The 54,734-nt window shown below is 73.6% G+C and carries 52 protein-coding genes (1 of these 52 running past the window's edge); 18 read left to right on the top strand and 34 right to left on the bottom strand.

Annotated elements, in window-relative coordinates:
• Nucleotides 1–249, bottom strand: partial view of a PRC-barrel domain-containing protein gene (locus BZZ08_RS07460; RefSeq protein ID WP_104631339.1) — the 5' portion only. It extends 336 nt beyond the left edge of the window; 249 of the gene's 585 nt are visible here — the first part of the coding sequence; its start codon is at nt 247–249; the stop codon falls past the left edge of the window.
• 166 nt (nt 250–415) lie between these two features.
• Between BZZ08_RS07460 and BZZ08_RS07455 the strand changes: the two genes are divergently transcribed.
• On the top strand, nt 416–871 hold the full coding sequence (locus tag BZZ08_RS07455) for an ATP-binding protein (RefSeq protein WP_104631338.1): 456 nt from the start codon (nt 416–418) through the stop codon (nt 869–871).
• Between the two features lie 27 nt (nt 872–898).
• Here the strand turns inward: BZZ08_RS07455 and BZZ08_RS07450 are convergent, their stop codons facing one another.
• Entirely contained in the window at nt 899–1,786 is an 888-nt protein-coding gene (locus tag BZZ08_RS07450; protein WP_104631337.1) for an RNA polymerase sigma factor SigF, read from the bottom strand.
• Between the two features lie 256 nt (nt 1,787–2,042).
• On the opposite strand from BZZ08_RS07450, the gene BZZ08_RS07445 reads away from it, so the two are divergent.
• Complete coding sequence (locus BZZ08_RS07445; protein ID WP_104631336.1) at nt 2,043–2,471, top strand: helix-turn-helix domain-containing protein; 429 nt, start codon at nt 2,043–2,045, stop codon at nt 2,469–2,471.
• A 51-nt stretch (nt 2,472–2,522) separates the two neighbouring features.
• On the opposite strand, the gene BZZ08_RS07440 is transcribed toward BZZ08_RS07445, so the two are convergent.
• Together BZZ08_RS07440 and BZZ08_RS07435 are read right to left on the bottom strand one after the other, a co-directional pair.
• Nucleotides 2,523–3,125 carry a ClpP family protease gene (locus tag BZZ08_RS07440; protein WP_104631335.1) on the bottom strand — a complete coding sequence of 201 codons (603 nt, stop codon included), beginning with the start codon at nt 3,123–3,125 and terminating at the stop codon, nt 2,523–2,525.
• 1 nt (nt 3,126) lies between these two features.
• Entirely contained in the window at nt 3,127–3,780 is a 654-nt protein-coding gene (locus BZZ08_RS07435; protein ID WP_104631334.1) for an ATP-dependent Clp protease proteolytic subunit, read from the bottom strand.
• 202 nt (nt 3,781–3,982) lie between these two features.
• Here BZZ08_RS07435 and BZZ08_RS07430 point away from each other — a divergent pair, with 202 nt between their 5' ends.
• The 5 genes from BZZ08_RS07430 (at nt 3,983) to BZZ08_RS07410 (ending at nt 8,464) form a co-directional block, all read left to right on the top strand.
• Nucleotides 3,983–4,465 (top strand): VOC family protein, encoded by a 483-nt coding sequence (locus BZZ08_RS07430; RefSeq protein WP_104631436.1) that lies wholly within the window; start codon nt 3,983–3,985, stop codon nt 4,463–4,465.
• 115 nt (nt 4,466–4,580) lie between these two features.
• On the top strand, nt 4,581–5,378 hold the full coding sequence (locus tag BZZ08_RS07425; RefSeq protein ID WP_104631333.1) for a VOC family protein: 798 nt from the start codon (nt 4,581–4,583) through the stop codon (nt 5,376–5,378).
• 31 nt (nt 5,379–5,409) lie between these two features.
• A complete protein-coding gene (locus BZZ08_RS07420) occupies nt 5,410–6,111 on the top strand; it encodes a ribonuclease H family protein (protein WP_104631332.1) in 702 nt (233 codons plus the stop codon).
• 97 nt (nt 6,112–6,208) lie between these two features.
• On the top strand, nt 6,209–7,468 hold the full coding sequence (locus tag BZZ08_RS07415; RefSeq protein WP_446750240.1) for an FAD-dependent monooxygenase: 1,260 nt from the start codon (nt 6,209–6,211) through the stop codon (nt 7,466–7,468).
• Nucleotides 7,469–7,480: 12 nt separating this feature from the next.
• Nucleotides 7,481–8,464 carry an aldo/keto reductase gene (locus BZZ08_RS07410; RefSeq protein WP_104631330.1) on the top strand — a complete coding sequence of 328 codons (984 nt, stop codon included), beginning with the start codon at nt 7,481–7,483 and terminating at the stop codon, nt 8,462–8,464.
• 27 nt (nt 8,465–8,491) lie between these two features.
• On the opposite strand, the gene BZZ08_RS07405 is transcribed toward BZZ08_RS07410, so the two are convergent.
• Entirely contained in the window at nt 8,492–8,842 is a 351-nt protein-coding gene (locus BZZ08_RS07405) for a hypothetical protein (RefSeq protein WP_104631329.1), read from the bottom strand.
• A 238-nt stretch (nt 8,843–9,080) separates the two neighbouring features.
• On the opposite strand from BZZ08_RS07405, the gene BZZ08_RS07400 reads away from it, so the two are divergent.
• Nucleotides 9,081–9,503 (top strand): DUF6328 family protein, encoded by a 423-nt coding sequence (locus BZZ08_RS07400; RefSeq protein ID WP_241965406.1) that lies wholly within the window; start codon nt 9,081–9,083, stop codon nt 9,501–9,503.
• A 56-nt stretch (nt 9,504–9,559) separates the two neighbouring features.
• Here BZZ08_RS07400 and BZZ08_RS07395 read toward each other — a convergent pair whose 3' ends face one another.
• From BZZ08_RS07395 to BZZ08_RS07350, 10 genes are all read right to left on the bottom strand, one after another.
• Nucleotides 9,560–9,988 (bottom strand): SsgA family sporulation/cell division regulator, encoded by a 429-nt coding sequence (locus BZZ08_RS07395; protein WP_104631435.1) that lies wholly within the window; start codon nt 9,986–9,988, stop codon nt 9,560–9,562.
• A gap of 92 nt (nt 9,989–10,080) precedes the next feature.
• Nucleotides 10,081–11,058 carry an LLM class F420-dependent oxidoreductase gene (locus BZZ08_RS07390; protein WP_104631327.1) on the bottom strand — a complete coding sequence of 326 codons (978 nt, stop codon included), beginning with the start codon at nt 11,056–11,058 and terminating at the stop codon, nt 10,081–10,083.
• Between the two features lie 57 nt (nt 11,059–11,115).
• Entirely contained in the window at nt 11,116–12,735 is a 1,620-nt protein-coding gene (locus BZZ08_RS07385; RefSeq protein ID WP_104631326.1) for a serine/threonine-protein kinase, read from the bottom strand.
• A gap of 151 nt (nt 12,736–12,886) precedes the next feature.
• Nucleotides 12,887–13,846: a threonine/serine dehydratase gene (locus BZZ08_RS07380; protein ID WP_104631325.1), complete on the bottom strand. Its 960-nt coding sequence runs from the start codon at nt 13,844–13,846 to the stop codon at nt 12,887–12,889.
• 100 nt (nt 13,847–13,946) lie between these two features.
• Entirely contained in the window at nt 13,947–14,624 is a 678-nt protein-coding gene (locus BZZ08_RS07375; RefSeq protein WP_104631324.1) for an AIM24 family protein, read from the bottom strand.
• 57 nt (nt 14,625–14,681) lie between these two features.
• On the bottom strand, nt 14,682–15,986 hold the full coding sequence (locus BZZ08_RS07370) for a CAP domain-containing protein (RefSeq protein WP_104631323.1): 1,305 nt from the start codon (nt 15,984–15,986) through the stop codon (nt 14,682–14,684).
• 85 nt (nt 15,987–16,071) lie between these two features.
• Nucleotides 16,072–19,038: a helix-turn-helix transcriptional regulator gene (locus BZZ08_RS07365; protein WP_104631322.1), complete on the bottom strand. Its 2,967-nt coding sequence runs from the start codon at nt 19,036–19,038 to the stop codon at nt 16,072–16,074.
• Nucleotides 19,039–19,091: 53 nt separating this feature from the next.
• Nucleotides 19,092–19,445 (bottom strand): UBP-type zinc finger domain-containing protein, encoded by a 354-nt coding sequence (locus BZZ08_RS07360; protein ID WP_104631321.1) that lies wholly within the window; start codon nt 19,443–19,445, stop codon nt 19,092–19,094.
• Nucleotides 19,442–20,938, bottom strand: coding sequence for an ATP-binding protein (locus tag BZZ08_RS07355; protein ID WP_446750242.1), 1,497 nt, complete (start codon nt 20,936–20,938; stop codon nt 19,442–19,444). Before BZZ08_RS07355 ends, BZZ08_RS07360 begins: the two co-directional genes overlap by 4 nt.
• Before the next feature lie 11 nt (nt 20,939–20,949).
• A complete protein-coding gene (locus BZZ08_RS07350; protein WP_104631319.1) occupies nt 20,950–22,626 on the bottom strand; it encodes an FAD-dependent oxidoreductase in 1,677 nt (558 codons plus the stop codon).
• Nucleotides 22,627–22,836: 210 nt separating this feature from the next.
• Here BZZ08_RS07350 and BZZ08_RS07345 point away from each other — a divergent pair, with 210 nt between their 5' ends.
• Entirely contained in the window at nt 22,837–23,709 is an 873-nt protein-coding gene (locus BZZ08_RS07345) for a universal stress protein (protein WP_198601343.1), read from the top strand.
• A 16-nt stretch (nt 23,710–23,725) separates the two neighbouring features.
• Here the strand turns inward: BZZ08_RS07345 and BZZ08_RS07340 are convergent, their stop codons facing one another.
• The 3 genes from BZZ08_RS07340 to BZZ08_RS07330 form a co-directional block, all read right to left on the bottom strand.
• Entirely contained in the window at nt 23,726–24,958 is a 1,233-nt protein-coding gene (locus BZZ08_RS07340; protein ID WP_104631317.1) for a DUF4032 domain-containing protein, read from the bottom strand.
• Between the two features lie 9 nt (nt 24,959–24,967).
• Nucleotides 24,968–25,714: an MBL fold metallo-hydrolase gene (locus BZZ08_RS07335; RefSeq protein WP_104631316.1), complete on the bottom strand. Its 747-nt coding sequence runs from the start codon at nt 25,712–25,714 to the stop codon at nt 24,968–24,970.
• Nucleotides 25,715–25,791: 77 nt separating this feature from the next.
• Nucleotides 25,792–26,421 (bottom strand): alpha-ketoglutarate-dependent dioxygenase AlkB, encoded by a 630-nt coding sequence (locus BZZ08_RS07330; RefSeq protein ID WP_104631315.1) that lies wholly within the window; start codon nt 26,419–26,421, stop codon nt 25,792–25,794.
• Nucleotides 26,422–26,547: 126 nt separating this feature from the next.
• Here BZZ08_RS07330 and BZZ08_RS07325 point away from each other — a divergent pair, with 126 nt between their 5' ends.
• Complete coding sequence (locus tag BZZ08_RS07325; RefSeq protein WP_198601342.1) at nt 26,548–27,171, top strand: TetR/AcrR family transcriptional regulator; 624 nt, start codon at nt 26,548–26,550, stop codon at nt 27,169–27,171.
• Between the two features lie 23 nt (nt 27,172–27,194).
• Complete coding sequence (locus BZZ08_RS07320; RefSeq protein ID WP_104631314.1) at nt 27,195–28,790, top strand: FAD-binding dehydrogenase; 1,596 nt, start codon at nt 27,195–27,197, stop codon at nt 28,788–28,790.
• Between the two features lie 35 nt (nt 28,791–28,825).
• On the opposite strand, the gene BZZ08_RS07315 is transcribed toward BZZ08_RS07320, so the two are convergent.
• The 3 genes from BZZ08_RS07315 to BZZ08_RS07305 form a co-directional block, all read right to left on the bottom strand.
• Nucleotides 28,826–29,179, bottom strand: a complete 354-nt coding sequence (locus BZZ08_RS07315) for a DUF488 domain-containing protein (RefSeq protein WP_104631313.1) — start codon at nt 29,177–29,179, stop codon at nt 28,826–28,828.
• Between the two features lie 61 nt (nt 29,180–29,240).
• Entirely contained in the window at nt 29,241–29,492 is a 252-nt protein-coding gene (locus BZZ08_RS07310) for a WhiB family transcriptional regulator (RefSeq protein WP_104631312.1), read from the bottom strand.
• A 124-nt stretch (nt 29,493–29,616) separates the two neighbouring features.
• Nucleotides 29,617–30,531 (bottom strand): LysR family transcriptional regulator ArgP, encoded by a 915-nt coding sequence (locus tag BZZ08_RS07305; RefSeq protein ID WP_104631311.1) that lies wholly within the window; start codon nt 30,529–30,531, stop codon nt 29,617–29,619.
• A gap of 77 nt (nt 30,532–30,608) precedes the next feature.
• On the opposite strand from BZZ08_RS07305, the gene BZZ08_RS07300 reads away from it, so the two are divergent.
• Nucleotides 30,609–31,223, top strand: coding sequence for a LysE/ArgO family amino acid transporter (locus tag BZZ08_RS07300; RefSeq protein WP_104631310.1), 615 nt, complete (start codon nt 30,609–30,611; stop codon nt 31,221–31,223).
• 120 nt (nt 31,224–31,343) lie between these two features.
• A complete protein-coding gene (locus tag BZZ08_RS07295; RefSeq protein WP_241965400.1) occupies nt 31,344–32,654 on the top strand; it encodes an MFS transporter in 1,311 nt (436 codons plus the stop codon).
• A gap of 7 nt (nt 32,655–32,661) precedes the next feature.
• Here BZZ08_RS07295 and BZZ08_RS07290 read toward each other — a convergent pair whose 3' ends face one another.
• The 3 genes from BZZ08_RS07290 to BZZ08_RS07280 form a co-directional block, all read right to left on the bottom strand.
• Complete coding sequence (locus tag BZZ08_RS07290; protein WP_104631308.1) at nt 32,662–33,117, bottom strand: cyclic nucleotide-binding domain-containing protein; 456 nt, start codon at nt 33,115–33,117, stop codon at nt 32,662–32,664.
• Between the two features lie 294 nt (nt 33,118–33,411).
• Nucleotides 33,412–34,890, bottom strand: a complete 1,479-nt coding sequence (locus tag BZZ08_RS07285) for an aminotransferase class I/II-fold pyridoxal phosphate-dependent enzyme (protein ID WP_104631307.1) — start codon at nt 34,888–34,890, stop codon at nt 33,412–33,414.
• Between the two features lie 49 nt (nt 34,891–34,939).
• Entirely contained in the window at nt 34,940–35,155 is a 216-nt protein-coding gene (locus tag BZZ08_RS07280) for a hypothetical protein (protein ID WP_104631306.1), read from the bottom strand.
• A 154-nt stretch (nt 35,156–35,309) separates the two neighbouring features.
• Here BZZ08_RS07280 and BZZ08_RS07275 point away from each other — a divergent pair, with 154 nt between their 5' ends.
• The 5 genes from BZZ08_RS07275 to BZZ08_RS07255 all read left to right on the top strand — a co-directional run bounded on the left by BZZ08_RS07275 (nt 35,310) and on the right by BZZ08_RS07255 (nt 38,587).
• Nucleotides 35,310–35,768: an ATP-binding protein gene (locus tag BZZ08_RS07275; RefSeq protein WP_104631305.1), complete on the top strand. Its 459-nt coding sequence runs from the start codon at nt 35,310–35,312 to the stop codon at nt 35,766–35,768.
• Between the two features lie 183 nt (nt 35,769–35,951).
• Complete coding sequence (locus tag BZZ08_RS07270) at nt 35,952–36,824, top strand: SigB/SigF/SigG family RNA polymerase sigma factor (RefSeq protein WP_104631304.1); 873 nt, start codon at nt 35,952–35,954, stop codon at nt 36,822–36,824.
• A 77-nt stretch (nt 36,825–36,901) separates the two neighbouring features.
• Nucleotides 36,902–37,153 carry a DUF5133 domain-containing protein gene (locus BZZ08_RS07265; protein WP_104631303.1) on the top strand — a complete coding sequence of 84 codons (252 nt, stop codon included), beginning with the start codon at nt 36,902–36,904 and terminating at the stop codon, nt 37,151–37,153.
• A gap of 137 nt (nt 37,154–37,290) precedes the next feature.
• Nucleotides 37,291–38,124: a DUF1206 domain-containing protein gene (locus BZZ08_RS07260; protein ID WP_104631302.1), complete on the top strand. Its 834-nt coding sequence runs from the start codon at nt 37,291–37,293 to the stop codon at nt 38,122–38,124.
• A gap of 28 nt (nt 38,125–38,152) precedes the next feature.
• Nucleotides 38,153–38,587, top strand: coding sequence for a hypothetical protein (locus BZZ08_RS07255; RefSeq protein ID WP_042825638.1), 435 nt, complete (start codon nt 38,153–38,155; stop codon nt 38,585–38,587).
• A 23-nt stretch (nt 38,588–38,610) separates the two neighbouring features.
• Here BZZ08_RS07255 and BZZ08_RS07250 read toward each other — a convergent pair whose 3' ends face one another.
• The 10 genes from BZZ08_RS07250 to BZZ08_RS07205 form a co-directional block, all read right to left on the bottom strand.
• Nucleotides 38,611–40,857 (bottom strand): FUSC family protein, encoded by a 2,247-nt coding sequence (locus tag BZZ08_RS07250; RefSeq protein WP_198601341.1) that lies wholly within the window; start codon nt 40,855–40,857, stop codon nt 38,611–38,613.
• Between the two features lie 143 nt (nt 40,858–41,000).
• Nucleotides 41,001–42,377 carry an NAD(P)/FAD-dependent oxidoreductase gene (locus BZZ08_RS07245; protein WP_198601340.1) on the bottom strand — a complete coding sequence of 459 codons (1,377 nt, stop codon included), beginning with the start codon at nt 42,375–42,377 and terminating at the stop codon, nt 41,001–41,003.
• 230 nt (nt 42,378–42,607) lie between these two features.
• Nucleotides 42,608–44,341, bottom strand: coding sequence for a PP2C family protein-serine/threonine phosphatase (locus BZZ08_RS07240; RefSeq protein ID WP_104631300.1), 1,734 nt, complete (start codon nt 44,339–44,341; stop codon nt 42,608–42,610).
• Nucleotides 44,338–45,399 carry an ATP-binding SpoIIE family protein phosphatase gene (locus BZZ08_RS07235; RefSeq protein WP_104631299.1) on the bottom strand — a complete coding sequence of 354 codons (1,062 nt, stop codon included), beginning with the start codon at nt 45,397–45,399 and terminating at the stop codon, nt 44,338–44,340. Before BZZ08_RS07235 ends, BZZ08_RS07240 begins: the two co-directional genes overlap by 4 nt.
• Complete coding sequence (locus tag BZZ08_RS07230; protein ID WP_104631298.1) at nt 45,399–45,839, bottom strand: anti-sigma regulatory factor; 441 nt, start codon at nt 45,837–45,839, stop codon at nt 45,399–45,401. Before BZZ08_RS07230 ends, BZZ08_RS07235 begins: the two co-directional genes overlap by 1 nt.
• Nucleotides 45,839–46,270, bottom strand: coding sequence for an STAS domain-containing protein (locus BZZ08_RS07225; protein WP_104631297.1), 432 nt, complete (start codon nt 46,268–46,270; stop codon nt 45,839–45,841). Before BZZ08_RS07225 ends, BZZ08_RS07230 begins: the two co-directional genes overlap by 1 nt.
• Nucleotides 46,267–47,166 carry an STAS domain-containing protein gene (locus tag BZZ08_RS07220; RefSeq protein WP_104631296.1) on the bottom strand — a complete coding sequence of 300 codons (900 nt, stop codon included), beginning with the start codon at nt 47,164–47,166 and terminating at the stop codon, nt 46,267–46,269. Before BZZ08_RS07220 ends, BZZ08_RS07225 begins: the two co-directional genes overlap by 4 nt.
• A gap of 159 nt (nt 47,167–47,325) precedes the next feature.
• Nucleotides 47,326–47,718, bottom strand: coding sequence for an STAS domain-containing protein (locus BZZ08_RS07215; protein WP_104631432.1), 393 nt, complete (start codon nt 47,716–47,718; stop codon nt 47,326–47,328).
• Nucleotides 47,719–47,836: 118 nt separating this feature from the next.
• Complete coding sequence (locus tag BZZ08_RS07210) at nt 47,837–50,317, bottom strand: SpoIIE family protein phosphatase (RefSeq protein WP_104631295.1); 2,481 nt, start codon at nt 50,315–50,317, stop codon at nt 47,837–47,839.
• Entirely contained in the window at nt 50,314–54,309 is a 3,996-nt protein-coding gene (locus BZZ08_RS07205; protein ID WP_104631294.1) for a HAMP domain-containing protein, read from the bottom strand. Before BZZ08_RS07205 ends, BZZ08_RS07210 begins: the two co-directional genes overlap by 4 nt.
• Nucleotides 54,310–54,734: the final 425 nt, after the last annotated feature.

Raw genomic sequence — 54,734 nt, 5'->3', positions numbered from 1 at the left:
CGCCGCCGCGGCCACCAGGCCCCGCCGGTCCCGGATCATCACCGCGTCGTGGCCCAGCGCGTACACGGCCGACCACGGCAGGCCCTCTTTCATCAGGCCGGACAGCAGGCCCCGTCCGGTCAGGGTGAAACCGGTGATCCGGGCCGCGGCGGCGTCGCATACGGTGTCCTTGACCTGGGCGACGGCATCGCCGCCGAGCGTGACCACCGGCCGGGTGGTGAGGCTTCGTGCGGCCATCAGTTCGTTCATCGCACACCCTTCCCCACCCGCTCGCACACCCTTCTCGCACCCCGGGTTCCCCGCACGACTGTGACGATGCCCGCACTACGAAGAGAGGGGGACTGCGATGCGCGGCTCGGGGTACGAGGACAGGTGCAGCAGAGTCCGGCCAGTCCGGCTTCCGAGAGAGACACGCATGACCGAGTACCTGGACGGGGCAGTGATACCGACTGGTTTCGACGTACCCGTCGAACCGCTGAGGCGGGCGGCGCACTACTCCGGTGAGCCGGGATGCATAGCGCAGGCGCGTTCCTTCGCCTCGCTCTTCCTCGACCAGCTGAGGACCGAGTGGTGCGCCACGATCGGCCCCCGCGCCGACGGAGCGGTGCTCCTGGTGGTCAGCGAGCTGGTCACCAACGCCGACCGGCACAGCAGGGGGCCGTACATCCTGGAGCTGGAGGGCACCGGCAGCTCGGTGGTGGTGACCGTGTACGACAGCAGCGGCGCCGTGCCGGAGCGCTTCCCCCGGGACCCCGAGCGGGTCGGCCGGCACGGCCTGGAGATCGTGCACGCCCTGGTCGAGACGGTCGTCGTCGAACGCGTCCCGGTCGGCAAGCGCGTACGCGCCGTGGTGCCCCTCACTGAGGAGTGAAGGGCACCGTCGTCGCGGGACGGGGGCTCAGGCGCAGCCGAGTTCGCCCAGCATGCCCTCGCGCAGCCGGGTGATGATCCGCTTGATCAGCCGGGACACGTGCATCTGCGAGCAGCCGAGCCGTTCGCCGATCTCCGCCTGGGTGGCCTCCTCCACGAACCGTAGGTGGATGATCTGCCGGTCCCGCTCGCTCAGCCCGGCCATCAGCGGGGCCAGCGAGTGGAAGTCCTCGACGAGTCGCAGCCCGTCCTCCTCCACGCCGATGAAGTCGGCCAGGACCGACTCGCCGTTCTCGGGGCCGTCGCCGGTCAGGGCGGCGTCCAGCGAGGAGGAGTTGTAGCCGTTGGACGCGATCTGGCCCTCGATCACCTCGCTCTCGCCGATGTTCATCAGCGTGGCGAGTTCGGCGACGGTGGGCTCGCGGTCCAGGCGGGAGGAGAGCTCCTCACGGGCCTTGGCGAGCTCCACGCGCAGCTCCTGGAGCCGCCGCGGTACGTGCACCGCCCACGTGGTGTCCCGGAAGAAGCGCTTGATCTCGCCGACGATGTACGGCAGCGCGAACGACGTGAATTCGACCTCGCGCGCCAGCTCGAAGCGGTCGATGGCCTTGATCAGACCGATCATGCCGGTCTGGACGATGTCCTCCATGTCGCCCCCGCGACCGCGGAAGCGGCCCGCCGCGAACCGCACGAGCGACATGTTCATCTCGATCAGCGTGTTGCGCGCGTACTGGTACTCCTGCGTGCCCTCTTCGAGTTCCGCCAGGCGCCGGAAGAACTGGCGGGACAACTGCCGCGCGTCGCGCGGGGCCACGGTGCGGGGGTCCACGACACCGCGCGGTGATCCCTCACCCGTCCCGCTCCCGGCGGCCTCCTCGACAAGCTGCGCCTGCGGCCGGACCACGACGGTCTCCATTGCCTCTCCCACGAAAGTCACGGTTCGACGTCTCCCTAGGCTTTTCCCGCTTGCGGGTACCCGGGCCGCGACGGCACATGCCACCCGTTTCCACAGGTGGCGCGATACGTGTGCCGCGGCGTCTTCGCGGGGTGGTGCGTCCCTTTCCAGGGTAGTGCGGCGGGCCGCGCCCGGCACCACGGAAACGCGCCGTGATTTCCCTGAGGGCGGAACGCCGCCCCCTTCCGTGACACGGCCGGGACCCTAGGCTGAGGAGGTGACCAGCCACGTGCCGAACGAAGCCCGCGTCATCGCGCTGCGCCCACGGGCCCAGCGCCCCGAAGCGCGTCCCGCCGCCGCACCGGTTCCCCCGGAGCGAAGGCCGCCCACCGTGCGAGAGCCCCTGTGGCGCGATCTGGTCGGCGACGTCCTGCGGCGCGAACGCCTGGAGCAGGAGCGCACGCTGAAGGAGGTCGCGGAGGCGGCCCGGATCTCCATGCCCTACCTGTCGGAGGTGGAGCGCGGCCGCAAGGAGGCGTCCTCGGAAGTGCTGGCCGCCGCCGCGGGCGCCCTCGGACTGGGCCTGGGCGACCTGCTGGCCCGCGCGCAGGGCGAACTGGTCCGCCTCACCTCCCGGCACACCGGCGCGGGAGCGGGCCGCGGCCCCTCCGGCGCGCGGTTCGACGGGATGTGCCTGGCCGCCTGAGACCGCGCACGGGCCGGCGCCCCGCACGGGGCGGGACGCCGGCCCGGCCGCTCACACCCGCGCCCGGCGCCGGGCGAGCACCTCGTCGGCCAGCCCGTACGCCACCGCCTCCTGCGCGGTGAACACCTTGTCGCGGTCCATGTCCGCCCGCAGGGTCGCCACGTCGTGGTGGGTGTGGCGGGCCAGCACCTCCTCCACCTGGGAGCGGATCCGCACCATCTCCTTGGCCTGCAGTGCCAGGTCGGAGACCGTCCCCTGCCGGCCGCCGCTGGCCGGCTGCCCCAGCAGGACCCGCGCGTGTTCGAGCACGAACCGCCGCCCGGGGTCCCCGCCCGCCAGCAGCACGGCCGCCGTGGACGCCGCCTGCCCGACACAGAACGTCGAGATCGGGGCCTGTACGAAGGTCATCGTGTCGTAGATCGCCATCAGCGACGTGAACGAGCCGCCGGGGGAGTTGATGTAGACGGCGATCTCGCTCTCCGGGGCCGACGACTCCAGGTGCAGCAGCTGCGCGATCACGACGTTGGCCACGCCGTCGTCGATCTCGGTCCCCAGGAAGATGATCCGCTCCGACAGCAGCCGGCTGAACACGTCGTAGGACCGCTCGCCCTGCGGGGTCCGCTCGACGACGTTCGGAATCGTGTAGCTCCCCATGTCACAGCCCCATCCGTCGCTTGGCGGCGGCCGGACGCACATCCGCGAGGGACTGCACGACCTGGTCCACCATTCCGTACTCCCTGGCCTCCTCGGCCGTGAACCAGCGGTCGCGGTCGCCGTCCCGGGAGATGGTCTCCGGGCTCTGACCGGTGTGCTCGGCGGTGATCCGCTCGATGGTCCGCTTGGTGAACTCCAGGTTGTCCGCCTGGATCTCGATGTCCGCGGTGGTGCCGCCGATGCCCGCCGACGGCTGGTGCATCATGATCCGCGCGTTCGGCAGCGCGTAGCGCTTGCCCGCCGCGCCGACGCTCAGCAGGAACTGCCCCATGCTGGCGGCGAACCCCATGGCGAGCGTCGAGACGTCGTTGGGGATCAGCCGCATCGTGTCGTAGATGGCGAGCCCCGCGTGCACCGAGCCGCCGGGGCTGTTGACGTACAGGCTGATGTCGGTGCGCGGGTCCTGCGCGGACAGGATCAGCAGCTGGGCGCAGACCCGGTTCGCGGAGACCTCGTCGACCTGGGTGCCCAGCAGCACGATCCGCTGGTCGAGCAGCTGCTCGGCGAGCCGGTCGTCGAACCGGGTCGCGGGGGTGTCGCCCTCCTCGGCCCTGGGGTGTCGGGCCGGGGCCGATCCGGCGATGAGTGGAGACATCGGCGCTCCTTGTCGAGTCGTCAGCAGCGGGAGAGATGGTCGGGCCGCGGCCGACGGGGCCGCGGTTCCTCCACTCTCGGCCCGCCACGGCTCCCGCCGGGGCTTTCTCTGCCCGCGGCAGATTCGCCACCGGCAGAGCGATGAGTTCCGCGGTCCGCGCCGGTCGACAGTGGTGACCGTGTTCCGCGCCCTGGAGGTACTCATGAGCACCGACGGATTCACCACCTGCCTGTGGTTCGACGGCGACGCCGAGGACGCCGCCCACTTCTACGTCTCCGTCTTCAAGAACTCCGGCATCGGCGCCGTCACCCGCTACCCCGAGGGAGCACCCCAGCCCGCCGGCTCGGTGCTCACCGTCGAGTTCACCGCCAACGGCCAGAAGTTCGTCGGCCTCAACGGCGGCCCGCAGTTCACGTTCAACGAGGCGATCTCCTTCCAGATCACCTGCGAGGACCAGGACGAGGTCGACCACTACTGGAACAGGCTCACCGAGGGCGGCGGTGAGGACGGCCCCTGCGGCTGGCTCAAGGACCGGTTCGGCGTCTCCTGGCAGGTCGTCCCGCGCCGGCTCGAGGAGATGTTCCGGGACCCCGATCCCGCCAAGGTGGCGCGCGCCAACAAGGCCATGATGTCGATGCGCAAGCTCGACATCGCCGCGCTGGAGCAGGCGTACGCCGGTCAGTGACGCGCCGTCGGCGCGCGGGGCGCGGACGGGATGGCTAGCGTGAGAAACCAGACCGTATCCGGTCGTCTCGTCCCCCCACCGTTCGAACCACTCGTCCGCACAGGAGGCGGCAGCCATGGCCGTGCAACCCGAAGGGGCCCCTTGCTGGGCCGACGCGATGTTCACCGACGTCGAGGGAGCCAAGAGCTTCTACGGCGACGTCCTCGGCTGGACCTTCGGCGAGTCGTCGTCGGAGTTCGGCAACTACACCCAGTGCTACGCGAACGGCAAGGCGGTGGCCGCCGTGGTCCCGCCCCCGCCCGGCCACGAGGACCAGTCCCAGTGGTGCCTCTACTTCGCCTCCCCGGACGCGGCGGCGACCGCCGGGCGGATCCGCGAGGCCGGCGGGGAGCTGCTCCTGGAGCCGATGCGGGTCGGCGACTTCGGCACCATGTGCCTGGCCCGGGACCCCAGCGGGGTCGTCTTCGGCGTCTGGCAGGGCGGCACCCACGAGGGCTTCGAGGCGACGGCCGTGCCCGGCGCCTACTGCTGGGCCGAGGTCTTCACCCGCGAGCCCGCGAAGTCGGACGCCTTCTTCCCCGCGGTCTTCTCATACCGGGCCAAGCAGATGGAGGACGACCAGGTGGACTTCCGCCTCTTCGACCTCGGCGACCGCACCGTCCTGGGCCGCATGGCCATGACGGAGGACTTCCCGCCCGAGGTCCCGCCCTACATCAACGTCTACTTCACCGTCGGTGACTGCGACGACGCCGTGGCCCGCGCCACCAAGCTCGGCGGCATCCTGCGGTTCGGTCCGATGACGACCCCGTTCGGCCGGTTCGCGGCGCTGAGCGACCCGCAGGGCGCGAGCTTCTCGGTGATCGACATCACGACCACCGAGGGGGAGATGCCCAAGGTCACGGACGTCTCCTGAACCCCGTCCGGACACCCCGCCGGGCCATGGCATGATCGGACGCATGGGTGAACGTGCAGTGGCCGCGTGCGACGGGGCTTCGAAGGGAAACCCGGGTCCGGCCGGCTGGGCCTGGGTACTGGCCGACGCGTCGGAGAACCCGGTCCGCTGGGAGGCCGGCCCGCTCGGCAGGACCACCAACAACGTCGCCGAACTCACGGCCCTCGAGCGCCTGCTGGCGTCGACCGACCCCGGCGTACCGCTGGAGGTCCGCATGGACTCGCAGTACGCCATGAAGGCCGTCACCACCTGGCTGCCCGGCTGGAAGCGCAACGGCTGGAAGACCGCGGCCGGCAAACCGGTCGCCAACCAGGAGCTGGTCGTGCGCATCGACGAGCTGCTCGACGGCCGCTCGGTCGAGTTCCGATACGTACCCGCCCACCAGGTCGACGGCGACCGGCTCAACGACTTCGCCGACCGCGCGGCCAGTCAGGCGGCCGTGGTCCAGGAAGCCGCGGGCAGCGGTCTCGGTTCGCCGGAGCCGCCGCCCGCACCGGACGTGCCGGCGGCCCGCAAGGCGCCGCGCCGGGCGTCGGGCGCGGCCCGCAAGGGCGGCGGCTCCTCGGCGCGCACCATCAAGGCGAAGTTCGCCGGGCGCTGCCTGTGCGGCCGCCCGTACGCGGCCGGCGAGCCCATCGCCAAGAACGACCAGGGCTGGGGCCACCCGGAGTGCCGCACGGTGGCCGCCGGATAAAGCGCGCCCGCCCACGGCCGCGCGGCACCGGCCCGCGGCCCCTCCCTTGTTACTCTGCGGTCCCGAATGACCGTTATGAGTGCATACAGGGGTGTGTGTGAAGGTCGCCTGCGTCGGCGGTGGGCCCGCCGGACTGTATCTGTCGATCCTGCTGAAGCGGCGGGACCCGTCCCACGACGTCACCGTCCACGAACGCGACCCGGAGGGCTCCACCTACGGCTGGGGCGTCACCTACTGGCGCGGACTGCTCGACCGGCTCCAGGAGCACGACCCCGAGTCCGCGCGCGCCGTCGAGGAGCACTCCGTGCGCTGGCGGGACGGCGTCGCCCACGTCGGCGACCTGGCCACCCGCCACCACGGTGACGCGGGCTTCGGCATCGGCCGCCACCGGCTCCTCGCGATCCTCACCGCCCGCGCCCGCGAGCTGGGCGTACGCCTGGAGTACGAACACCCGGTCACCGGCGCGAACCCGCCCGCCGCCGACCTGGTGGTGGCGGCCGACGGGGCGGGCAGCGCCCTGCGCAACCGGCACGCCGAACACTTCGGCACCGAGATCACCGGCGGCCGCAACCCCTATGTGTGGCTCGGCACCACCAAGGTCTTCGACGCCTTCACCTTCGCCTTCGTCGAGACCGGCCACGGCTGGATCTGGGCGTACGGCTACGGCTTCGGCCCCGAGGGCAGCACCTGCGTCGTGGAGTGCGCGCCCGCGACCTGGACCGGACTCGGCCTGGACCGGGCCGACGAGGCCGAGGCACTGGTCCTGCTGGAGAAGCTCTTCGCCGACGTGCTGGACGGGCACCCGCTCACCGCGCGGTCCTCCGGCCGGGCCGGCGCCCCGTGGCGCACCTTCCGCACCGTCACCAACCGCACCTGGTCCCGGGACAACCTGGTCCTGCTCGGCGACGCCGCCCACACCACGCACTACTCCATCGGCGCGGGCACCACGCTCGCCCTGGAGGACGCCATGACGCTGTCGGCGGCGCTGCACGAGCGGGACACCCTCCCGGACGCCCTCGCACACTACGAACGCGCGCGCAGGGCGGCCCTGCTGCCGGTGCAGAGCGCGGCCCGGCTCAGCGCCCAGTGGTACGAGAACCTGCCCCGCTACATCCACCTGCCGCCCGAGGAGATGTTCGCCCTGCTCGGCCAGCGCCACTCGCCGCTGCTGCCGTACCTGCCGCCCCGCCTGTACTACCGGATCGACCGGGCGGCCGGGCGACTGGAGACGCTGCGCCGGATCAAGCGCCGGCTGGGGCCCGCGATCGCGCGCACGGCCCAGGCACGCAGGCTCGCCGGCGACGGGGAACCGGGCCGCTCCCGGCGTCCCGACGCGGTGCCCGCGCACCGCGGATGACACACTGACGCCATGGACGAGCGCACTTTCGGCAGGTCGGATCAGCACGCGTCGGTCGTCGGCCTCGGCACCTGGCAACTGGGCGCCGACTGGGGAGACGTCGACGACAAGGAAGCCCTCGCGGTCCTGGAGGCGGCGGCCGAGTCGGGGGTGACCTTCTTCGACACGGCGGACGTCTACGGCGACGGCCGCAGCGAGCAGACCATCGCGACCTTCCTCGCGAGCAGGCCCGACCTGCACGTGCTGGTCGCCACCAAGATGGGCCGCCGGGTCGAGCAGATCCCGCAGAACTACGTCCTGGACAACTTCCGGGAGTGGAACGACCGCTCCCGCCGCAACCTCGGCGTCGACCGCCTCGACCTGGTGCAGCTGCACTGCCCGCCGACGCCGGTCTACTCCAGCGACGAGGTGTTCGACGCCCTGGACACCCTGGTCGAGGAGGAGCGGGTCGCCGCCTACGGCGTCAGCGTGGAGACCTGCGAGGAGGCGCTCACCGCGATCGCCCGGCCGAACGTGGCCAGCGTCCAGATCATCCTCAACCCGTTCCGCATGAAGCCCCTGCGCGAAGTCCTGCCCGCGGCCCGGGAGGCGGGCGTCGGCATCATCGCCCGGGTGCCGCTCGCGTCCGGCCTGCTGACCGGCAAATACACCAAGGACACCGTCTTCGCGGCGAACGACCACCGGAACTTCAACCGGCACGGCGAGGCCTTCGACCAGGGCGAGACCTTCTCCGGCGTCGACTACGCCACCGGGGTGGAGGCCGCCGCCGAGTTCGCCGCGCTCGCCCCCGAGGGGTACACCCCGGCCCAGCTGGCGCTGCGCTGGATCGTCCAGCAGCCCGGCGTGACGACGGTGATCCCGGGCGCCCGTTCGCCCGAGCAGGCCCGCGCCAACACGGACGCCGCCCGGCTGCCGGAGCTGTCCGACGACACCCTCGCCGCGATCCGCGGCCTGTACGACCGCCGCGTCAAGGACCAGGTCGAGGGCCGCTGGTAGACGGCCGACGGGCGACGGGGCCCGGCCTCAGGGCACCAGGAGCAACTGCCGTTCCCGCTCCTGGTCGCCCGAGGCCACTCCGTCGTTGCGTGCGGTGAAGGCGCGGGACAGTGTCTCGCTCGCCGCCTCCACGGCCTGCGGCGTGCCCTGGACGGTGACCGTCACGGGCGCGGACAGCGTGCCGTCCGCTGCCCGCGCGGGCGCGTCCGCGGCCTGCGGGGTGCCGGGGGAGCCGAAGGTCGCGGTGCGCACCGTCGCCCCCTCGTCGGAGGGCCGGCCGTCGGGAGCCCCGAAGACGCCCTCCAGGGCGCGGACGATCGCCCGCGCGTCGTCGATGCCGCCGCCGTCGAGCGTCACGGTGAGCTGAGTGTCGGACATTCTTCGCCTTCCTTGCCGCGCGTCGGTCGGTCCCGGCCCGTGTAACCCTCCCCCGATCAGCCAAACCGGCCCTCGCCGCGCCGGCCCGGCGCCTGAGTGGGGGGATCGCGGGAACAGGGAAGGGGACGCAGGCGATGGCCCACGGGAGGAAGACGTGACGCACTCGGACTCGGAACCGGCTGAGGGACAGGTCCGCCGCAGGGGCCGCAACGAGACCGAGGAGGAGCGGGCGGACCGGATGTGGACGGAGCTGATCCAGGAGGTCCGCGTCGCGCAGATGGGCGTGCAGATCCTGTTCGGCTTCCTGCTGACGGTCGTGTTCCAGCCGAAGTACGAGAGCCTTTCGGACACCGATCAGATGATCTACCTGATCACCGTCGTCCTCGGCGCCGTGACGACCGGCGCCCTGATCGGCCCGGTCTCCCTGCACCGCCTGGTCTCCGGACGGCGGGTGAAGCCCCAGGCCGTGCGGTGGGCGTCCCGGCTGACCGTGCTCGGCCTGGTACTGCTGCTCGCCACGACGGCCTGCTCGCTGCTGCTGATCCTGCGCGTCGCGACCCACGACGGTTTCGTGCCCTACCTCGTCACCGGAGTGGTGCTCTGGTACCTGCTGTGCTGGTTCGGGATACCGCTGTGGACCCGGCACCGCCACACCCGCTGAGCAGCCGCGGTCCGCAGTCCCGGGGCTGTCGGCCCTCCGCCGTCACCCCTTCGCGATCAGCCCTCCGCCGTCAGCTCGGCGAGGAAGTCGTCGACGTGTACGCGTTCCCGCCCCGGCCGGACCACCGTGTGCGTCTCGCGCAGGAAGGCGTCGACGGCCGCGGCCCACACGAACACCACGGCACGGTGGCGGCCGCCGTCGGCCCGGACGGCACCCAGGAGTTCGATGCGCAGCTCGTCCCACATCTCCCGGGACTCCGGCCGCAGCCGCACGTCGCCCACGCCCACCGGACGGGTGAGCCCCTCGGCGACCATCTCCCGGTCCAGCGCCCAGCGGGCGAGCACCCGGCCGTCGTGGCTGAAGACCACGGTGAGGGCGAACGGGTCCGCCGCGTCGTACCCGAAGTGGGCGAGCACCGGGAACCGGTCGGCGGTGTCGCCCGCCTGGAGCTGCACGACCAGGGTCTTGTGCACGGCGGTGTTCACGAGGGCCTCCATGAGGACGGACGTAGATCCCCCGGGTACCCCGCACAGCGGCAAGATGCTCAGTCATCCGGGTGATTCACCTGTGCCGGGTTTCAGTCGCGGCCGAACTCCTCGCGCAGCGCGGGCAGCAGGGTCTGCTCCGACCAGTCCAGGAAGGCGGGCTGCGACTCGCCGCCGATCTGCACCAGCGCGATCTCGGTGAACCCGGCCTCGACGTACGGGCGTACGGCCGCCACGAAGGCGTCCGGGTCGTCGCCGCAGGGGATGGACTCGGCGACGTCGTCGGGCGTCACGAACTGGGTGGCCGCCTCGAAGGAGTCCGGGTGCGGCAGTTCGGAGTTGACCTTCCAGCCGCTGCCGAACCACCGGAACTGCGCGTGGGCCCGCTTGATCGCCGTGTCCCGGTCGGGGTCGTAGGAGACGGGCAGTTGGCCCACGCGCGGCTTGCCCGTTCCGCCGTGCCGGTCGAAGGACTCCAGCAGCCCCGCCTTCGGTTCGGTGGCGATCACCAGGTCGGCGGACTCGCCCGCCAGCTTGCAGGAACGCTCGCCGGAGACGGCGATGCCGATGGGCGGCGCGCTCTCCGGCAGGTCCCACAGCCGGGCCGACTCCACGTCGAAGTGCGTGCCGCGGTGGTTGACGTGACCGCCCGCGAAGAGTCCCCGGATGATCTCCACGGCCTCCTGGAGCATCTCGTGCCGTACGTCGACGGACGGCCAGCCGCCGCCCACCACGTGCTCGTTGAGGTTCTCGCCCGATCCGAGCCCCAGCCGGAACCGGCCCTCGGACAGCAACTGCAGCGTCGCCGCCTTCTGCGCCACCACCGCCGGGTGGTACCGGAAGGTCGGACACGTCACGTACGTCATCAGCGGGATGCGGGAGGTCGCCTGCGCCGCGGCGCCCAGCACGCTCCACGCGTAGGGGGCGTGTCCCTGTGAGCGCAGCCAGGGGAAGTAGTGGTCCGAGGTCACCGAGAAGTCGAAGCCCACCTCCTCGGCCCGCACCAGATGGCCGACGAGTTCCCGCGGGCCGGCCTGCTCGGTCATCATCGTGTATCCGATGTGTGCCATGGCGGCCGAGTCCCCGCCCGGCCCGGGGGAAAACAGGTGGAAACGGAGCGGAAGGGGTCAGCTCGCGTCCTCGCGGAAGGTCGCGAGGAAGGCGGCGAGTGCCCGTTCGTTCGCGGTGTCGTCCCAGTCGCCCGCCGGAGTCGTCCAGCGCAGCGAGAAGCTGCGTCCGCCGCCGAGCAGGAAGCCGCGGCCGAAGGTGTGGACCCGGGTGCCGTCGTCCCCGGCCAGCCACTCCATGTCGGCCGCCGCACGCCCCCGGTAGGTGGTCGCGCGGATCTCGCCGATCCGCCGGTAGCCGTCCGAGCGGGCGAGGCCCGGCTCGACGTCGTCGCGCCAGACGGCCACCGCGTCCGCGCCCGCGCTCCTGCTGTAGGTGACGGCGAGGGTGCGCGGGTCGCCGGACGCGCCGAAGACCACCCGGTACGCGCCGTCCGGCACCCGCGAGGTGTCCAGTCGCCGCCAGGTGCCGGGAAGGGCGACGGAGAAGCCCTCCGGCGCCTCGTAGCGGTGGAACCCGGCCGGAACGGGGACACCCGGCCGCGACGGTGAGGCGCTCGGGCTCGGGCTACCGGAGGGGGAGGGGGGTGGCGCGGAACCGGCACCGGGACCGGAGCCGGAGCCGGTGGGCGGGGCGGCGGGCGACGAGGGGCGCTGCCGGGCGTCCGGGGCGGCGCCGTCGTCCGTGCCGGGGAGCCCGTCGGTGGCGGTGAGGACCGCGAGGACGGCGACCGTGACGGTCACGAGGGCCAGGGCCGTCCCGGCGGCCATGGCCCGCCGCGGCCGGTCGCGGCCCGCCTGCCGGGCGGCGGCGTACACACCGCGAAGCCCGGGCCGGGTGGTCGCCTCGGTCACGGTGGTGCCGGGTTCCTCCGCCAGCGCCCGGGTGAGGGCCGCGCGCACCACCGGGCGGGTCAGCCGCTCCCGGGAGTTCTTGCGCAGCAGCCCCTGCACGGCCCGGGCGAGCGGACCGGCGCGCACCGGCGTGCGCAGCGGCAGCCGGTCCACCCCTCTCAGCGTGGCCTCCGGCCGGCCCCGGTCCCGGAACGGCGGCCGGCCCTCCACCATCGTGTAGAGGATCGCGCCCAGCGTCCACAGGTCGGCCGCGGGCCCGATCCGCTCGTCGCGGGCCTGCTCGGGCGAGGCGTACGCGGGTGCGGTCAGCCGCGGGGCGAGGGTGGCGCCGGCCAGCCCGAAGCCGGTGACGACGACGGAGCCCTCCTCGCGCACGAAGACCTGCCCCGGGCTCAGCTCGCCGTGCGTCACGCCGTGGGTGTGCGCCGCCTCCAGCACCGCCAGCAGCTCCAGGCCGACGCGCGCGGCCCGGGCGTATTCGAACGCGCCCCGGCGGTCGAGGAGGTCACCGAGCGGAACAGCGGCGACCCATTCGGTCACCGTCCACAGCATGCCGTCCGCGACCACCGCGTCGAGCACCACGGCGATCCGCCCGGGGCACAGCGAGGCCATGGTCTCGCCGGTGCGGATCACCCGGTCCGGGGCCCGGCGGACGGCCTCACCGGCCCCTTGCTCCGGCAGCGCGATCTGCGTGACCAGGCACGGGCGGCCCGTCCTCGTGTCCTCCCCGGACCAGCAGACACGGTTCGTCTCGCGCTGGACGACCTCGAACAGGCGGTAGTGCCCGGCGACCAGCTCGTGTGTGGAGACGTGCGCCCTGCCCATGGCCATCCCTCGTTCGCACCGCCGGCTCTCTGCTCGACCAGAGGTACGTCGAGGGGACGGCGGTGCGTTCAGCGAACGCGCCCGGCGGCCCCGTTTCTGACCCTTCTTCAAAAACGGGGCGTGCCGGGGCCGGGCCGCACCCGGTCCCGCGTCAGCGCAGTCCGAAACGGTCCGCCCACCCCGCCATGTCGGCCACCGTGGCATTGCCCCCGCACACCACGAGCCCGATCCGGGCGTCGCCGCCCACCCGCTCCACGACCCGCCGGGCCGCCGGGAGCAGACAGCCGGCGGCGGGCTCGGTCCACACCTTGGCGTGCTCGGCGAGCGCCAGCGAACCCCGCACCGCCTCCCGGTCCGGCACCACGAGCACCTCGCTGACCAGCTCCGACACATGGTCGTACGTCATCTGGGAGACGGCCGGCGCACTGAGCGTGGTGACGACCGAGGACAGGGGCACCGCGAGCGGCCCGCCCGCCGCGAGCGCCCGGGACATGGCCTCGGCGCCCTCGGTCTCCACGCCCCAGATCCGCACCCCGGGCCGCAGCGCCCGCAGCGCCGCCGCCACGCCCGCGATCAGCCCACCGCCGCCGATGCTCACCAGCACGTCGGTGAGGTCCGGGGCGTCCTCGGCGAACTCCAGTCCCACGGTGCCCTGCCCCGCGATCACCACGGGGTCGTCGAAGGGGTGGACCAGGGTCAGCCCCTCCTCACGGAGCCGGGCGACGAGCGCGAAGGCACTGTCCATACCGTCGGTGAGCCGTACCACCGCGCCGGCCTCCTCCGCGATCTCCACGGAACGGGCCGGCGCCGTACGCGGCATGACCACCGTGGCCTTCACGTCGAGGGCGGCGGACATCACCGCCACCGCGATGCCGTGGTTGCCGCCGCTGACCGCGACGACACCGGCGGCCCGCTCGGCCTCGGTCAGCGACAGCAGCTTCGCCGTGGCACCGCGCGCCTTGAACGAGCCGGTGCGCTGGAGCAGCTCCAGCTTCGCGGTGACCGGGACGCCGAGCAGCGCGGACAGCCCCGGGCTGGGCACGGTCGGGGTGCGTACGACATGTCCGGCGATCCGCTCGGCCGCGGCTTCGATCTCCGTGATCCCGATCAAGGCACTCTTCCTTCCGGCGCGGGCGGTGATCCGCGCCCCCTCGCACCCTTTCGCGCGACGCACCCAAGGTCAACACGGATCCCGGGGGAGGAAGGAGGGGTCAGTGCTGCTGCGTCTTCTGCGGCGTCGCCTCACTCGGCCGCACGACGACGAAGCCCTCGCCCTGGAGCAGCAGCTGGACCGCCTCGCCCGAACCGCCGCGCAGCATCGAGCCGATCGACTGCGAACGGTGCAGGGAGGTCGAGAGCCCCGCGGACCAGCCGACGATCGCGTCCGTGTCGACGTAGACCGGGTACTGGTGCGAGACCGGGATGACGAGCGGATTGCCCTCGCACACCAGGCCCAGCCGGCCCTGTCCGGTGAAAACGCTGTTGAACAGTCCGCCACCGGCGATGCCCGAGCCCTTGACGGTGGCGATGCGGTAGGACAACGAGGCGTCGAAGCACAGGACGTTGCGGCCGTTGACGGTGAACTCGTCTCCCGGCTCCACCTCGACGATGAAACAGTTCTGGGCCTCGTGCGCGAACCAGGCCTCGCCCTGTCCGCGCACCGCCATCAGTGGCAGCCCCTCGCCGGTGACCGCGCGCTTGAGCATGCCGCCCACGCCCTGGCCCTTGCGTTCGAACTGGAGGCCGCCCCGGTAGGCGATCATCGCGCCCTGCCGGGCGAGCATCTCGCCGTTCACCGCGTAACGGATGCACTTGGAGTTCTCGACGGTCATGCCCGGCGCTGTGGCGGGCTGCACCATGTGCTCGCTGGAAAAGAGGTCACCCTTCATGACGGCATCCTGTCCCGGAGTGTCCCGTTCCGCCAAGATCCGGGGCCGGTGGACAGTTCAGCCGCCGAAGAGCTGGGTCCAGTACGTGCCCGCACGGCCGCCGCCGGCCAGCCCGACACCGATGTGGGTGAAGTCGGCCTTGAGGATGTTGGCCCGGTGCCCCGGGCTGTTCATCCAGCCCTCGACCACGTCGGCGGGGGAGCGCTGGCCGCAGGCGATGTTCTCGCCGACCGTGCGCCGGGCGGCGCCCGCGGCGGCGGCCCGGTCCCAGGGCTGGCCGCCGTCCGGATCGGTGTGGGAGTAGAAGTCGCGGGCCACCATGTCCGCGCTGTGCGCCTGCGCCGCGGCGGTCAGCCGGGCGTCGACGGACAGGGCGGGCAGCCCCGCCCCCGCCCGCTCCCGGTTGGTGAGGGCGGCGACCTCCGCCGTCGTACGGGCCAGGCCGTCCGGGGTGAGCGGCACCGCCCACACCGCCGTCCAGTACGTGTCGCCCGCAGGCCCGCCGGTGACGTGCGCCCACCCGGCGTGCGTGAAGCGGCCGTCGTGCAGCGGGCGCCGGGTGCGCTCGGTGCGCAGGCAGTACGCGACGAACTCGGCGGGCGTGCGCGGACCCGAGACCAGGTGCTCGCCGACGGTGAGATACGCGAACCCGGCCGAGACGACGCGCTGGTGGACCGAGACGCCGTCCCGCGTCTCGACGCTCAGGGTGCCCGCGGCGGCCATGGCGGCGGCGTGCGCCCGGGCCGCGGCGAGCAGCCGGGAGTCGGCCCGCACCGGAGGCGAACCGGCCGCGGCGCGGGCCGAGTTGACCAGCACCAGGAAGCCGTCGGACTCGGCCCCCGGCGGGACCGGGTCCGGCCCCGCGGCGGACTCCGGCGGCGCCTCGTCGCTCACCTCCACGCCGAAGTCCCGGGCCAGTCCGGCGAGTCCGTCCGCGTACCCCTGCCCCAGGGCGCGCACCTTCCAGCCCTCGCCGCGCCGGTAGAACTCCACGAGCAGCAGCACGGTCTCCTGCCCGGCACGCGCGGGGGTGAACCGGGTGACGGCCCGGCCGCGGGCGTCGGTGACATGGACGGTGGGGGAGGGGAGCGCGCTCAGGGCGGTGCCGGGGTCCGACGGGCCGACCGCCACCGTCACCCGGGTGGCGCCCGGCCGCAGCCGCGCCGGATCGACGGTGAGCGTGTCCCCCCGCAGCCTCGCGCCGGGCGCCTCCGGCTGGTTGTAGAAGACGAAGTCCTCGTCGCTCCCGACCTTGCCGCCGTCGTCCGTGACGAGCGCCGACACGTCGAAGCCGGCGGGCACCCGTACGCTCACGGGGCCGCCCGGCAGAGGGACGTTGCCCCCGGGGACCAAGTCGCTCATCGTGCCGTCCTGTGTCGTGGTGCGCGCTCCGGGTACCGGTGCCGGGTCAACGTCCGCCCGGCGGCGGGGGTTCCCGGGGCCCGCCTCAGTGCGACGACGTCGGCTCCGGGGCGACCAGGCCCTGCCGGTGGGCGACCGCGACCGCCTCCGTGCGGCTGGCCGCGTTCAGCTTGGCGAGGATGTTGGACACGTGGACGCTGGCGGTCTTGGCGCTGATGAACAGCTCCTCCCCGATCCGGCGGTTGCTGTGCCCCAGCGCGAGCAGCCGCAGGACGTCCTGCTCACGGGCGGTCAGCGCCGCGGCGCCCGCTCCGGCCGGTGCCGGGCCCGTGAGCCGGCCGCGGCGGGCCAGGTCGTCGAGCCGCTCGCGCAGCACCGTCGCGCCGAGCCGGTCGGCCTCCCGGCGTACGGCGTCGGCCTCGGCGGCCGCCTCCTCGCGGCGGTCGGCGGCCAGCAGGGCCTCGGCCAGCCGCAGCCTGCACCGCGCCCGTTCATAGGCGTCGCCGTACGTGAACGCGGCCACCGCCTTCTCCCACGCCGCCGGGTCCGGCGCGGCGTCGGCGACCCGGGACCACTCGGCCTCCGCGCGCGCCAGCCACGCCTGGCCCTCCGGGCCCTGCGGGTCGTCGTCGTAACCGTGCGCGGCGGACCAGCGGGCGTCGGCCAGCAGTTCGGCCGCCGTCTCCGTCCAGCGGACCACCCCGGCCTCGTCCCCGGCCCGGCGCAGCTCGCTCACGGTGTCGGCGACGGCGGACAGCGCGAGGGTGGCGAGGCGGAGGGTCACGGTGGGCCGCGTGCCCGCCTCGGTGAGCGTCTCGACGCTGGACCGCATCCACCGCACGGCGTCCTCCGCGTCCCCGCGCAGCGCCGCCGCGTCGGTCAGCACGACGCCCGCGACCATCCGCGCCATCCAGTCGAACGGCCCGCTCAACAGCGCGCGGGCCCGGTCGACCGCCTCCGAGTCACCGCGCGCCAGCGCCACGTACAGCCCGGGCCCGAGGGCGTGACCGTCCAGGGCCGGCCGCTCCCCGGCGTCCTCGGCGGACTCGCGCAGCACCTCGTCCCAGTGGCCCAGCGTGTACCGCACCAGCAGCCGCAGATACCGCATCTCCCGCGGGTAGGGCGAGGACAGCAGCCCGGAGCGGCGGGCCCGGTCCAGTCCCTCCGACGCCCAGGGCAGGCACTCCTTCAGGTCGCCGGACTCGAAGCAGCCGATGGCGAGGTTGAACAGCGCCCGCAGCTCCACGGGCGCGTTGCCCGCCCGCCGCGCCAGCTCGCGTGCCTCCAGGAGCCGCTCCCGGCCCCCGGGGGTGGCGCGGTTGTGACCCTCCAGGCTCGTCAGGGAGATCAGCAGGTCGGCGCGGGCGTCGGTGACCCCCAGCTCCTCGGCGGCCCCCAGCGCCCGGCGGGCCACCCGCAGCGCCGTCTCGTTCTCACCGACCTGGCGGGCCGCCGTCACATGCGTGGCCGCCGCCCACACCCACGTCGACGAGGGCGGCTCGGCGGGGATCAGGCCCAGCGCCTCGCTGCTGTAGGCGTACGCGGACTCCAGGTTGTCGACGCTCAGCAGATTGCCGGCCAGGGTGTAGCGGACGCGGGCGGCCAGCTCCAGGTCCGCGTCCTGGCCGAGGCCCGCCAGCGCGGAGCGGGTGAGGGAGACCGCGCGGTGCAGCTCACCGGCGTGCACGGCGGCCGCCGAGGCGCGCAGCGTCAGCGTCACCGCGTCGGGTCCGGCGGGACGCGCGGCGGCGTCGACCGCCGTCCACAGGTCGAGCGCCGCCTCGACGTGCCGCAGCTCCTCGGCGGGCGCGCCGACCCGCTGGGCGTGGTCGGCGGCCTCCAGGGACGCGGCGAGCGCCTCCGGCAGGTCGTGGCTCTCGCGGTAGTGGTGCGCGCGTTCGGCCGCGTGGTCCGACCGGCGGTCCGGACCGGCGAGCAGCCGGGCGAACGCGCCGTGCAGCCGGGCCCGTTCACCGGGCAGCAGGTCGGCGTAGACCGCCTCCCGGGCGAGGGCGTGCCGGAAGGAGTAGGCGCCCCCGTCGCCGGAGACCAGCAACTGCCGCTCCACCGCCTCGCGCAGCGCCGACTCCAGCTCCCCCTCGGGCAGCCCGACGGCGTCCCGCAGCAGGTCGTGCCCCACCCGGCGGCCCGCCACTGCGGCGGTGCGCAGCACCTGCTGGGCGGTCTCGGACAGCTGCTCGAAGCGGATGAGCAGGACGTCGGCCAGTCCGCTGGGGACGCCCCCGGCCGGCGCGTCCGTGGCGGCGACCAGCTCCTCGGCGTAGAAGGCGTTGCCCTCGGCCCGTTCGACGATCCGGCGCACGGTGGTGTCCGGCAGCCGCCGCTGCCGCAGCGAGCGCACCAGCCGGGCCACGTCGGCGTCCGGCAGCGGACGCAGCTCCAGCCGCTCCACGCCGGGCAGGCGCACCAGCTCGGCCAGCAGCGGGCGCAGCGGATGGCGGCGGTGCAGGTCGTCCGCCCGGTAGGAGGCGAACAGCGCGAGCCGGTGGCCGGGCGCCCCGCCCGCCGGACGCTGCAGGACTCCCCGGCTGAGCAGGAACCTCAGCAGGTCCCGGGAGGACTGGTCGGCCCAGTGCAGGTCCTCCAGGACCAGCAGCAGCGGTGCGACGTCCGCCAGGTCGGTGAGCAGCGCGGCCACGCCCTCGAAGAGCCGCAGCCGCGAGGGCGCGGCGTCGGTCCCGTCGTCCGGGCCGCCGCCGAGCAGCCGGTCGGCCACCGGATGCCCGGCCAGCACGGCGGCGAACCGCTCGTCGGCGGCGAGCAGGCCCAGGATCTCGGTGAACGGCAGATACGGCAGACCCACGTCGCCCAGGTCCACGCAGTGACCGGTGAGCACGGTCGTCCCGGCCGCGGCGGCCCGCCCGGCGACCTCGTCCAGGGTCCGGGTCTTGCCGACCCCGGCGTCCCCGGCGACCAGGACCGCGCGGGCCTCGCCGGCGCGGGCGCGCTCCAGTACGCCGGTGAGACGCGCGAGTTCGTCCTCGCGGCCGACGAGCGGGCTGGTGAGTGAGGTCTGCGACACGCCGCCCATCCTGACACGCGGGCCGGGCGGCGGGCCTCCCCGTCCCCGGCCCCGCGGCCGGGTCAGCGGTGCAGGGCGGCCGCCCAGTCCGCCGGGACCCGGCCCGCCGGGCCGGGCGCCGGCTGGTCGGCCGGGTGGCTGCCGGGCGGGGCGAGGTCCGGGCCCGACTCGCGGACCTCGTTGGTCGCGTAGTCCCAGTACCAGTCCTCGCCCGGCTCGAAGCTCTGCACCACCGGATGCCCGGTGGACCGGTAGTGGCCGGTCGCGTGCTGTCCCGGCGAGCTGTCGCAGCAGCCGACGTGGCCGCAGCTCGCGCAGCGCCGCAGGTGGAACCACCAGCCGTCGGCCGCGTCGCACTCGGCGCAGCCGGTGCCGCTCGGCGGGACGGTGGGGTCGATTCCGGTGTCGCTGGTCATACCGGCTCCTCGGTCGGATCGGCTGGATCGGTCGGCTCGGTCGGCTCGGTCGGCTCGGTCGGCTCGGTCGGATCGGCTTCCGCGGCGGTGAGCGGCAGGAGCACCTGGAAACGGGTGTCGCCCGGCACGGACTCGACCTGGAGGCTGCCGTGGTGCTTGTTGACCACGATCCGCCAGGAGATGTCCAGACCGAGCCCGGTGCCCTCGCCCACCGGTTTGGTGGTGAAGAACGGGTCGAAGATGCGCTCCCGGATCTCCGGGGCGATCCCGGTGCCGGTGTCCCGGAACTCCACCAGCAGCCGGTCGTGGTGCAGTGCCGTCCGCACGGTCAGCGTCCCCTCGCCGCCCGCGCCGTTCACCGCGGCGACCGCGTTGTCGATCAGGTTGGTCCACACCTGGTTCAGCTCCGCCGGATACGCCGGGACGTCGGGCACCGTACGGTCGTACTCCTTGACGACCTCGATCCGCGGGCCGATCTTCCCGGAGAGCATCAGCAGGGTGCTGTCGAGGAGTTCGTGGACGTCGACCGTGCGGTGGGGCGCCCGGTCGAGCTGCGCGTACTGCTTGGCCGCGTCCACCAGGTGCGAGATGCGGGCGGTGGAGTCCGCGATCTCGTTCATCAGCAGCTCGGTCTCGACCGTGTAGTTGAGCCAGCCGACCGCTCCCGGCAGGATCTCCGCGTCCACGGCCGCCGCGACCTGCTCCAGCCACTCGGTGTCCAGACCGGCCTGCACGAAGGTCGGCGCCAGCTGCCAGCCCTGCTCGATCCCGTGGTCCGCCAGCCAGTCGCCGAGGGCGTCCTCCCGGTCGGCGGCCTCCAGCGGGCTGAGCGAGGGCGCCTTGGCGACCCGCTCCGCCGTGCGCTCCTGTATCTCGATGAGCCCCGCGAGCGCGTCGCGGGAGAACGGGCCCTCGGCGATCACGGCGAGCTTGTGCCGCATCTTCGCCACCCGCTCCCGCAGCGTCGAGGTGGCCCGCACCGCGGCCGCCGCCGGGTTGTTCAGCTCGTGGGTGAGACCCGCGGACAGCGAGCCCAGCGCCAGCAGCCGCTCGCGCTGGCCGATGGCGCGCTGGGTGTTCTTGGACCCGAAGAACAGCCCCTCCAGCAGATGCACCGCCATCGGGAACCACTCCCGCATGACGGCCGCGAAGGTGTCCGCAGGCAGCACGAAGAACCGCGTCGGCTCGGTGACCCGCATCGAGTTGTTGTAGACCTGCGGCACCCGGTCGCCGACGTACGCCTGCATCGCGCCCGCGTACACCCCGCGCTGCGAGGTGCGGTTGGTCTCCACCTCGTCCCCGCCGACCCGGCGGGTCAGCACGACCGTCCCCTCCAGCATCACGTAGAAGCAGGTGGCGTCCTCGCCCTCCGCGTACACGGGGCCCGGGTCGAACAGCTCCACCCGGCCCTCGGCGCACAGCCGGCCCAGCTGCTCGGGCGTCAGCCCCTCGAACAGGAACAGCTTCCCGACCTCCTCGGGGCTGCACGGCATCGGCCGCCCGCTCACGACTGCTCCAGGTACCGGTGGACGAGCATCACGGCCATGGCTCCCTCTCCGACGGCGGACGCGACCCGCTTGGCGGACCCCGCGGGGGCGTCGCCCGCCACGAACACGCCCGGGACGCTGGTCTCCAGGTGGTACGGCGGCCGGTCCAGCTCCCAGTCGGCCGGTGGCCGCCCGTCCGGGGTGAGGTCCGGCCCGGCGAGGATGAAGCCGCGCTCGTCCCGCAGCACCGTGCCGTCCAGCCAGTCGGTCAGCGGAGCCGCGCCGATGAACACGAACAGCCACTGCGCGTCGACGAGTTCGGTGGCGCCGCCGACCGCGTCGCGCAGCGTCAGGCGCTCCAGGTGGCCGTCGCCGTGCGCGCTCTCGACGACGGTGCCGCAGCGCACGTGGATGTTGGGCGTCTCCTCGATCTGCTGGATCAGGTAGTACGACATCGACGCCGCCAGGGAGTCGCCGCGCACCAGCAGCGTCACGGACTTGGCGCCCCTGGCCAGGTACATCGCCGCCTGCCCGGCCGAGTTGGCGCCGCCGACGATGTACACGTCGTGGCCCTGGCAGGAGGCCGCCTCGGTCAGCGCCGAGCCGTAGAACACCCCGCAGCCGGCCAGGTCGTGGGTGCCCGGCGCGGTCAGCTGCCGGTAGGACACGCCGGTCGCCAGGATGACGCTGTGCGCGGCGATCTCCGAGCCGTCCGAGAACCGGACCACCCGCGCCGCGCCGTTCGCCTCCAGGCCGGTCACCTCGCGCGCGGTGAGGATCTCGGCGCCGAACTTCGCCGCCTGCCGCCGGGCCCGCTCGGTGAGCTGGCCGCCGGAGACGCCGTCGGGGAAGCCCAGGTAGTTCTCGATGCGGGAGCTCTGCCCGGCCTGCCCGCCGGTCGCCGACCGCTCCACCAGGACCGTCCGCAGCCCCTCCGAGGCCCCGTACACGGCCGCGCCGAGCCCCGCCGGGCCGCCGCCGATCACCACCAGGTCGTAGAAGTCGGCCGTCGGCGTGGTCGCCAGGCCCACCCGCGCGGCCAGGTCGGGCGCCTCCGGCTCCACCAGTGGGGTCCCGTCCGGCGTGATCACCACCGGCAGCCGCTGTCCGTCCTGCCCGGCCGCCGACAGCAGCCGCCGCCCCTCCGGCTCGTCCGCGGAGTACCAGCGGTAGGGCACCTGGTTGCGGGCCAGGAACTCCCGGACCTCCGAGGACCGCGCCGACCAGCGGTGCCCGACGACCTTGGTGCTGGGCACCGGACGGTGGTCGCCGGTGCGCCAGGCCTGCAGCAGGTCGTCCACGACCGGGTAGAGCTTCTCCTCGGGCGGGTCCCAGGGCTTGAGCAGGTAGTGGTCCAGATCGACCACGTTGATCGCGTCGATCGCCGCGTTGGTGTCCGCGTACGCCGTCAGCAGCACCCGCCGGGCGCCCGGATACACGTCCAGGGCCTGTTCGAGGAACTCGATGCCGTTCATCTGCGGCATCCGGTAGTCGGCGAGGATCACGGCCACCAGGTCGCCGCGCAGTTTCAGTTCCCGCAGTGCGCCGAGCGCCGACTCGCCGGACTCCGCGCGCACGATCCGGTACGTGGCCCCGTAGCGCCGCCGCAGGTCGCGGGCGACGGCGCGGGAGACCCCCGGATCGTCGTCCACGGTCATGATGACGGTCCGTGTCTCCCCGTCGGCCTGTGCCATACGTCCCCCACGTCGAGCGGCCGGATTCACGGCACGGCGTCCCCGTCACCACACCGGCCTGCGGCCATCGTATGTTCGATCGCCGGTCCTCGCTCGGGCGGCGGGGGAGACCACCGGCGTGCGTCCGCTCCCCCCGGTGCGGCCGTGCGGGCGGCTTGGGGAAGACTGGGCCGCGAGAACGACGTTCCCGCGACCCAGGGAGGGACCCGCATGACGCGCCCGATCACGGCAGGCTCGGACGGTTCGGAGGAGAGCCTGGCCGCACTGGCCTGGGCGGCGAGGGAGGCGGTCCGCCGCCGGGCCCCGCTGCACGTCGTGCACGCCTGGCGGTTCCAGGGGCAGGGCGCGGCCGGCACGGTGGACCGGGAGACGCAGGAGACCTGGGCGCGCGACGCCCTCGCCCGGGCCGTGGGGACGGTCACCGAACGGCACCCCGGCCTGACGGTGACCACCGACGTCCGCGAGGGCGACGCGGTCGCGGCGCTGCTCGCCGCCGCGGCCGAGGCCGAGACGCTGGTCCTCGGCTCGCGCGGCCACGGGGCGGTCGTCGGCTTCCTGCTCGGCTCGGTCGGCCGGCAGGTGATCGCCGAGGCGACCCGGCCGGTCGTCCTCGTGCGGGCCGGTGACGAGGCCGCCGCCGAGGCCGCGGGCCGCGAGGTCGTCGTGGGCCAGCAGGGCGAGCCGGAGGACAGCGCCGACGTCATCGGATTCGCCTTCGAGGCGGCCGCCGCGCGGGGCGCCACCGTGCGCGCCGTGCGGGCCTGGGCCCTGCCGACGGTCTTCACCTACAGCCCCGGCTCGATGGCGCTGGCCGACGAGGCCGGGGGCCTGGAGCAGTACGAGCACAAGGCGCTCGGCGAGGCGCTCGCACCGTGGCGCGAGCGCTTCCCCGACGTACCGGTGGTCGAACACGTGGAGATGGGCAGCGCGGGCCAGGTGCTGCTGTCGGTGTCCGCGAACGCCCAGCTGATGGTCGTCGGCCGCCGCGCCCGCCGTACGGCCGTCGGCGCCCGGATCGGGTCGGTGGCGCACGGCGTGCTGCACCACGCGGGGTGCCCGGTGGCGGTGGTCCCGCACAGCTGAGCCTTGGCCGCGCCGCTCAGTCCGCCGTGGGCCGCAGGGTTTCCCGGGCCGTGGGCAGGATGTTGACGAGGTAGTCCTCGACCGCCGTGTCCAGGCCGATGTCGTGCTGGGCCCGCTCGGACAGGTACCAGCGGTGCTCCAGCAGCTCGTGGTAGATCTCCGCCGGGTCCATCGCCCCGCGCAGCTCCAGCGGCACGGCGCGCACGGTGGGCCGGAAGACCTCGCGCACCCAGCGGTGGGCGAGGACCTCCGGGCGGGCGCCGAGGGGGTCGCCCGGGGCGTAGTCGTCCTGGGTGGCCATCCAGCTCTCCAGGTCGTTCAGCAGCCGCCGGGCCTGGTTCTCCTCGGCGTCCAGGCCGGTCAGGCGCAGCAGCTGGCGCTGGTGGTGGCCGGCATCGACGACCTTGGGCACGAAGGTGACGGTGTCGCCGTTGGAGGCGTGCTCGATCTGCATCTCGGCCACGTCGAAACCGAGGTCGTTCAGGCGCCGGATCCGGCGCTCGATGTAGTGGTACTTGCCCGCCGGATAGACGGAGGTGCGGGTCAGCTCCTCCCACAGGCTCCGGTAGCGGGCGCAGATCTCGGTGCCGAACTCGACCGGGTCGACGGAGGGGTGCAGCGCCCCGGAGGCCTCCAGGTCGAGCAGTTCCCCGCTGATGTTCACCCGGGCCAGGTCGAGGTCGTAGCCGCGCTGGCCGTCGCTGAGCCGCGGGTGCAGGTCGCCGGTCTCGGCGTCGACCAGGTAGGCGGCGTAGGCGCCCGCGTCGCGCCGGAAGAGGGTGTTGGACAGCGAGCAGTCCCCCCAGGCGAATCCGGCCAGGTGCAGCCGGACGAGCAGCACCGCGAGGGCGTCCATCAGCCGGTGCATGGTCGCCGGGCGCAGCGTCGTCTCGAACATCGACCGGTACGGCTGCGAGCCGCCCAGGTGCCGGGTGACCAGCACCGGTTCCAGCGCCTCACCGGCGGCGTCGGAGCGGCCGGTGACCACGGCCAGCGCGTCCACCGCCGGGATGGCGAGCCGGTCCAGATCGCGCAGCAGCTGGTACTCGCGCAGCGCGGGCCGCTCGGCCAGCTCCTTGACGGCGATCACCTCGTCCCCGGCGCGCGCGTAGCGGACCACGTGCCGGGAGATGCCGCGGGGCAGGGGCACGAGGTACTCCTCGGGCCACTGCTCCAGCGGCAGCTGCCAGGGCAGTTCGAGCAGGAGCGCGGGGTGCTCCGGATTGGTGGCGCTGATCTGCAAGGCCATGCCCCGACTCTAGAACGCCCGTTCCCGGGCCCGTTCCGCGGCGTCCTTCACCGGCCCGCGGTGGACGGGACCGTGCCCCGGGAGCAGCAGGTCGCCCGCCAGCCCGGCGATGACGTCGAGCGAGGCGATCGCGCGCGTCCGGTCGTGGTGGAACAGGTCGGGCAGCAGCTGCGGTCCCTCGATCCGGGAGATGGCGTGCCCGCTCACCAGCGCGTCGCCGGAGATCACCACCCCGGCGTCGGGGAGGTGGTAGACGCAGTGGCCGTCGGTGTGCCCCGGGGTGTGCACCGGCACGGGCCGGCCGGGCAGGTCGAGGGCACCGTCCGCCGGGAAGGGCGCGGGAGCGGTCACCGGGTGCTGTTCGGTGCCGCCGGTGCGCAGCACGTGCGCCATCCACGGCAGTACGCCGGGGCGCCAGGCGTTGCGCAGCACCGTGCCGACCGACACCTGCTGGAGGAAGTCCCGCCGCGCGTGCGGCACCTCGGCCTCGTGCAGCAGGACCGGGGTGCCGTGGGTGGCGCGCAGGTACTCGGCCGAGCCCAGGTGGTCGTTGTGGGCATGGGTGATCAGCACGGCCGCCACCGCCTCGGGTGAACTCCCGACGGCGGCCAGTGAGTCGAGCAGTGCCCGGCGGTCGCCGGGGTAGCCGGTGTCGACGAGGGTCACCGCGTCGCCGTCGGTGAGGATGGCCCAGTTGGTGTTGCCGCCGTGCACCAGATAGGTGCCGTCGGCCACTTGCCGTACGTCCGCGCTCATGATCTCCCGCGTTCCAGGTCGGATGCCCCCGCGCGGGACAGCCAACCAGAAACCGGGCCCGGGCGGTTGACCGGCCCTCAGCGCACGCCGTGCGGGCGGAACTGGACGCTGATGCGGGGCCCGGCGGCGCGGGTGCTCTTGGGGACGCAGTGCTCCCAGGTGCGCTGGCAGGAGCCGCCCATCACGATCAGGTCGCCGTGGCCCAGCGGGCGGCGCACGGTCTGCCCGCCGCCGCCCGCCGGGCGCAGCAGCAGGTCCCGGGGCGCGCCCACCGAGAGGATGGCGACCATCGTGTCCTGGCGGGCGCCGCGCCCGATCCGGTCCCCGTGCCAGGCGACGCTGTCCCGGCCGTCGCGGTAGTGGCACAGGCCCGCGGTGGTGAAGGGCTCGCCCAGCTCCTCGGCGTAGTGGGCCGACAGGGCGTCGCGCGCCTCGGCCAGCAGGGGGTCCGGCAGCGGGTCGGCCACGCCGTAGAACGCCAGCAGCCGGGGCACGTCGACGACGCGCTCGTACATCTCCCGCCGCTCCGCGCGCCAGGGGACCTCGGCGGACAGCCGCTCGAACAGCGCGTCGGCGCCGCTCAGCCACCCCGGGAGCAGGTCGATCCAGGCTCCGGCACCGAGGTGCGTGCGGCGCAGTCCGTCGAGCGAACCCAGCCGGACCTCGTCGGTCTGGTCGAAGAGCGAGCCCTGGAGGTGCGTGGTCATGGGACCAGCCTACTCCTTGTTCGAAAGTGTGTTCTAACTGTCGTGGCCGTCCTTCCGTGACCGCCCCTTTCGATACGCCGGTGTATCCGATACATTCGCGCATCGAAGCGAGCGAAGGGGCCGGGCATGACGGCGAAGGCGACCACCGGGCGGGTGACCAGGCGGCGTGTGCGCACCCGCGCGAACCTCCTGGACGCCGCGTTCGCGGTGTTCGCCGCCAAGGGCTTCGGGCGGGTGTCGATCGAGGAGGTCTGCGAGGCCGCCGGGTACAGCAGGGGCGCCTTCTACTCCAATTTCGACAGCCTCGACGAGCTGTTCTTCGCCCTCTACGAGCAGCGGGCCGACCTGATCGCCGAGCAGGTGACCGCCGCCCTCGCCGCCGACGGACCCGGTCTGGACGTCCCCGCCGCCGTGGAGCGCGTCACCGAGGTGCTGCTCCTCGACCGCGACTGGCTCCTGGTGAAGACGGACTTCCTGGTGCACGCCGCCCGCGACCCGGAGGTCGCCCGGGTCCTGCTGGAGCACCGGGCCCGCCTCAGGCGCGCGATCGCCGACCGGCTCGCCAGGGCCCGCGGACACACCGCGCCGCCCGCCGTCCTCGGCGACGCGGGGGAAGCCGCGCACGCCGTGGTCGCCGCCTACGACGGGGTCACCACCCAACTGCTCCTGGACCGGGACGTCGCAGGCGCCCGGGTCTGGCTGGGACAGCTGCTCACCGCGCTGCTCACCGACGGCAGCACGCCTCAATGACAGAACAGGAAGGGACGGTCGCCATGGATGCCGACGTCATCGTGGTCGGAGCGGGTCTGGCGGGCCTGGTCGCGGCCCACGAGCTGACCAGCCGGGGCAGGAGGGTCGCCCTGGTGGACCAGGAGAACGCGGCCAATCTCGGCGGGCAGGCCTTCTGGTCCTTCGGCGGTCTCTTCCTCGTCGACTCCCCGGAGCAGCGCCGGCTCGGCGTCAAGGACTCCTTCGACCTGGCCTGGAACGACTGGCAGGGCAGCGCGGGCTTCGACCGGACCGAGGACGAGGACTCCTGGGCGGTGCGCTGGGCGCGGGCGTACGTGGAGTGGGCGGCGGGGGAGAAGCGGTCCTGGCTGGCCGGGCACGGCATCACCTTCCTGCCCACCGTCGGCTGGGCCGAGCGCGGCGACCTGAGGGCGGGCGGACACGGCAACTCGGTGCCCCGCTTCCACATCGCCTGGGGCACCGGCACGGGGGTCGTCGAGCCCTTCGTGCGGTACGCGAAGCAGGCCGTGCGGGACGGGCTGCTCACCGTTCACCACCGCCACCGCGTCGACCACCTGATCGTCGAGGGCGGCACCGCGCGCGGGGTGCGCGGCACGGTCCTCGTGCCGGACGACTCACCGCGCGGCGTCGCCTCCAGCCGCGACGCGGCCGGTGCGTTCGAACTCACCGCCCAGGCCGTCGTCGTCACCTCCGGCGGCATCGGCGCCGACCACGACATCGTCCGCCGTCACTGGCCCGAGCGCCTGGGGACCCCGCCCGCCGAGATGGTCACTGGCGTCCCCGCCTACGTCGACGGGCGCAACTGGGACCCGATCTGGCCCGGCCACGGCATCCGCATCCTGCCCGGGCCGTCCTCCATGTGGTTCGACGCGCTCGGCCGCCGGCTGCCGGAGCCGTACCTGCCCGGCTACGACACCCTGGGCACCCTGCGCCATCTGCGCACGGCCGAGGGTCTCGCGGAACACGACCACTCCTGGTTCGTCCTCACCCGGAAGATCGTCGAGAAGGAGTTCGCGCTCTCCGGCTCCGAGCAGAACCCCGACATCACCGCCAAGGACCGCGCCGGCTTCCTGCGCGAACGCGTGCTCGGCAGGGGAGCACCGGGCCCGGTGGACGCGTTCCTGCGCAACGGCGCCGACTTCGTGACCGCGCCGGACCTGGAGCAACTGGTCGACAAGATGAACCGGTTGACCGACGAGCCGCTCCTGGACGCCGCGGCCCTCCGGCGCCAGATCGAGGCCCGCGACCTTCAGTTGGCCAACCCCTACGCCAAGGACGCCCAGGTGCAGGGCATCCGCAACGCCCGCCGCTACATCGGCGACCGCCTCGGCCGGGTCGCCGCCCCGCATCGTATCCTCGATCCCGCGGCGGGTCCGCTGATCGGCGTCAAGCTGCACATCCTCACCCGCAAGACCCTCGGCGGCATCCAGACCGACCTCGACTCCCGCGCCCTGGGCGCCGACGGCACCCCGGTCGAGGGCCTGTACGCGGCCGGTGAGGTGGCCGGCTTCGGCGGGGGAGGGGTGCACGGGTACAACGCGCTGGAGGGCACCTTCCTCGGCGGCTGCCTGTTCTCCGGACGGGCGGCGGGGCGGGCCGCGGCACGGCAGACCGCCTGAGCGACGCGCCCGCCCATCGGCCGCTCCGCCCCCCCTCAGCCCTCGTCGAGGAGGCGGAGCAGCACGGCGGCGTGGCTCTCGCCGGGCGACTTGGCCGCGGTCAGCAGCGTCACATCGCCCGCCGCGGCCATTTCCCGCACGCGGTCGAGGAGTTCGCTCGCCTCGGGGGCGGTCAGCTCCGCCTCGTACCGGCGCGCGAACTCGTCGTACGAGCCCTCGCCCGCGTGGTACCAGCGGCGCAGCCCGGTCGACGGGGTGAGCCCCTTGGGCCACTCGTTCACCCGCGCCGCGTCCTTCGACACGCCCCGGGGCCACAGCCGGTCCACCAGGACCCGCACGCCGTCGTCCGGCTCCGGCGGGTCGTAGACGCGGCGCACGCGCACGCTCATGGCGGTCCTCCCACGGCCGAGGATTTGGCTGCCGGGCTGTGTCCGGCACGGGCGCCGGAAATCAGCCGGACCTGCGCCGCGATGCCTCGCGCCGCTTGAGCGCCCGGCGTTCCAGCTCGCCGGTGCCGCCCCAGACACCGATGGTCTGCCCGGTGTCGAGCGCCCAGCGCAGGCACTGCTCCTGGACCGGACAGGTCCGGCAGACCGCCTTTGCCTGCTCGGTCTGCAATGCGGCCGGGCCGGTGGTGCCGATCGGGAAGAACAGGTCGGGATCCTCCGTCCGGCATGCGGCGTGCTCTCGCCAGTTGTCCATCAAAGTCACCTGCGATCGGTATCGTTCGCGTCTTCGGGCATGGCCTACTCCGTTGCGGGTGACCGGTCGACAGCGGTGCGAAACCGGTGAGGCCGCCCCGGGTCGCCGTGCCGGTGCCGGGCGCCTACCGGCACAGCGCCCGCGCGGCCGCCGTCACCACGGCGTCCGCCACCGCGGCCAGTGCGGGGGAGTCGAGCCTCCACTGCTGCCAGTACAGCGTGACGTCCACCGCCGGGTCCGGGGCGAAGCAGACGAGCCGGCCGGTGCGCAGCAGGGGATCCGCCTGCGGCTGCGGCACCATGCCCCAGCCGAGACCGGCGGCGACGGCCTCGGCGAAACCCTCCGAGGTCGGCACGTGGTGCCGCACGGCACTCGCACCCTCGTGACCGAGCCGCCGCGCGAAGGCGTCCTGGAAGTCGTCCCGCCGGTCGAAGACCACCACGGGGGCGTCGGCCACGGACTCCCGCGGCGGTCCCGCCAGATGCCGGGCGGCGAATTCGGGAGCGGCGCAGGGGAGATACCGCATCCGGCCCAGCTCCCGGACCGTGCAGCCCGGCACCGGTTCGGGCGACGACGTCACCGCCGCCATCACCACGCCCTCCCGCAGCAGCGTCGCCGTGTGGCCCTCGTCCTCGCGGCGCAGTTCGAAGCAGAGGGCGGGCTTCCGGGGGAGGCGGGTCAGGGCGGGCAGGAACCAGGTCGCCAGCGAGTCCGCGTTCACCGCCACCGACACCCGGGTCGGCTCGCCCTCCCCCCGCAGGCCCAGCTCGGCCGAGGCGTCCCGCTCCAGCCGCGCCACCTGGCGGGCCAGCCGCACCAGCACGGCACCGGAGTCGGTCGCCCGCACCGGCTTGGTGCGCAGCAGCAGCACCCGGCCGGTGCGCCGCTCCAGCGCCTTCACCCGCTGGCTGACCGCGGACGGCGTCACGTGCAGGGCGGCGGCGGCCGCGTCGAACGTGCCCTCGTCCACCACGGCCAGCAGGGTGCGCACGTGGTCCAGCGGCAGATCCGCGAAGGTCGGCGCGTAGGGCGGAGTCACGTCGTCATCACATCGGCTAATGATACGTAAGAATCCTTAGCTGTACGTCCTGTGATCGTCCGCCTAGCGTCGAGGGCATGAACAACGCCCTCACGGCGGCCGCCGCCGGATTCGGCACCGGGCTCTCGCTCATCGTCGCCATCGGCGCCCAGAACGCCTTCGTCCTTCGGCAGGGGGTCCGCCGCGACGCGGTCCTCGCCGTGGTCGGGATCTGCGCGCTGTCCGACGCCGTGCTCATCGCCCTCGGTGTCGGCGGCGTCGGTGCGGTGGTGGTGGCCTGGCCGGGCGCGCTGACCGCCGTCGGCTGGATCGGCGGTGCCTTCCTGCTCTGCTACGGCGCCCTGGCCGCCCGGCGGGTGTTCCGTCCGTCCGATGCGCTGCGCACGGACGGCGACGCCGCGGGCTCGCGCCGCCGGGCCGTGCTCACCTGCCTGGCGCTGACCTGGCTCAACCCGCACGTCTACCTCGACACGGTCTTCCTGCTGGGCTCCGTCGCCGCCGACCGGGGGCCGCTGCGCTGGACCTTCGGTCTCGGCGCCGCGGTCGCCAGCCTGGTCTGGTTCGCCGCGCTCGGCTTCGGCGCCCGCTACCTCGGCCGCTTCCTGGCCCGGCCCGCGGCCTGGCGGGTCCTGGACGGCCTGGTGGCCCTCACCATGATCGTCCTCGGCGTCTCGCTCGTCGCCGGGGCCTGAGCCGGGCCGGATCCGGGCCTGACCCGGGCCGGATCCGCCCACGGGCGTTCCGGTGTGCTCGAACGGAGCTGCGATAGTGATCCCCGCAACCGAAAGATGTACCGAGCACGTAGGAAGCGCGTGGACACCAGCGAGAGCAGCGGCGAGAGCGCCACCGAACCGGACACGACCGCCCCGGCGCCGGACGGAGCACGGCAGCGGGGGTGGCGCCGCTGGGCCATGGACACCCGCCCGCTGCGCCGCCCGGCCTACCGCAGACTGTGGTCCTCGACCATCGTCACGGCCGTCGGCAGCCAGCTCACCGCCGTCGCCGTACCGAAGCAGATCTACGACATCACCGGCTCCTCGGCCTGGGTCGGCGCCGCGAGCCTCGCCGGTCTGCTGCCGCTCGTCGTGTTCGCGCTGTGGGGCGGTGCGGTGGCCGACACCATGGACCGCCGCAAGCTGCTGCTGATCACCAACACCGGCATCGCGGTGACCTCGCTGCTCTTCTGGATACAGGCGGTCGCCGGCCTGGAGTCGGTGGCCGCGCTGATGCTGCTGCTCGCGCTGCAACAGGCCTTCTGGGGCCTCAACGCCCCGGCCCGCAACGCCTCCATCGCCCGCCTGGTGCCCGAGGACGAGCTGCCCGCCGCCAACGCCCTCGGCTCGACCGTCATGCAGACCGGGCAGGTGGTCGGCCCGCTGCTCGCCGGTGCGCTGATACCGGTGATCGGACTGCCCGAGCTGTACCTGATCGACGCCCTGGCCCTGTGCGTCACCGTGTGGGCGGTCTACAGGCTGCCTTCCCTGCCGCCGTCGGCGGGCACGGCGGTGCGGCGCGCGGGCGTGCGCGAGGTCGTGGCCGGCTTCCGCTACATCGCCGGGCACAAGGTGCTGCTGCTGTCCTTCCTGGCCGACATCGTCGCCATGGTCCTCGGCATGCCCCGGGCCCTGTTCCCGCAACTCGCCGCCGAGACGTACGCGCCCTACGGCGAGGGGCTCGCGCTCGGCCTGCTGTTCGCGGCGATCCCCATCGGCGCGGTGGCCGGCGGACTGTTCTCCGGCACCTTCTCGCGGGCCCGCCGGCACGGCTGGATGGTGATCGGCGCGGTCGTCGTCTGGGGGGCCGCCATCACCGGTTTCGGGCTGAGCGGCAGCCTGTGGCTCGCGGTGGCGTTCCTGGCCGTGGCCGGCGTCGCCGACATGGTCTCCATGGTGTTCCGCGGGGCGATCCTGCTGTCCGCCGCCACCGACGAGATGCGCGGGCGCATGCAGGGCGTGTTCACCGTCGTCGTGGCGGGCGGTCCGCGACTGGCCGACGTCCTGCACGGCGGCGCCGGCACCGCCTTCGGCGCGCGCGAGGCCGTGGCCGGCGGCGGGCTGCTCGTCGTGGCGGTGATGCTGGCCCTGGCCGTCGCGGTGCCGGCGCTGCGCCGCTACCGCGTCTGACCGCGCCTCACAGGGAGCCGCGTCCGTGCATCGCGTAGTGCTCCATGAGCCGGCCCCTGGTGGACTCCAGCCGGTGGGCGAGGATCTCCGCGACCGAGCGCACCAGCACGATGCCCAGCGACGGGTCCTCCTCGCACAGGTCGAGCACCGCGGCCGCGTCGAACTCGTAGGCGCGCACCGGGCTGAACGCCTCGGCGCCGAAGTCCCACTCGTAGGGCGGGAACAGCCAGGACCAGCCGAGCAGGTCGCCGACGCCGAGACTGGCGACCGTGACCCGCTGCAAGGACGTCACCTGCTGGGTCAGGGAGACCGCGCCGGAGCGGATGACCCAGAAGCGGTCCGCCCTGCCCCCCGCCTCGAAGATCCGGTCGTCCTCCGGGAAGGAGACCTCCCGGGCGAGCCTCATCAGCCGCTCACGCTGGGGGAGGGGCAGGGCGGTCAGGAGTTTGATCGCTTTGGTCATGGCAGGGGACTCCTCGCCGGCGATTCGGTTCCGGGTCTTTCCCTATGCCCATTTCAGTCGCTGTCGCCGCACTGAGCACCTCGGCGGACGGCGGGATCCCGTACGGATTCCGTGCCGGAACCGGGGACGGGAGCGCGAGGACATGAAAAAGCCCTGGCCGGACGGGGGAGGCCGGCCAGGGCCGTAAGCGGTGACCGCGGAGGACGTTTCGGTCGACTCCGTCGCCACGTATGGATGAACGCTAAACCATCTCGGGTCGTTCCGCGAAACCGGCCCCCCGCCACGTGATCCGTCTCACGCGCCGTGCTCCGCGACGACCCGGACCGTCTCCAGTGCCGGATCGGTCGGGTCGGGGAGGTACATCCCGGCCTCCAGGCCGCCGCGCAGATAGCGCAGGACCGGCTCGGCCAGCCGCTCACCCGGCAGCACGGCCGGAATGCCCGGCGGATACGGCGTGATCATCTCCGCCGCGACCCGGCCGGCGGCCCGGTCCAGGGGCACGTCCTCGGTGGGCCCGAAGAACGCGTCCCGGGGCAGGCACACCTGCGGCATCCGCAACTCGGCCGGCGACGGCACCTCGACCCGCGGAGCGGGGGCGAGGCCGGGGGCGGCGCGGGCGAGGTCCTTGAGCGCGGTGAGCAGCTCGTCGGCGGTCTCCCGGTCGTCGCCGTGGGTGATCTGCGCGCCGATGCGGCGGTGGTCGGTGATGTGGGCGATCACGCCGCGGTTCTCCCGCAGCCAGTCCGCCGCCTGGAAGCCCGAGATGCCGAGCCCGTCGAGGTCGATGACGACCGGCAGCGGATCGAAGCCGTGGGCCGCCCCGGGGCCGCAGAAGTCGTCCCGGTCGTTGACGTGCATGCCGCCGATCTCCTCGATCGCCGCGCGCACGTCGGCCGCCAGTTCCAGCGCCCCGCCCATCAGCTCCTGCCCGCCGAGCGCCATCTGGCGGCGCCAGCCGTCGAGGCCGGCGAAGATCAGTACCGAGGGGCTCGTGGTGCTCAGCAGGTCGGCGCGCATGCCGAGGAGCTTGGGCGGCACCAGGTCGCCGCGCAGATGGAACACCGAGCCCTGCTCCAGACCGCTGCCCATCTTGTGGATGCTGGTCACGCAGATGTCGGCGCCCGCGTCCATCGCCCAGGACGGCAGATCGGGGTGGAAGGGCAGGTGCGCCCCCCACGCCTCGTCCACGATCAGCGGCACCGAACGCCGGTGGCAGACCTGGGCGACGGCCCGCAGATCGGCGCTCGCGCCGTACGGCGTCGGACTGGTGACCAGGGCGCCCTTGGCGTCGGGGTGGGCGGCGAAGGCCTCCTCGAACGCCTCGGCGGACGGCGGGTGGGCCAGATGCCGCTCCGCGTCCCAGAGCGGTTCCACCCACACCGGCTCGATGCCGGACAGGATCAGCCCCGAGACCACGGACTTGTGGGCGTCCCGGCCGATCAGCAGCTTCTCGTGCGGCCCCGCGACCGCCAGCATCGCCGCCTTCACCGACAGGGAACTCCCGCACGTCGAGAAGAACGTGTGATCGGCGTGGACGGCGTCCGCCATCAGCTCCTGGGCGCGCTGCAGCACCCGGCCCCGGGTGAGCCGGTCGTCGAGTCCGGCCGTCGCCAGCACATCGCCGTGGAACACGGCGTCGCCCAGCACCTCGCGCACCGCGGGGTCCGCCCCGCGCGCCTGCTTGTGCCCCGGCGGCGTGAACGACAGCCGCCCCTCACGGCGGTACTCGACGAGGGCTTCCAGGACCGGTGCTCGGCTGTGATCGGCTGTCATGCCGACCCGGTTTCCCGTCCGGCGCCGCGTCAATCCGTCCCGCGGCCCCTCACCGAGCGTTCCGCCCCGGGGTCAGCACCTCGTCGAGCACCCGCAGGACGGCCTCGTACGCCACCGTCCGCACGGCCGCCTCCCGCGAGGCCTCCGGGTCGGTCGACCGCAGCTCCTCGCTGCGCGCCCGCCAGCTCCGCCCCTCCTCCAGCGCGCAGGCCCTCGCGCGGTGCATCCGGCGCAGCAGTTCGTCCGAGTCCACAACATCCGTCATGCACTCCGCGTACCCCCGCTGGGCGCCCGGATGGCTCCCGGGCCACACGGAGGACCGGAGGTTTGCCCGTACCGGCAGAGGTCAGCCGACAGTGACGAGGCCGCGGCGCGCGCACGGCCCGACCGGACCGTCCCACCGACCAGGGAGCTGACGGATGCGTGACAGGGACACGACTCAACCCGCTGTCGAACAGCGCGGCGGGAGCACCCGCCGCCGGAACCGGCCCTGCAGGCCGGCCGACGCACGCAGGGCGGTCGAACGGGCCGTCACCGACTGCCCCGGCACCCGCGGCGGCGCGTCGTGCGACGCGGGCGCCCTGTCGGACGCCGTGCTCGTCGCCTCGGAGCTGACCACCAACGCCATCCTGCACGGCGGCGGCGTCACCGACTTCCGGGTCGACGTCGTGGGGCCCGGCGTGCGGCCGGGCGTGCGCCTGTCGGTGTGCGACCGCAGCCACGACCTGCCGGTGGCGGTGCCCGCCACGGACGACCGGGGCCGCGGACGCCTCGGCGGCCGGGGCTGGCCGATCGTCTGCCGGCTGGCCCGCGAGGTGCGGGTGGCAGATCTTCCCTCCGGAGGCAAGTGCATCACCGTGGTCGTTCCGCTGTCCTGATGACTTTTCGAAAAGCGGAGTTTGTTCCACCGGGGCAGGGGCAGTCGCAGATTCGTGCTTCGGACCGGAGGCGCAGCAGCGGGAGCGGTACGGCTGCTTCGGTGCCCCGGGTGTGCCTGGGCGCCCCGGACAGCACCGTTCCCGCGGAAGTCCCCTGAGACCACCGTTCAGGAGCGGATCCGCATGCTCATAGAAACGCCCACCATCCGTCCCGATACCCCCCAGTCCACCCAGTCCGCCGACCCCTCGAACGCTTCCGCCCGCCGTCGGCACGACGACGCTCCCGACACCATGGCCCTCTTCGGCCGCCTCGCGGGGCTGGCCGACGGACCCGAGCGTGACGCCGTCCGCGACGAACTCGTCACGGCCTGGCTGCCCATGGCCCACCGGATCGCCGGGCGGTTCCGGGACCGCGGGGAGTCCATCGAGGATCTCCGCCAGGTCGCGGCGCTCGGCCTGGTCAAGGCCATCGACCGCTTCGACCCGGAGCGCGGGGCCTTCGAGAGCTACGCCGTGCCCACCATCACCGGTGAGGTCAAGCGCCACTTCCGCGACCGGATGTGGGCCCTGAGGGTGCCCCGCCGGGTCCAGGAACTGCGCAACAAGGTGCGCGTCGCCCGCCGGGAACTCGCCCAGAGCCCGGGCAGTCCCGAACCCTCGGTGGCCGCCCTGGCCGCCCACACCGGGCTGACCGAGGACGAGGTCGGCGCCGGCATGGAGGCGCTGGAGAGCTTCAGCACCCTGTCGCTGGACGCCGAGCTGTCGGCCGGCGACGACGGCTACAGCCTCGCGGACACCCTCGGCGCGGCCGACGCCTCGTACGAGACCGTGATCGACCGCGAGTCCGCCAAGGAGGGGCTGCGCAGGCTGCCCGAGCGGGAGCGCGCCATCCTCTACATGCGCTTCTTCGAGGACATGACGCAGAGCCGGATCGCCGACTGCCTGGGCATCTCGCAGATGCACGTCTCGCGGCTCATCAGCCGCAGCTGTGCCCGTGTCCGCGACGAGGCGCTGGGACAGCACACCCGCTCCGGCCACCACCCGGCGCGGCCCTGATGGGCCGACGGGACGACGAGCCGGACGACGGGACCGGCAACACCGGGAACGCAGGGAACACAGGGAGGGACGGACGGATGCTGATGCCACACCCCGCGGTGCTGCGCAGACTCCTGGCGGAGTACGAGGCCGCCGCGGCGAACGAGCCCGCCGACGAGACGGGCCGGCCGGGCCCGCGGACCCGGGACCTGGAGTACACGCTGTGCGTGTCCACCGGTACCCGTGATGTGCGGCGGGCCCTGGAGACCGCCCGGCGCCGGCTCGCGGACGCGTCGGCACCGGCACCGGAGCCCGTACCCGGTGGCGCGCACGCGGGAGTGGCGGACTGACGCGAGGAACGGCCAGGGGCACCACGGACGACCGCCCGTACACCACCAGTCGGTGTACGGGCGGTCGTCCGTCCACCGGCACCCCGGTGTGCGGGGCCGATGCCGGGGCATGCGGAAGTCCGGGAGGGGAGGTCCACATGAACGCACGCGTCCTGGCACGTACCGGCCGAGGCCACGCCCGGCGGGCCGCGAACGGATCGGCGGCCGAGGGGGCCGCCCGGGCGGGGCTCACCGCTCGCGGTGTCATCTACCTGCTGGTCGGGATCCTGGCCCTGCGGATCGCCTTCGGCAGCGGAGACCGGCAGGCGGACCGGGGCGGCGCCCTGGCCGAGCTGTCGGACCGGCCGTTCGGCGCGGTGCTGCTGTGGGCGCTCGGTGCCGGACTCGTCGGAATGGCCCTGTGGAGGCTGTCCGAGGCGCTCTTCGGAGTCACCGGCAAGGACGGGCACACGGCGAAGAAGCGCCTGCCCGCCGCCGCCCGCTGCGTCTTCTACGCGTTCGTCGCCTACTCCGTCCTGGCCTTCGCGGCCGGAGCCGGCGGCAGCGGCTCCAGCGACCGGCAGTCCCGGGACGTCACGGCCCGGGTGATGGAGATGCCCGCCGGCCGGTGGCTCGTGGGCGTCGCCGGCGCCGCGATCGTCGTCGCCGGGGTGGTGATCGCCGTACAGGCGCTGCGCCGCACCTACCGCAAGAAGCTGAAGCCCGGCGGGCTCAGCCCCCGGGCCCGGCTGCTGGTCGACGTCACCGGCGTCGGCGGCGGAACGGCCCGCGGCATCGTGTTCGCCGTGGCGGGGGCCTTCGCCGTACGGGCCGCCGTCGACTACGCACCCGACCGGGCGAAGGGACTGGACGACACCCTGCGCTCCTTCGCCGACACCTCCCTCGGCCCCTGGCTGCTGGCCTGTGTCGCCGCGGGACTGGTGCTGTTCGGCGTCTTCTCCTTCGCGCTCGCCCGCTGGCGGAGGGTCTGAGCGGCCCGGCACGGGGAACACGGGGCGAATGAACGAACACGAGATTCCTCCGCCGGACGGACGTCCCGTGGACGTCTACCTCGACCTCCTGCGCGTTCGCATGCCGAACGACGACTACCAGCTGCTGCTCAGCGTGGTGGAACCGGTCCTCCAGGCGATCGACGAGCAGCAGATGCCGACCATCGACTTCTCCCTGGACGGGGACAACGCCGAGGCGCTGCCCCAGGAGATCAGGGACGAGGCCGCCCTCGTCATCGCCACCGCCGTCACCGGACGTCTCGACAACGAGGTCGTCGAGATCGACACCGACGAGACCGGACCGGTCCGGGTCGTCACCGACGCGGCCACCGCCTCCGACCCCGAGCGCCTCGGCGAGATCGCCGACTACCTCAAGGAACGCCACCAGCAGAACGAGGAACTGCGCGGCATCGCCGAGGCGAGCGGTCTGCCCAGCGACTTCTGACCCCCACCAGCCCGGTGGCCCCGTCAGCGCTGCGGCGCCCTGACGGTCACACCCAACGGCCGGGCGAGGCCGACCACCGCCTCGTCCAGCCGCTCCAGGTGCCGCAGCACCCGGCCCGTGATGCGGCCGTACCGCGGCACTCCGGCGGCGTCCGGCTCCAGCAGCGAGGCGATGCTCGGGCCGGTCTCCACCTGTGCCACGGCCTCCTCGTCGGCGACATGGGCGGCGATCGCCTCGATGTTGCGCACCGTGCGCCGCACCGCGCCGCGCAGCCGCGGGTCGGCCGCGATCGACGGATGGGTGGGCAGCAGCTCGGCCGTCGCCGCCAGCGACCGCGCGTGATAGGCGCAGGTCTCCAGCAGCGCCACCACGTACTGGGCCGTGTCCCGCCGGGCCCGCAGCGGCGTGATCGGATGGGTCAGCGGCTGGGTGGCGGCCCGCAGGTCGCCCAGCGCCTGGTCCAGCTCCCGCGCGGTGTCCAGCAGGTCGGCCTCCGGCCCGCCGCTGAGCTGGTCGACGGCGCCCTCCGTCACATCGGTGAGCCGCTCCAGCACCGTGCCGAGGAGTTCGTTCGTACGCCGGTCCGTGCGTATCGGCAGCACCAGCGCCGCCGCCACGATGCCGCAGGCCGCGCCGAGCGCCGTCTCCTCGATGCGCAGCACCAGCACCGACAGACTGTAGGTGTGCAGCAGCGTGTACAGCAGTCCGAGCATCGCGGTGACGAAGAACGACATCAGCGTGTAGGACAGCGGCGCGGTGTAGAACATCGCGAAGATCAGCACCAGCACCAGTCCGAACGCGGTCCAGGTGTGGTTGCCCACCAGACCGGCCAGCACGATGCCCGCCACCACCCCCAGCACCGTGCCGAGCAGCCGGCGGTAGCCCTTGACCAGGATCTCGCCGGTGGAGGCGGTGTTGATGAAGACGATCCAGCAGGTGAGCACCGCCCAGTACCAGCGCTGCGAGGACAGGAACTCCCCGCCGACGATCGCCAGCGAGGACCCCACGGCCACCTGCACCGCGGCCCGCGTGGTGGGCCGCCGCAGCCCGGTCTGCTCCTCCTCCTCGGCCGCCTCCTCGCCGGCGTCGATGGCCGCGTCCTCGGCGTCCAGCTCCTCCCGGGAACGGGCGGTGGCCGGTGAGTCGTCGGACTCGTCCTGCGGCCCGTCCAGCGCGATCCTCAGGCCCATGACCGCGCGCGCCGTCTCACCGATGGCGCGGAACACGTCCTGGACGGCCGCGGTGGCCTCGGGCAGGTTCTCCTCGTCGCGGTAGCCGAGCAGCCGGTTGCGCAGGTGGGACAGCGCCGTGCCGCGCGCCTCCGCGGGCGGCCGCAGCACCAGGGTGCGCAGCGCCGTGAGATCGCGGCGCAGGGTCTCCGTGGCCTCGCCGGGCGCGGGGGAGCGGCCCACCGTGGGGGCCGGCGCGCCCGGCAGGTGCAGCGTGAGGGTGTCCGCCCGTTCGGCGCTGCGCGCGGTCAGCAGCAGCAGACCGAGGCGCTCGGCGGCGATCTCGGCGTCCGCGACGCGCCGCTGCACCAGACGTGCCGTGGACGCGTCGGGCGTGCCCTCGTCCAGCCGGGACTGGATCATCAGGGCGGTCTCGTGCAGGCGCGCGGTGCCGTCCCGCAGGCGCTCCAGCGTCTTGTCGATGTCGTCGGGACCGGCGTCCAGCAGATCGAGCTGCGTCGCGATCAGCTGGGCCAGCCGGGCGCGGAAGGCCTGCCGCAGCAGACTCAGGATGCGCGCGGGTGTCGCCGGGACCACCCCGAAGCGCACCACCGCGCTGGACGCGAACGCCACGGCGATGGCGGCCCACAGCCCCGGCAGCCCGGAGACCTTCGCACCGACGAACAGCGACACGAAGTAGACCTGGAAGCCGATCAGCCCGAGCGCCGTGCCCCGGTCGCCGAACCGGCGGACGAAGACCGCGCAGAAGATCAGCACGACGAAGAAGGCGTCCCCGAGGACGACCCGCGAGGAGAGCAGCGTGCTCAGCGAGACCGAGGCCAGGGCTACGGGCAGGCCCAGCGCCAGCGTGACGGCCTGCGGGCCCGGCTCCTTCTCCCGGATGGCGAACGTCGCGACCATCGCCGCCATGGCACCGGCCACCAGATGCTTGACGTCCACGCCGAACACGGCGAGCACGCCCAGCGTCAGCGCGATGGCGCCCACCGTCCGCAAGCCCGCCGTGAGCCGCAACAGCCCCGGGTCGGACGCGGCGACGCGGTCCCGCAGCCGTGTCCGCGCCGAGCGCCCCGCTGCCTTCACGCCGCCGTACACTCTCCCGATTCACCACCGGCCCTCACAGCCGGTTCCAGCCATGTCCCGGCCGGTTCACGCCGAGATCCACTTCTCAGCATGTCATGCCCCGGTCCGCCGCGGGCCGCGGGGGCGGCCGGGGCGGCCGGGGATCAGGGCTTCGCCCGGTCCGCCTCCGCGACCCGCTCCCGCACCTGTTCCGGCGTCAGATACGCGTCGGTGTACTCGAAGTCCTTCAGCTTGGCCGGCTTGCGGGCCTGGAAGCCGGTGCGGACGAAGTCGTCGCCGGCGACCGCGTTCAGCGCCCAGTTGGCCGCCACCCGTGCCTTGGCCACGCCCGTGCGCAGCGCCGACCAGTGGTAACCGCGGGCCACCGCCTGCGCGGGCAGGCCCGTCAGCTCGACCCCGAGCGGCTTGGAGACCGCGTCGGTGCCGCCCAGGTCGACGACGAGACCCAGGTCCTTGTGGACGTACGGCCGCATCGGCTGGTTGCGCAGGGTGGCGATGAGGTTCTCGGCGACGTGCCGGCCCTGCCGCATCGCGTGCTGGGCGGTGGGCGGGCAGACCGCGCCCTCCTGACCCTTGGCGAGGTCGGGCACGGCCGCGGAGTCGCCGAGCGCGAACACCCCGTCGTGGCCCGGCAGGCACATCTCCGCGGTGACCGCCAGCCGGCCCTTGACCGTCTCCGCGCCGAGCGTGGCCATCAGCGGGCTCGCGACCACGCCCGCCGTCCAGATCAGCGTGCGGCTGGGCACCACCCGGCCGTCCGTGAAGGTGACCTCCTCCGGCGCGGCCTTGGCGATGGAGACACCCAGCGAGATGTCGATGCCGCGCCGCGTCAGGATCTCCTGTGCGTCGCGGCCGAGCTTCTCGCCCAGCTCCGGCATCAGCTTCGGCGCGATGTCGATCAGATGCCACTTGATCAGGGCCGGGTCCAGCCGGGTGTAGCGCTTGACGGCCGCGTGCGTCAGGCGCTGCAGGCACGCCGCGGTCTCGGTGCCGGCGTAGCCGCCGCCCACCACCACGAACTGCAGCCGGGAGGCGCGCTCCACGGGGTCCTGGCTGGCGTCGGCGAGGTCCAGCTGGGAGATGACGTGGTCGCGGATGTAGGCGGCCTCCGCCAGCGTCTTCATGCCGAACGCGTTGTCGGTGAGCCCGGGGATGTCGAAGGTGCGGGTGATGCTGCCGGGCGCCAGCACGATGTAGTCGTAGGGCTCGTCGACGATCCGGTCGGTGATGGTGCGCACCACGCAGACCTTCGCCTTGAGGTCCACCCCGATGGCGCCGCCCGGGATGATCCGGGTCCGGTACTTGCTGCTGCGGCGCAGCGAGAGCGCGATCGACTGGGGGGTGAGCACCCCGGCGGCGACGTGCGGCAGCAACGGCAGATAGAGCTGGTAGGAGAACGGTGTCACCAAGGTGATCTCGGCCTCGCTCGGCGAGAGCCTGCGTTCCAGACGACGGACGCACTCCACGCCGGCGAAGCCTGCGCCGACCACCAGGATCCTGGGTCGTGTCACGGTGTTCATCCCTTTCTGCGGCTCCGGGGCGGTCTGCCGCGGACGCCATTCGCCTGCCCGAGGATCGCCGCTTCGCACCTCGTCCATGCGATCGCGCCCGGACTGCTTCGGCCAGCCGGGTGCGGCAGGCAGGCGACACGTCCTGATCACCACCATGCCCCGCCCGGACCCGGAGCGCACCGGGCGGGAGCGGACCGCGTGGAACTTTCCCGCGGGAGGGGTTCGTACCGGGCGGTGGATCAGTCCGTTCCGCGCAGGTGACACAGCAGCAGGCACACGTCGTCGTCCCGTTCGGAGTCGCTGAGCATCGGACGCAGGATCCCGTCGGCCGAGCCCTCCAGGTCCGTGTCCAGCTCCGCCGGGCCGAACGACCCGAGCGCGTCCGTCAGCCGCGCGATGCCCGGGTCTATGCCGAGGGCACGGCGCTCCACCAGGCCGTCCGTGTACAGCGCGAGCGTCGAACCGGGCGCCATGGGCACCGTGTGGTCCGCGATCTCCTGGCGCAGCGGGATGCCGAGCATCGCACCGGGTTTGGCGTCCAGGGTGCGCACCCGCCCGTCCGGGGTACGCAGCACCGGCGGCGGATGACCGGCGGCCGCCCACGTCACCGTCGGGTCGTCGGGGTGGAAGCGCGCGATGACCGCGGTGGCGAACAGGTCGGGCTGGAGGTGGTGCAGGAAGATGTGCAGCCGGGTCAGCAGCTGCCCGGGGCTGCCGCCGTCGACCGCGTACGCGCGCAGGGCGGTGCGCAGCTGACTCATCATCACCGCCGCGCGCAGCCCGTGCCCGGTGACGTCCCCGACCACGGCGATGACACCGCCGTCGGGCTGCCGGAACGCGTCGTACCAGTCGCCGCCGATGTTCAGCCCGTGGGTGGCCGGCAGATAGCGCGCGGCCAGGGAGAGCCCGGGCGGGGCCGGCAACTCCGTCAGCAGCGCCCGCTGGAGGGTCTCGGCGATGTCGCGGTTGTGCTGGTAGCGCTGGGCGTGGTCGATCGCGATGCTGGCCCGCCGGGTCAGCTCGACCAGCATCACGGCGTCGTCCGCGTCCCAGCGCTCCCCGGGCGGGGACAGGGTCACCACCCCCAGGGGCGCCTGCCGCGTCGGCAGCGGGATGCACAGCAGGGGCCGCTCCGGGGCCAGCGCCGAGGGCGGCTGGTCGTCCACGCCGGGCAGTCCGCCCGGCTGCGCGGCGGCGTACTGCGGGCGCCCGGTGCGGGCGGCGACCACCGCGGCGGCCGCGTGGGCGGGACCCGGCCGGTCGCCGTCCTGGTCGAACAGCCAGATGTCGACACTCGCCGCGTACTCGGGCACCAGCAGCTCCGGCAGCCGGCGCACGATCTCGTGGTGGTCGAGCGACGCCGTCAGCACCGCGCTCGCGTCCGCCAGGAACGTCAGCCTGCGCCGGGCGTTCTCCGCCTCCGTACGCGCCTTGCGTTCGGCGGCGAACGCCTCGCGCTGGGCCCGCCCGGCGGCGTCCAGTTCGGCGTGCAGCGCCACCACGCCCTGGTTCGTCTGCTGGAGCTCCTCCCGGTGGAACTCGACCAGCCCCTCCTGCTCGGTGAGGCGCTCCAGCACCAGCGCCGTGTCCTCGTCGGCGCCCAGCAGGGCCTCCGCCAGCAGCGCCGGATCGTCCGCCACGGCGTCGGCGCCGGCGTCCGCAGCCGGCTCGGGGCACGGCACCGTGGTCCGCCACGGGGGCTGCCCGGCGGCAGCGGCCTCGGGCGACGGCGTCACCACGGCGTGCAGCACGCTCTGCCCGGCCCCCGGCGCGGTGCGGGAGTCCGTCCCCGTCTCCAGGGTGAGCCGCCAGGTGCCGCCCTTGGTCAGGCACAGCCGCAGCTGCGCGCCGAGCGAGGCCGTCAGCCGCGCACGCTCCACGGGCGGTACGCCGAAGGCCGCCGCCAGGCGCGCGGTGGCGATGCGCGCCCGCGCCGCGTCGGTGACGTCGGTGATCTGCCAGGTTCGGGTCATGGGCCGTCCGGCGGGGTCGGGGCCAGCACGGCGACGGCGGTGTCGTCCCGTACGGGCCGGGCCGGGCTGCTGGCGTCGCGGATCGTGACGGCGGCGGTCACCGCCGGGTCGGCCGCCGTGCGGCACGTGTCGGACGTCGGCGACCAGCGGCTCGGCAGACCGTCGCTGTGCAGGACCAGCACCCGGTCGTCCGCCCAGGGCGCCTCCTCCTGACGCAGCGTGGTGGGCCGGTGGGTGCCGACGATGCCGGGCCGCGACACCAGGTGCCGCCAGGTGCCGCCCTCGCACAGCCGCGCCCCGATGTTGCCGACGCCGGTGAAGCGGAGCACCGCGGCCCGCGTGTCGACCTGGGCCACCGCGACGGCGGCGCCGCGGGTGCCGGACAGCGCCCGGTCGAGCCGCCGCACCGCCTCGGCCGGCGGCAGGTGGGCCGCGGTGCGCAGCGCCTCCACGGCGGCGTCGGAGGCACGGGCGGCCTCGGGACCGTGGCCGAGACCGTCGGCCAGCATCAGGGTGACCAGGTCGCCGTCCCGGACCCAGGCCCAGGCGTCACCCGAGTAGTCCGCACCGCCGAACGGGACGTTCACCGCGCCGGCCCGCAGGCGGCCCGCCGGACCGGAGCCGGTGACACGGGGCCCGGGTACGCCGACCCGGGCGACCACCACCGTGCCCCGACCGGGGACACTGTGCAGGCCGAAGTCGTCGGCGAGGCGGGCACAGGTGCCGAGGCCCGCACCGAGGGACCCCGTGGTGGTGAAGCCGTCGCGCAGCGCGGCGGGCACGTCGGCGATGCCGGGCCCGTGGTCGACCGTGGTGACCTGCACCCGTGGCCTAGCCTGCCCGTCGGCCGGGAGGACGGGCGGGGCGACCACGTCGACGATGACCCGGCCGCCCCCGGCGTGCTTGAGCAGGTTGGTGGCCAGCTCGGTCGCCACCAGCGCCGCCGTCGAGGTCCGCTGCTCGTCGAGACCGGCCAGGGCGGCCGCGTGCTCGGCGGCCACCCGGGCGTCGCGCACCCGGGTCGAGTCGTGCACCGGGACGTCCCACACGCGGGGCATCAGGACTCCCCTCGCGGGCGTGGCGGGCGGCCCACCCAGGACGTCACCCGCACGGTCGTCCCGGAGCCCGGGGCGCTCTCGATCGCGAACTCGTGCACCAGGCGCCGCGCGCCGCCCAGCCCCATGCCGAGGCCGTCGCCGGAGGTGAAACCGTCACTGAGCGCCTGTTCCAGGTCCGGGATGCCGGGCCCCTCGTCGCTGAAGGTCAGCCGCAGCCCGTGCGTGGTCCCCTCCACCAGCGACTCCGTCTCCATGGTGCCGCCACCGCCGTACACGAGGGTGTTGCGGGCCAGCTCGCTGGCCGCCGTGACCAGCTTCGTCTGGTCCACCAGGCCGAAGCCGAGCTGGGCGGCCGCCTGCCGCACATGCTGCCGCACCCACACCAGATCCATGTCCGAACGGATCGGCAGGCGGGCCTGGGAGCCCGCTGCAGTGTGCATCACTGACTCTCCTGGCGCAGGCCGCCGAAGCGGGACGACGGAGCCTGCTGCCTGAGGAGGTCCATGGCCACCTCGGTACTGAGCGCGGTGTGCACGCCCGGCAGCGTCAGGCCTAGCTCCACCAGCGTGATGGCGACCGCCGGGCGCATGCCGACCAGCACGGTCCGCGCGGCCAGCAGACCGGTCTGCCCGGCGATCTCGGCCAGGATCCGGCCGAGGAAGGAGTCGACGATCTCCACCCCGGAGACGTCGATGACCACGCCGGTGGCGCCGCTGCGCACGATGGTCTCGGCGAGGTCCTCCTGGAGCTGCTGCGCCGTGCTGTCGTACAGATCACCCTGAAGGGTGACCAGCAGGATCTCACCGAGCCGCAGGACCGGAACATGCCCCGTCACGGGAGCCCCGTGGGCCCCGGGCAGTACCTGGCTCACCGCGCGACCGCGCCGTTCGTGCCGGGCGTCACGATGCCGACCCCGAGCTGGTGCAGCACGTATCCGAGCGCGTCGGCGAGGCTGGCCCGGGTCACCACCGTGCCCAGGTCGAGACCCAGGTGGACCATGGTCTGCGCGATCGCGGGCCGGATGCCGGAGACGATGCACTCGGCGCCCATGAGCCGGGCCGCCGCGACCGTCTTCATCAGGTGCTGGGCCACCAGCGAGTCGACGGTCGGCACACCGGTGATGTCCAGGATCGCGTAACGCGCCTGCTGCTCGACGATGGACTCCAGCAGGGTCTCCATCACCACCTGGCTGCGCTCGCTGTCCAGCGTGCCGATCAGCGGAACGGCCACGATGCCGTCCCACAGCTTGATGACCGGCGTGGCCACTTCGAGCAGCTGGAGGCGCTGGCGGTCGATGAGCGCCTGCCCCTCGCTGAGCGCCGTCTGCATCACCACGACCCTCAGGGTGCCCATCAGCACGCTCAGCGTGGTGACGCAGTCCCGGACGTGCTCGGCCGGGGCGTCCTCGGGCAGGTCGGCCACCAGCAGGTTCTCGACGGGCGGACGCAGCGCGGCCAGTTCGCTCGACACCTGCGCGGTGCTCAGCCCGGAGCGCGAGCGGGCCGTGCCCATCCGCGCCAGCTGCTCGCGCACCGTGGTGAACCCGGCGGCGTCCGGGTCCTCGACCCGCGCCGCGTCCGCGACCTGCGCCAGCGCGTCCACGACGGCCTTGCCCGCCTCCACCGCCTCGTCGCGCGAGACGGTGAACACGGCCCGGAACAGGGGCTCGTCCGCCCACCGCTGGGCGATCTGCTCACGGCGGCGCCGCAGGAAGTCCCTGACCTCCCGTGTCGACGCTGCCGCCGTTCCCTCCGCGTGCTCCGGCACCTGTCCCACTCCTCATCCGCGTAGCGCCGCACGTCACCCCCACCGGGGTGACGTGCCGGCGACGTGACCCAGCCGGTCGACAACTCTAACCACCCACCGACCTGGCACGGCACCTGCTTCCGCACTACCGGTCCGGAGGGGACGCGGGCACCCGGCGGCTCAGGCGTCGGGCACCCGCGGACCCTCCGGCTGGGCGTCGATGCGGGAGAGCGCCTCCTCGACGCTGTCCGAGACCGGCACCGTGATGCTCACCCCGGTCAGGTCGAGGACGCGCCTCACCGCGGGGGGCGGCGCGATGATGTGCACGCTGCCCGGCAGCTCGCGCACTTCCTGGTAGACCCGCAGGATGATGTTCATGCCGGACGAGTCCATGAACGGGACCGCCGACAGGTCCAGCAGGAAGTGCCGCCGGCCGTGGTGGAGCTGGTTGGCCAGATGGTGCTGGAACTCGGTCGCCGTGTCGACGTCCAGGTAACCCTCCACCTTGAGCAGCGCGACCTCCTCCCTCGGCAGCGTCACCTCGACGGACAGCGGGTTCTGGGCTATGGGCACGTGTACCTCCAACAACGCGGCGGTGCGGCGGACCTTCGTGTGGTCCACCGCGCCCGCCGGATACCCCCGAAACCCGTCTCCACACCTGCCGGCCGGACCCGGGTTTCCGCGCCGTGCGTCACCCCACCCGGATGCCCACCAGACACGTGTCGTCGTCCGTGTCCGACCTGCTGTAGGTGAGCAGCCGGTCCAGATGCTGGTCCAGGGTGTTCGGCGTCGGGCGCACGGTGCTGAGCAGTTGGGCCAGCGCCTCCTCCACCGGGCGGTCACGGCGTTCGATCAGACCGTCGGTGTACATCAGCAGGGTGTCCCCGGCGGCCAGCTGCGCCTCGGCCTCCTCGTACGAGGCCTCCGCCACCGCCCCCAGCAGCATGCCCCTCACCAGCGGCAGCGGCTCCGCCCCCGGGCCCCTCACCAGCACCGGCGGCAGATGGCCCGCCCTGGCCCAGCGCAGCGTGCGCCGGGACGGGTCGTACAGGCCGCACACCGCCGTGGCGGTGACCCCGCCCGTCAGATGGTGCGCCACGATATTGAGCCAGGACAGCAGCTGCCCCGGACCGGCCCCGGTCACCGCGAGACCGCGCAGCGCGTTGCGCAGCACCACCATGCTGGTCGCCGCCTCTATCCCGTGCCCGGCGACGTCCCCCACGCACAGCAGCACCAGCCCGCTGGGCAGCCGCACGGCGTCGTACCAGTCGCCGCCCACCAGCTGCTCCGTCTCCGCGGGCCGGTACCGGACGGCCACCTGGAGGTCCGGCACCCGCAGCGGGGTCTGGGCGGGCGGCATGATGGCGTGCTGCAACTGCAGGGTCAGCCGGGCGCGCTCGACGGCCTGCTGCTCGGTGTGCGCCAGCTGGTCACGGGTCGCGGCGAGCGCCACCTCCGTCCAGTGCTGCGCCGAGATGTCCTGGCAGGCGCCCCGTACGAGGAGCAGTCGGTCGTCGGTGTCCAGGACCGGCTCGGCCACCACCCGCACATGCCGGGTCACCCCGTCGGGCCGCCGCAGCCGGAACGCCGCCGACGCCGGCCGCCGATGGTGCAGCAGGGTGCGCAGAAACCGCCCGATGGCGACGGCGTCGTCCGGGTGGGCGTGGGCGGCCAGCTCCTCCAGCGGCACCGGCGTGCTCGTCTGCGGGCGCCCGTACAGGTCGAACAGCTGCCCGTTCCAGGTGATCTCACCGGTCAGCAGGTTCTCCTCGAAACCGCCGATGCGGCCGATCCGCTGGGCGTGCTGGAGGAGGCTGGCCAGCCGCGCCGTCTCGTCCTCGATGCGCCAGATGAGCAGCACGGCGTTGCCGTGCCGGCTGACGCTGATGTCCGCCACCGCCGACAGCGGCACCTGGTCCACCAGGGCGGTCAGGTTCATGTGCCGGGCCCGGAACGGCTCGCCCGTGGCGTACACGCGCTCCACGTTGCGGAACAGCCCGCCGTCCCCGGCGGCCATCGGGTAGGCCTCCAGGAGCAGCGCCCCGCCCACGACGGCCCGCGGCCGCCCGGCCGGATCCATGAAGCGCTCGTTCACGTGCTGGATGCGGAAGTCCGCCAGCTGCCCCGCCGCGTCCAGGTGCGGCACCAGCACCAGGGCGGGGTCGTGCAGCCCGTCGGCCAGGTCCATCAGCTCCACCGCGTCCGGGATGACCCGCGGCTCCTGCCCGGCCTCGCGCGGCGGCGTGTACGACTCCAGGGTGTGCGCGCACAGCTCCGCCAGGGCCTCCACCTGACGGACCACCTGGGGCGGCTGCGGGGCCAGCGGCAACGGCCAGGCGATCTCCAGCACGCCGTGGACGCGTCCCCCGGTACCGGCGGGCAGGGCGACCCTGCCGCCGTCCGGGTACTGGTGCCGGCCCACGCTGGGCAGCCCCGTGCCCGCCAGGGACGTGATCCACTGCCCGGCACGCTCGGTCAGTCCCCGCCGCGCCACGGTCGCCACGTCCGGCGGCACGTACCGCCAGCGGGCCGCCTCGGCCGGGGGGAACCCGGCGCTGCCCACCAGGGTGAGCGACCCGTCGTACCCGGCCGCCCAGATGGCCACCGCCACCGCGCCGAGCGGGCGCAGCGCCTGCTCCAGCAGCGCGTCGGCGACGGCCTGGGTGTCGTCCGCGGCCAGTGCGCCGCTCTCGGCCGCCCGCAGGCGTACGGCGGCGGACTCGGCCACCTCCCCGGCCGCTCCCGCCGCCGCGGTGCCCTCGCCGTCCGTGTCGTCCGTGTCGCCCGTGTCGTCCCCGGGATCCGCGGTGCGCACGGCCGAGGTGGCCGCGAGGAACGCGTCGGTCACCTCCGACATGCGGTCCCGGGCGGACTGGTTGATGACCTCGACCGCGAACTCCAGCGGCGTCACCTGGGACTGCTCGGCCAGTTCGGCGAGCTGCCGGGCGGCCTCCGCCGGACCGCAGCCGAGCCGCGCGACCAGGATGCCCTTGGCCAGCTCGATCAGCGCCCGCCCCTCGGCCTCCGCCTGGGCGGCCCGCACCTCGCGGCTGAGCCGGTCCACCGTGGCCGCCAGCCTGCCCACGGGCGACAGCGGCGTCATGCCGGCCGGGCCGGACGCCTCCCGCCGGACGGCGCCGCCCGGCTCGCCGGACTGCTCGGACACGCTCATACCGGCAGCCACCGTCGGACGCACGCGATGAGGTCCTGGGTGTCGACGGGCTTGGTGACGTAGTCGCTGGCGCCCGAGGCGAGGCTCTTCTCCCGGTCGCCGGGCATCGCCTTCGCCGTGACCGCGATGATCGGCAGCTCGGCGTACCGCGGCATCCGGCGGATCTCGGCCGTCGCCGTGTAGCCGTCCATCTCCGGCATCATCACGTCCATCAGGACCAGCGCCACGTCCGGGTGGTCCACGAGGGTCTCGATGCCCCGTCGGCCGTTCTCCGCGTGCAGCACCCGGAAACCGTGCAGCTCCAGGATCCCGCTGAGCGCGAACAGGTTGCGCGCGTCGTCGTCGACCACGAGGACGGTGCGCCCGGCGGGCGGGTCCTGACCGGCCCGCGGGTCCGGACGCGGCGGCTCCTCCGGCCGCACCAGGGGCAGCACGTCCCCGGGTTCCTCCGCGGCCAGGTGCAGGGCGATGCGCTCACGCAGCTCGTCGAGGCTGGACAGGAACTCCAGCGCCCCGCCCGCCGCGCCGGAGCGCAGGTCCTCCTCCACGGCGGCGTCCGCGCGGTGCCCGCTGTGCACGAGCACCGGCACGCTCGCCAGCGCCGAGTCGCCCCGCAGCGCGTGCAGGAAGCGGGGCGCCTCGGCGTCGGGCATGCCCAGCTCCAGTACGACGCAGTGGCACGGCTCGGCCGCCAGCGCGCCGGCGGCCTCCTCGGCCCCCACGGCCGTGATGACGTCGAGCGGGGGCCGGTCTCCCGCGTCGTCCCGCACGTGGGTCAGATCGGCGACCACGCTCTCCGCGACGAGGGTCAGCAGGCCGCGCGGACGCTCCTCCACGACCAGCAGCCGCCGCGGCCGCTGCCGGTGGCCGCCGGTCAGCTCGGCCACCGGCGCCGGTCGGTCGAGGACGTCGGCGGACACTTCGGCCGGGACGTGCTCCGGACCGCGGGAGAGCAGGTCCTCGAAGTCGGGCCGGGCCACCGGCAGGTACAGCGTGAAGGTGCTGCCCCGGCCGGGCGTGCTGTCCACCGTGACGGCGCCGCCCAGCAGCTGCGCGATCTCCCGGGTGATGGACAGGCCGAGCCCGGTGCCGCCGTACTTGCGGCTCGTCGTGCCGTCCGCCTGCTGGAAGGCGCCGAAGATCGACTCCAGGTTCTGCTCGGGGATGCCGATGCCCGTGTCCTTCACCCGGAAGGCCACCACCGCCCCGCCCCGGACGACGCCCGTGGGCACCTCGTCGTCCGGTGCCGGTTCGACGGCCAGCTCCACGCCGCCCCGCTCGGTGAACTTCACCGCGTTGGACAGCAGGTTGCGCAGCACCTGCCGCAGCCGGGAGTCGTCGGTCAGCAGGTCCGCCGGCGCCCCGGTGGCCGTCGTGACCGTGAACTCCAGGCCCTTCTGGCTGGTCATGGGCCGGAAGGTGGCCTCGACGTACTCGATGAGCTGGCGCAGCGTCACGCGCTCCGGGGACACGTCCATCTTCCCCGCCTCGACCTTCGACAGGTCGAGGATGTCGTTGATCAGCTGCAGCAGGTCCGAGCCGGCCGAGTGGATGATGCCCGCGTACTCGACCTGCTTCGGGGTGAGGTTGCGCGAGGGGTTCTGGGCCAGCAGCTGGGCCAGGATGAGCAGGCTGTTGAGCGGGGTGCGCAGCTCGTGGCTCATGTTGGCCAGGAACTCCGACTTGTACTTCGAGGCCAGTGACAGCTGCTGGGCACGCGCCTCCAGCTCCTGCCGGGCCTGCTCGATCTGCAGGTTCTTCGCCTCGATGTCCCGGTTCTGGGCCGCGAGCAGGGACGCCTTGTCCTCCAGCTCGGCGTTGGAGTGCTGCAGTTCCTCCTGCTGCGACTGCAGTTCGGCGGAGCGGGCCTGGAGCTCGGCGGTCAGGCGCTGGGACTCGGCGAGCAGCTCGTCGGTACGCGCGTTGGCCACGATGGTGTTGACGTTCACGCCGATGGTCTCGATCAGCATCTCCAGGAAGTCCTGGTTGATCTGGCTGAACGCGGCGACCGAGGCGAGTTCGATGACGCCGAGGACCTGTCCCTCGACCACGATGGGCAGCAGCACCAGCGCGGCCGGCACCACCTCGCCGAGTCCGGAGGAGATGGTCAGATAGTCCGGCGGCAGTTCGTTCACCATGATGGTGCGCCGGCTGCGCGCGGCCTGGCCGACCAGGGTGCGGCCGAAGGCGATGCGGGTGGGTCTGTTCGTGTCCTCCGGGTAGCCGTAGGAGCCGACGAGCCGCAGCTCGGGACCGTCGTCGCCGTCCTCGGCCAGGTAGAAGGCGCCGTACTGGGCCGACACCAGCGGCACCAGCTCGTCCATGATCAGCTCGGCGACCACGGGCAGGTCCCGGTGCCCCTGCATCAGACCGGAGATGCGGGCGAGGTTGGTCTTGAGCCAGTCCTGCTCCTGGTTGGCCCGCGTGGTCGCGCGCAGGGACTCCACCATGGCGTTGATGTTGTCCTTGAGCTCGGCGACCTCGCCGGACGCCTCCACGTTGACCGAGCGGGTCAGGTCGCCCTCGGCGACGGCGGAGGTGACCTCGGCGATCGCGCGGACCTGGCGGGTCAGGTTGCCGGCCAGTTCGTTGACGTTCTCCGTGAGGCGCTTCCAGGTGCCGGAGACGCCCTCCACCTCGGCCTGGCCGCCGAGCCGGCCCTCGGTGCCGACCTCGCGGGCCACCCGGGTGACCTCGTCGGCGAAGGCGGAGAGCTGGTCGACCATCGTGTTGATCGTCGTCTTGAGTTCGAGGATCTCGCCGCGCGCGTCGACGTCGATCTTCTTCGACAGGTCGCCCCGGGCCACCGCGGTCGTCACCAGGGCGATGTTGCGCACCTGGTTGGTGAGGTTGTTGGCCATCGAGTTGACGTTGTCGGTGAGGTCCTTCCAGGTGCCGGCGACGTTCGGCACGTGCGCCTGGCCGCCCAGGCGCCCGTCGGTGCCGACCTCGCGGGCGACGCGGGTGACCTCGTCGGCGAACGCCGACAGCGTGTCGACCATGGTGTTGATCACGTCGGCCAGCGCCGCGACCTCGCCCTCGGCGTCGACGGTGATCCGCTGCGACAGGTCGCCGCGGGCCACCGCGGTGGCCACCTGGGCGATGGAGCGCACCTGACCGGTCAGGTTCGACGCCATCACGTTGACGTTGTCGGTGAGGTCCTTCCAGGTGCCCGACACCCCGCGCACCCGGGCCTGCCCGCCCAGGTTCCCGGCCGTGCCGACCTCGCGGGCCACCCGGGTGACCTCGTCGGCGAAGGCGGAGAGCTGGTCGACCATGGTGTTGATGGTGTTCTTCAGTTCCAGGATCTCGCCGCGGGCGTCCACGGTGATCTTCTGGGACAGGTCGCCCTTGGCCACGGCGGTGGCCACCTGGGCGACGTTGCGGACCTGGTTGGTCAGGTTCCCCGCCATGAAGTTCACCGAGTCGGTGAGGTCGCGCCAGGTGCCCCGGACGCCCTGGACGTCGGCCTGGCCGCCGAGCCGGCCGTCGGTGCCGACCTCGCGGGCCACCCGGGTGACCTCGTCGGCGAAGGCGGAGAGCTGGTCGACCATGGTGTTGATGGTGTTCTTCAGCTCCAGGATCTCGCCGCGGGCGTCCACGTCGATCTTCTGGGACAGGTCCCCCCTGGCGACCGCCGTGGCCACCTGGGCGATGTCGCGGACCTGGGTGGTGAGGTTGCCCGCCATCGCGTTGACCGAGTCCGTCAGGTCGGCCCAGGTGCCCGAGACCCCCGGCACCTTTGCCTGCCCGCCGAGGGCGCCCTCCGTGCCGACCTCGCGGGAGACCCGCGTGACCTCGGAGGTGAACACGGACAACTGGTCCACCATGCCGTTGAAGACCTTGGCGATGTCGCCCATCAGTCCGTCCGCGTCGTCCGGCAGACGGGTCCCGAAGTCGCCGTCCCGCACGGCCGTCAGGCCCGCCAGGAGACGGCGCAACTCCTGATCACCCGGAGCCGCGTCGACGGATCCGGTGCTGTCGCTGGTCATGCGCGTCCTCGTTCCGCTCCCCGGGAGTCCTCGCAGCGAGGACCCCACCACCCCTGCCGGACCGTTCGGGCCGTCCGGCCTGCCGTGTCCGCGTTCGCGCAGTTCACGGATTCGCCCGGGAGAAAAATACGCCAGAGGCTAACCCAGGTCTCCGGCGCGGACCAAGCGATGCGTCACCCGGCCGGACGCGTACCCCCGCACGGGTCACGCCGGGCGGGCGGCAGCGGCGGCACACCCGGCCGGCGTCCCACCCGCGCCGAAGGGCCCGCCGGGCCGAATGCGGCGGCCCCGGGCGGGTATGTGCTGCTGTGGAGCCGGTCCGGCCCGTCGCGTCCGCCCGGCCCGGTGGTCGCCGCGGGGGAGTCCCGCGAGCAGACCGGACCGGACGACAGCACGCGGAAACCGGGGGCACCACCGACATGGAA

It is taken from the genome of Streptomyces sp. MH60 (genome assembly GCF_002939385.1).
Lineage (GTDB): Bacteria > Actinomycetota > Actinomycetes > Streptomycetales > Streptomycetaceae > Streptomyces.
The sequence above is the reverse complement of the archived record's forward strand: the minus strand, read 5'-3'. Positions and strand labels throughout refer to the sequence as shown.

What these genes read in the sequence shown, in the direction of transcription:
- BZZ08_RS07455 (WP_104631338.1), top strand. Translation starts at nt 416, where the DNA reads ATGACCGAGTACCTGGACGGGGCAGTGATACCGACTGGTTTCGACGTA.
- BZZ08_RS07450 (WP_104631337.1), bottom strand. Translation starts at nt 1,786, where the DNA reads ATGGAGACCGTCGTGGTCCGGCCGCAGGCGCAGCTTGTCGAGGAGGCC.
- BZZ08_RS07440 (WP_104631335.1), bottom strand. Translation starts at nt 3,125, where the DNA reads ATGGGGAGCTACACGATTCCGAACGTCGTCGAGCGGACCCCGCAGGGC.
- BZZ08_RS07435 (WP_104631334.1), bottom strand. Translation starts at nt 3,780, where the DNA reads ATGTCTCCACTCATCGCCGGATCGGCCCCGGCCCGACACCCCAGGGCC.
- BZZ08_RS07430 (WP_104631436.1), top strand. Translation starts at nt 3,983, where the DNA reads ATGAGCACCGACGGATTCACCACCTGCCTGTGGTTCGACGGCGACGCC.
- BZZ08_RS07425 (WP_104631333.1), top strand. Translation starts at nt 4,581, where the DNA reads ATGGCCGTGCAACCCGAAGGGGCCCCTTGCTGGGCCGACGCGATGTTC.
- BZZ08_RS07420 (WP_104631332.1), top strand. Translation starts at nt 5,410, where the DNA reads ATGATCGGACGCATGGGTGAACGTGCAGTGGCCGCGTGCGACGGGGCT.
- BZZ08_RS07410 (WP_104631330.1), top strand. Translation starts at nt 7,481, where the DNA reads ATGGACGAGCGCACTTTCGGCAGGTCGGATCAGCACGCGTCGGTCGTC.
- BZZ08_RS07405 (WP_104631329.1), bottom strand. Translation starts at nt 8,842, where the DNA reads ATGTCCGACACTCAGCTCACCGTGACGCTCGACGGCGGCGGCATCGAC.
- BZZ08_RS07400 (WP_241965406.1), top strand. Translation starts at nt 9,081, where the DNA reads ATGTGGACGGAGCTGATCCAGGAGGTCCGCGTCGCGCAGATGGGCGTG.
- BZZ08_RS07390 (WP_104631327.1), bottom strand. Translation starts at nt 11,058, where the DNA reads ATGGCACACATCGGATACACGATGATGACCGAGCAGGCCGGCCCGCGG.
- BZZ08_RS07385 (WP_104631326.1), bottom strand. Translation starts at nt 12,735, where the DNA reads ATGGGCAGGGCGCACGTCTCCACACACGAGCTGGTCGCCGGGCACTAC.
- BZZ08_RS07375 (WP_104631324.1), bottom strand. Translation starts at nt 14,624, where the DNA reads ATGAAGGGTGACCTCTTTTCCAGCGAGCACATGGTGCAGCCCGCCACA.
- BZZ08_RS07370 (WP_104631323.1), bottom strand. Translation starts at nt 15,986, where the DNA reads ATGAGCGACTTGGTCCCCGGGGGCAACGTCCCTCTGCCGGGCGGCCCC.
- BZZ08_RS07365 (WP_104631322.1), bottom strand. Translation starts at nt 19,038, where the DNA reads ATGGGCGGCGTGTCGCAGACCTCACTCACCAGCCCGCTCGTCGGCCGC.
- BZZ08_RS07360 (WP_104631321.1), bottom strand. Translation starts at nt 19,445, where the DNA reads ATGACCAGCGACACCGGAATCGACCCCACCGTCCCGCCGAGCGGCACC.
- BZZ08_RS07355 (WP_446750242.1), bottom strand. Translation starts at nt 20,938, where the DNA reads ATGCCGTGCAGCCCCGAGGAGGTCGGGAAGCTGTTCCTGTTCGAGGGG.
- BZZ08_RS07350 (WP_104631319.1), bottom strand. Translation starts at nt 22,626, where the DNA reads ATGGCACAGGCCGACGGGGAGACACGGACCGTCATCATGACCGTGGAC.
- BZZ08_RS07345 (WP_198601343.1), top strand. Translation starts at nt 22,837, where the DNA reads ATGACGCGCCCGATCACGGCAGGCTCGGACGGTTCGGAGGAGAGCCTG.
- BZZ08_RS07340 (WP_104631317.1), bottom strand. Translation starts at nt 24,958, where the DNA reads ATGGCCTTGCAGATCAGCGCCACCAATCCGGAGCACCCCGCGCTCCTG.
- BZZ08_RS07335 (WP_104631316.1), bottom strand. Translation starts at nt 25,714, where the DNA reads ATGAGCGCGGACGTACGGCAAGTGGCCGACGGCACCTATCTGGTGCAC.
- BZZ08_RS07330 (WP_104631315.1), bottom strand. Translation starts at nt 26,421, where the DNA reads ATGACCACGCACCTCCAGGGCTCGCTCTTCGACCAGACCGACGAGGTC.
- BZZ08_RS07325 (WP_198601342.1), top strand. Translation starts at nt 26,548, where the DNA reads ATGACGGCGAAGGCGACCACCGGGCGGGTGACCAGGCGGCGTGTGCGC.
- BZZ08_RS07320 (WP_104631314.1), top strand. Translation starts at nt 27,195, where the DNA reads ATGGATGCCGACGTCATCGTGGTCGGAGCGGGTCTGGCGGGCCTGGTC.
- BZZ08_RS07315 (WP_104631313.1), bottom strand. Translation starts at nt 29,179, where the DNA reads ATGAGCGTGCGCGTGCGCCGCGTCTACGACCCGCCGGAGCCGGACGAC.
- BZZ08_RS07310 (WP_104631312.1), bottom strand. Translation starts at nt 29,492, where the DNA reads ATGGACAACTGGCGAGAGCACGCCGCATGCCGGACGGAGGATCCCGAC.
- BZZ08_RS07300 (WP_104631310.1), top strand. Translation starts at nt 30,609, where the DNA reads ATGAACAACGCCCTCACGGCGGCCGCCGCCGGATTCGGCACCGGGCTC.
- BZZ08_RS07290 (WP_104631308.1), bottom strand. Translation starts at nt 33,117, where the DNA reads ATGACCAAAGCGATCAAACTCCTGACCGCCCTGCCCCTCCCCCAGCGT.
- BZZ08_RS07285 (WP_104631307.1), bottom strand. Translation starts at nt 34,890, where the DNA reads ATGACAGCCGATCACAGCCGAGCACCGGTCCTGGAAGCCCTCGTCGAG.
- BZZ08_RS07280 (WP_104631306.1), bottom strand. Translation starts at nt 35,155, where the DNA reads ATGACGGATGTTGTGGACTCGGACGAACTGCTGCGCCGGATGCACCGC.
- BZZ08_RS07275 (WP_104631305.1), top strand. Translation starts at nt 35,310, where the DNA reads ATGCGTGACAGGGACACGACTCAACCCGCTGTCGAACAGCGCGGCGGG.
- BZZ08_RS07270 (WP_104631304.1), top strand. Translation starts at nt 35,952, where the DNA reads ATGCTCATAGAAACGCCCACCATCCGTCCCGATACCCCCCAGTCCACC.
- BZZ08_RS07265 (WP_104631303.1), top strand. Translation starts at nt 36,902, where the DNA reads ATGCTGATGCCACACCCCGCGGTGCTGCGCAGACTCCTGGCGGAGTAC.
- BZZ08_RS07260 (WP_104631302.1), top strand. Translation starts at nt 37,291, where the DNA reads ATGAACGCACGCGTCCTGGCACGTACCGGCCGAGGCCACGCCCGGCGG.
- BZZ08_RS07255 (WP_042825638.1), top strand. Translation starts at nt 38,153, where the DNA reads ATGAACGAACACGAGATTCCTCCGCCGGACGGACGTCCCGTGGACGTC.
- BZZ08_RS07245 (WP_198601340.1), bottom strand. Translation starts at nt 42,377, where the DNA reads ATGAACACCGTGACACGACCCAGGATCCTGGTGGTCGGCGCAGGCTTC.
- BZZ08_RS07240 (WP_104631300.1), bottom strand. Translation starts at nt 44,341, where the DNA reads ATGACCCGAACCTGGCAGATCACCGACGTCACCGACGCGGCGCGGGCG.
- BZZ08_RS07235 (WP_104631299.1), bottom strand. Translation starts at nt 45,399, where the DNA reads ATGCCCCGCGTGTGGGACGTCCCGGTGCACGACTCGACCCGGGTGCGC.
- BZZ08_RS07230 (WP_104631298.1), bottom strand. Translation starts at nt 45,839, where the DNA reads ATGCACACTGCAGCGGGCTCCCAGGCCCGCCTGCCGATCCGTTCGGAC.
- BZZ08_RS07210 (WP_104631295.1), bottom strand. Translation starts at nt 50,317, where the DNA reads ATGAGCGTGTCCGAGCAGTCCGGCGAGCCGGGCGGCGCCGTCCGGCGG.
- BZZ08_RS07205 (WP_104631294.1), bottom strand. Translation starts at nt 54,309, where the DNA reads ATGACCAGCGACAGCACCGGATCCGTCGACGCGGCTCCGGGTGATCAG.